The organism is Nonomuraea sp. NPDC049725 (assembly GCF_040674795.1).
In the GTDB taxonomy this organism is placed as follows: domain Bacteria; phylum Actinomycetota; class Actinomycetes; order Streptosporangiales; family Streptosporangiaceae; genus Nonomuraea; species Nonomuraea ceibae.
In genome coordinates this window covers 230,687-285,387 of sequence record NZ_JBFANJ010000006.1, presented here as the reverse complement: position 1 = coordinate 285,387, position 54,701 = coordinate 230,687, and the positions used below count along the sequence as shown (strand labels likewise).

Sequence of the window (54,701 nt, the reverse complement as noted above, 5' to 3'; positions counted from 1 at the left end):
GGCCGGCATCCTGCGCGGGCTCACCCACGACGTCAACGTGCTGGTGATCCTGGCCGTGCTGATGCTGCCGCTGACGTTCTTCGTGCTCTGGCGCACCGCGTTCGGGCTGCGGCTGCGCTCGGCGGGCGAGAACCCGTGGGCGGCCGAGTCGCTGGGCGTGAACGTCCTGCGGATCAAGTACCTGGCCGTGGTCATCTCCGGCGCGTTCGCCGGGCTGGGCGGCGTGTTCCTGGTGTTCGTCAGCGACAAGTACGTCGAGGGCCAGTCGGCCGGCCGTGGCTTCATCGGCCTGGCCGCCATGATCTTCGGCAACTGGCGGCCGGGCGGGCTGGCCACGGGCGCGGCCCTGTTCGGCTACGCCGACGCCCTCCAGCTCCGCAGCCAGGGCGCGGTCACCTCGTTCCTGCTGTTCGGCGCGATCCTGCTGCTGATCTACCTGATCGTCAGGGCCCGCCGGATGCTGACGGCCGGGCAGTCCGCCCGCGAGTACACGACGATGGCGGCCGCCGCGGCCGGCATGGTCGTGCTGATCTGGCTGTGGCTGACCGTCGACAAGCTGCCGAACGAGTTCGTGTTCATCACGCCGCACGTGCTCACCCTGCTCGTGCTCCTGGTGGCGTCGCAGCGGCTGCGCATGCCCAAGGCCGACGGCGTGATCTATCGACGGGGGGAGCAGCATTGAGCATCGACTGGGAGGCGCTGCGCGCGGAGGCCTCGGAGGCCATGCGCCACGCCTACGCGCCCTACTCCAAGTTCCCCGTGGGCGCCGCCGCCCTGGTGGACGACGGGCGGATCGTCACGGGCTGCAACGTGGAGAACGCCTCCTACGGGGTGGGCCTGTGCGCGGAGTGCGGGCTGGTGTCGGCGCTCCAGGCGTCCGGCGGGGGCAGGCTGGTGGCCTTCACCTGCGTGGACGGCCACGGCGAGCTGCTCATGCCGTGCGGGCGCTGCCGGCAGCTCCTGTACGAGTTCGGCGGTGACGACCTGCTGGTCGAGACCGTCGACGGGCCGCTGCCGATGGCGCGGATCCTGCCGTACGCGTTCGGCCCCGTCGACCTGTCCAGGATGGCGTGATGGACGCGATCGAGGTTATCGTCGCCAAGCGCGACGGCGGCGAGCTGAGCGCGGCCCAGATCGACTGGGTGATCGACGCCTACGTGCGCGGTGAGGTCGCCGACGAGCAGATGTCGGCGCTGGCCATGGCGATCCTGCTCAACGGCATGAACCGGCGCGAGATCGCCGGCTGGACGCAGGCCATGATCCGCTCCGGCGAGCGCATGGACTGGTCGGAACTCGACCGGCCGACGGCCGACAAGCACTCCACGGGCGGCGTCGGCGACAAGATCACGCTGCCGCTGGCGCCGCTGGTCGCCGCCTGCGGCGCGTACGTCCCGCAGCTGTCGGGCCGCGGCCTCGGCCACACCGGCGGCACGCTGGACAAGCTGGAGTCGATCCCGGGCTGGCGGGCGTCGCTGTCCAACGACGAGATGCTCGGCGTGCTGCGCGCGGCCGGCGCGGTGATCTGCGCCGCCGGCTCCGGGCTGGCCCCCGCCGACAAGAAGCTGTACGCGCTGCGTGACGTCACCGGCACGGTCGAGTCCATCCCGCTCATCGCCTCGTCGATCATGTCGAAGAAGATCGCCGAGGGCACCGGGTCGCTGGTGCTCGACGTCAAGGTGGGCTCGGGCGCGTTCATGAAGACGCCGGAGCGGGCCCGCGAGCTGGCCGAGACCATGGTGGCGCTGGGCACCGACGCGGGCGTGCGCACGGTCGCGCTGCTGACCGCGATGGACCGGCCGCTGGGCCGGGCCGTGGGCAACGCCCTGGAGGTCGAGGAGTCGGTCGAGGTCCTGGCGGGCGGCGGGCCGTCCGACGTCGTGGAGCTGACCGTACGGCTGGCCAGGGAGATGCTGGAGGCCGCCGGCGTGTCGGGCAAGGACCCTGCCGACGCGCTGCGTGACGGGTCGGCCATGGACGCCTGGCGGACGATGGTCGGCGCCCAGGGCGGCGACCCGGACGCGCTGCTGCCGCGTGCGGCCGAGACGATGACGGTGGACGCCCCGGAGTCGGGGGTGCTCACCCGGCTCGACGCCTACGCGGTCGGGCTGGCGGCCTGGCGGCTCGGCGCGGGCCGGGCGCGCAAGGAGGACCCGGTGTCGGCGGGCGCAGGCATCACGCTGCACGCCAAGCCGGGCGACCTGGTCAGGGCGGGGCAGCCGCTGCTCACGCTGCACGCCGACGAGACGAGCCGCTTCGAGCGGGCGCTGGAGGCGCTGCGCGGCGGCTACGAGGTCGGACCGGCCGCGGGGGAGACCCTGCCGCTGATCATCGACCGGATCACCGCCTAGACGGACACCGCGGGCGCGTCGTCGAAGATCGAGGAGAGGACGGCGCGCTGGGTGGGGAGGGCTGCCGCGTGCCGGGCGCGGCCCTCCTCGGTGATGCACACGAACACGCCGCGCCGGTCGGAGTCGCACGCGCCGCGGCTGACGAGCGCGGACTTCTCCAGCCTGGCCACCACGCGCGAGAGCGCGCTCTGGCTCAGGTGGACCTCGTCGCACAGCTCCTGGATGCGCAGCTTTCTGTCGTGGTGGACCATCCGGTCGAGCACCTCGAACTCGCTGGGCCCCAGGCCGTGCTTGTCGCCCAGCTCCCGCTCCAGCATGCACATCGCCTTGGCGTGTTTCGCCAGGACGTAATGCCAGGTGCCGACCACGTGCGCCTCGTCCATGACGCGGAGGTTACCACTAGGCGAAAAATCATGCAATGGAATTAAATGCGCTTGCATTAGATGCGAGTGCATGTAATCTTTCCGTCCATGTCCTCTTCCTCCACCCGGTGGAGCGCGCTCGCCGTGCTCTGCGCAGTGATCTTCCTTGACGCCCTGGACGTGTCGATGGTCGGCGTGGCGCTGCCCTCCATCCAGCACGAGCTGGGGCTTTCCACCTCTTCTCTGCAGTGGGTTGTCAGCGGCTACGTGCTCGGATACGGCGGTCTTCTACTGCTCGGGGGCAGGACCGCCGATCTGCTGGGGCGGCGCAGGGTGTTCCTGGTCGCACTGGCGGTCTTCGCCGTGGCGTCGCTGCTGGGTGGCCTGGTGAACGACGGGGCGCTGCTCATCGCCGCCCGCTTCATCAAGGGCGTCGGCGCGGCCTTCACCGCCCCGGCCGCGTTGTCGATCATCACCACCACGTTCCCGGAAGGACCGCTGCGCAACAAGGCACTGAGCATCTTCACCGCCTGCGGCGCCAGCGGCTACTCGCTCGGCCTGGTGTTCTCCGGACTGCTCACCCAGCTCGACTGGCGCCTCACGATGCTGATGCCGGTGCCCGTCGCCGTCATCGCGCTGATCGCCGCGATCAAGGTGCTGCCGCGCAACGCCGAGGAGCGCGCCGACGGCGGCCACGACCTCATCGGCGCCGTGCTGATCACCGCCTCGATGCTGCTGCTCGTCTTCACCGTGGTCCAGGCGCCGGAAGCCGGCTGGTCCTCCGTCCGCACGATCGGCTCGCTGGTCGCCGTCGCCGCCCTGCTCGGCCTGTTCGTGCTCACCGAGCTCAGGCTCAAGCACCCGCTCGTCCGCCTCGGCATCCTCCGCTCCGGGCCGCTCGTGCGGGCCAACCTCGGGCTCGTCGTCCTCATGGGCTCGTACGTGGCCTTCCAGTTCGTCGCCATGCAGTACTTCCAGAACCTGCTCGGCTGGTCCGCGCTCGGCACCGCGCTGGCGTTCCTGCCGGCGGGCCTGCTCGTGGCGGTCACCTCGACCAAGATGGGCGACTTCGCCGACCGGTTCGGCACCGGCAAGCTCATCGTCGTCGGCGCGGCCGCGCTGGCCGGCGGCTACGCGATGTTCCTCGGCATCTCCCGCACGCCCGGCCTCTTCACCCTGGTCATCCCCGGCATGCTGCTGCTCGGCATCGCGTTCGCGCTGTCGTTCCCGGCCCTCAACATCCAGGCCACCAACGGCGTCTCCGACGACGAGCAGGGTCTCGCCTCCGGGCTGCTCAACACCTCCGGCCAGGTCGGCGGCGCGATCGTGCTCGCCGTGGTGACCGCGGTGCTCACCTCCGGCGGCGGCGAGATCTCCATCGGCTCGCTGCGCGCGGCCATCCTCGTCTCCCTGGTGCTCGCCGTCGCCGGACTGGCCCTCTCGGCCGCCGGACTGCGCGACCGCAAGCGGGCCGCCGCCGTGCCCGAGGCGAAAGCGTACGAGGTGGTGTGACCCGGACATTCGCCTGACGTCGGCCCATGCCGATCCGTTATCGGTGCGAGCTTCGCGCGGCCGTCCCCGGGAATCTTGGTGGCATGAACGCGTCACCGGGATTGAGGGCGGCCGCGGCGTGCGTGTGCGGGCTGATGCTCGTGGCGTGCGGCGCGCGGGGCACGGGCACAGGCACGGCCACCGTGGAGCCGCCGTCGAGCCAGGGGAGCTCGGCGACGGCCACGTCCGCCGCGGCCGACCTGCCGACCAGCACCTCCGAGGTGGCCGTCGACCGCGCCGGGGCCCAGCCCGCGCTCGTCACCGGGGTGCGCGCCGGGCGCCACGACGGGTTCGACCGGGTGGTCGTCGACTTCGCCGGCTCGCTGCCCGGCTACACCGCCCAGTGGGCCGACGAGCTCGTCCAGGACGGCTCCGGCACCCCCATCGACCTGGGCGGCGGGCTGGCCCTGCACCTGCTGCTCACCCCCGCCGACGCGCACACCGAGGACGGCACGCCCACCTGGACCGACGGGCCCGACGCCGGGTCGCTGGAGGCCGTCACCCGCATCGTCAAGACCGGCGACTTCGAAGGCCGCGTCGGCATCGCGCTGATCATGCCGGGGCGCACGGCGTTCCGCGTGAAGGAATACTCCGGGCCCAGCCGCCTGGTCGTGGACGTGCGACACTGACCTCGTGGTGAGAAAGATCGAAGGACCCACCCGGATCCCGGTGCCCGGCGGCAAGACCATCGACGAGCACGTCGGCCGCGTCAACAGCGGCGACGAGGCCGTCTCCATCGCGCACATGGTCGCCCCGCCCGGCTGGGACGAGCCCGCCCAGACGCCCGCCTTCACCGAATACACCGTCGTCCTGCGCGGCAGCGTCCGCGTCGAGCACGACGGCGGCGTCACCGAGGTGACGGCCGGGCAGACGCTCGTGACCGAGCCGGGCGAGAGGATCCGCTACAGCACGGGCGACGAGGGCGCCGAATACATCGCGGTCTGTCTGCCCGCCTTCAGCCCCGAGTCCGTCAACCGCGACTCCTAGCCCCATATCATGGGCGGATGAGCCCCACGTACGAGGAGATCCGGCGCGCGCCCAAGGTGCTGCTGCACGACCATCTCGACGGTGGTCTCCGGGCTGAGACCATCGTGGAGCTGGCGCGCGAGAGCGGTTACGACCGGCTGCCGGCCGACGACCCTGACGAGCTGCGGCGCTGGTTCGAGGAGGCGGCCGACTCCGGGTCGCTGGAGCGCTACCTGGAGACGTTCGCCCACACCGTCGGTGTCATGCAGACCCGCGAGTCGCTGGTGCGCGTGGCCGCCGAGTGCGCGGCCGACCTGGCCGACGACGGCGTCGTCTACGCCGAGGTGCGCTTCGCGCCCGAGCAGCACACCACCCGCGGGCTGAGCCTCGACCAGGTCGTCCAGGCCGTCCTGGACGGGTTCCGGCAGGGCTCCGAAGGGCGCGGCATCCGCATCGGCACGCTGCTGACCGCGATGCGCCACCAGGCCCGCTCGATGGAGATCGCCGAGCTGGCCGTGCGCTACCGCGACGTGGGCGTGGCCGGGTTCGACATCGCCGGCGCCGAGGCGGGCTACCCGCCCACGCGCCACCTCGACGCGTTCGAATACCTCCAGCGGGAGAACGCGCACTTCACCATCCACGCAGGCGAGGCGTTCGGGCTGCCGTCGATCTGGCAGGCCATCCAGTGGTGCGGCGCCGACCGGCTCGGCCACGGAGTGCGCATCATCGACGACATCACCGTGGCCGGCGACGGCTCCGCCAAGCTCGGCAGGCTCGCCGCCTACGTGCGCGACAAGCGCATCCCGCTGGAGATGTGCCCCACCTCCAACCTGCAGACCGGGGCCGCCGACTCCATCGCCGAACACCCGATCGGGCTGCTGCGCCGGCTCCACTTCCGCGTCACGGTCAACACCGACAACCGGCTGATGAGCTCCACGACCGTCTCGCGGGAGTTCGCCAAGCTGGTCGAGGCGTTCGACTACGGGTGGGACGACCTGCAGTGGTTCACGGTCAACGCGATGAAGTCCGCGTTCCTGCCGTTCGACGAGCGGCTGGCGCTGATCAACGGCGTGATCAAGCCCGGGTTCGCGCGGCTGAAGTGGCAGCCGTGAAAGAGGTCTTCCGGTCCAAGACCGCGTTCGTGCTCGGCTGGGTGTGGGTGGCGTTCGTCGCCTTCAACGTGTGGGACCTGACCGCCCGCTACAACGGCAAGGCGTCGATGGTGGCGCTGGCCGTGCTGGGCGTGCTCACCGCGCTCGTCTACGTCGTCGCCATCCGGCCCGCCACCGTGTTCACCGAGCAGGGGCTGGTCGGGCGCAACCCGCTGCGCACGACGGTGGTGCCGTGGGCGTCGGTGCGGGAGGTCACGGTCTCCCACTCGATCAACGTCGACCACGGCGAGGGCCGCGTGCTGCGGCTGTGGACCCCGATGAGCTCGGCCCGCGAGCGCGCCAGGGCCCAGCGCCGTGGCCAGGCGGTCAAGCAGCGCGGCCGGTTCAGGACCGAGCCGACGCTGACCAAGGGCGAGCAGGCCGCCGCCCAGGCATTCTCCGGCAAGACGCACGCCGACTGGGTGGGCGAGCAGATCAGCGACCGCGCCGACAAGGCCAGGATCCGCAACGAGGAGCCCGGCCCCGCCCGCGCCACCTGGGCCTACGACTCGCTGGCGATCGGCGTCGTGGCCCTGGTGCTGGTGGTCGCCGCCCTGCTCGTGCCCTGACCGGCCGCGCTCACCGCCTGCGCCGGTTGACGAAGCGTTCCATGCCCGCCCGGGCGATCCCGGAGTCCTCGACCTGGCGGGCGGCCCGCGTCTCGGCGGCGAAGGCGCGCTCGACCTCCTCCAGCGACGGGCGCAGCAGCCTGAGGTGCACCTCGGTGGCCGTGCCGGGCAGCGTCCAGCGGTGCACCAGGCCGATCGCCGTGCCGACCAGCGTGTCCGCCTCGACGACCTGGTCCAGCAGGCCGAGCGAGTGGGCCTCGGTGGCGCTCAGCCGCGCCGAGCCGAGCACCAGCCCCAGCGCCCGGCCGCCGACCAGGCGGCGCAGCAGACAGCTGGCGCCGTTGGAGATCGACAGCCCGATGTGGTTCTCCGGCAGGAAGAACTCGGCCGACGGCGTGCCCAGCCGGGCATCGAAGCAGAGCGTCCACTCCGCCGCGCCGCCCACGGCCAGCCCGTTGACGGCTGCCACCACCGGCACCCTGGTCTCCAGCACGGCCCTGGTGAGGTCGTGGAAGAGCTCGACTTCGTCGATCAGCGACAGCCCGACGGCCTGGTCGATGTCCTCGCCCGCCGAGAACGCCCGCCCGGCGCCGGTGACGACGACGCCCCGGGCCGCCTTGCCGTCGCCGTGCTCGCGCACCGCCGCGGCGAGCTGCCGCCGCATGCCGGCGGTCAGCGCGTTGAGCTTCCCGGGCCGCTGGAGGGTGATCACCGCCACCTCGTCCCGTACGGTCACGTCGATCATGCTCGCTCCTTGTCCGCCGGCAGGGTTACGCGGAACGCGCCCGTCCGCTGGTCGGGGCGCATCAGGTGGCGCTTCTCGATCCGCGCCGAAGGGGTCAGCCGGAAGCCGTCGACGAACTCGACGAACGCCGGCACCTTGAACGGGGCCAGCCGCCGCGCGGCGTGCTCGGCCACGCTCGCCGCGGTCGGCCCGCTCGCCTCATAGCCCGGCCTGAGCTGGACGAACGCCTTGGGCAGCTCGCCGAACAGCTCGTCCGGCACCGGCACCAGGGCGACGTTCAGCACCGCCGGATGCTCGCCCAGCACCCGCTCGACCTCGGCGCAGGAGATGTTCTCGCCGCCCCGGCGCACCATGTCCTTCAGCCGCCCGGCGTGCCGGATCTGCCCGTCGGGATTGCGTACGCCCAGGTCGCCGGTGTGGTACCAGCCGCCGCGGAAGGCGTGCGCGGTGGCCTCCGGGTGGTTCCAGTAGCCGGTCATCATCGGCTCGCCGCGCACCAGGATCTCGCCCGTCTCCTCGTCGAGCGTGACCTCCTTGCCGGGCGGCGGCAGGCCCATCGAGCCGGTGCCGACCTGGTCGCGGGCGTCCGGGGCGGACAGCAGGTCCGGGCCGCTCTCGGTGGACCCGTACAGCTCCCGCCAGGGCGCGCCCCAGCGCTCCTCGAAGGCGGCGTGCAGGCGCGGGGCGATGCCCGAGCACAGCACGAGGCGCATCCTGTTGTGCCGGTCCAGCGGGTCCGGCGGCTGCTTGTACATGAGCAGGGGCATCGTGCCCAGCACGTACGTGAGCGTCGCGCCGTGCTCGCGGGCCGAGCGCCAGAAGCCGGAGGCGGAGAAGCGGGGGAGGACGACCTGCGGGATGCCGCCCATCAGGCACAGCAGGGTCGTCCACTGGGGATCCATGTAGGAGTACGCCTGGGCGATCAGCATCACGTCGTCGTCGCGCAGGTCGACCAGGTCGGCGACGACCCGGGCGGTGCGTAACCAGTAGGCGTGGGTGAGCATGCAGGCTTTGGGGAAGCCGGTGGTCCCCGACGTGTACTGAAAATTCGCCACATCGTTCGGGCTGGGCGATATTTCGGGGGCGGGGTGGGAGCCGGTGAGCGCGTCCAGGGTGTGCACCACGTGGCCGCCGCGCGGGACGTGCCCGGCGTGCTCAGCGCTGGTCACGGTGGCGACGGCGCCCGAGTCGCGCAGCACGTGCTCCAGGTCGGCCGCCCGGTAGCGGACGTTGACCGGGACGGTGACGGCCCCGGCCTTGAGGACGGCCAGCCAGCTCAGCGGCCAGCCCGGGACGTTGTCCAGCATGACGGCGACCCGGTCGCCGGGCCGTACGCCGGTGGCCGCCAGGGCCCCGGCCAGCCGGTCGCTCTCCGCGTCCGCCTGGGCGAAGCTCAGCGAGACGTCGGGGAAGCGGAGGAACTCACGGTCACCGAAGCGGGCGGCGGCCCACCGGACCAGGGCGGGGACGGTGTCGGGAACATCGGAGCGACGGTCAGCCATGCGGCGGCTCCCAGGGGAAGTCGGGCAGCAGGGAGAAGTCGGGCAGCAGGGACAGTCCGGGTGCGCGGACGGCGGCCAGGCCGATCGCCACGAACTCGGCGCACACCTGCTCCAGCGTGGAGTCGCCGTCGGGGCGGTACCACTCGCTGGTGCCCGTGCACATCGACATCAGGGCCAGGCGGGTCAGCTTCTGGTCGGCGACCCGGAACACGCCCGTCGCGACGCCGTCGGCCAGCGCCTGCCGCCAGAAGTCCTCGTACGCGTCGCGGAGGGCGATGATCTCGTCGTGGGCGGCGCCGCCGGGGGTGAGCGAGCGCAGTTCGCCGTCCATGACCCGGGTCGTCATGGGGTTGAGCGCGTGGATGGCGGTCAGGGAGCCGATGAGCAGCGCCAGCCGTTCGGCCGGGCCGCCGACGCCGGCCAGGAGGCGGCGGGTGGCGTCGATGAGACCCCGGTGCCCGGCCTCCATCAGGTCGGCGAGCAGGGCTTCCTTGCTGGAGACGTGGTGGTAGACGCCGGCGTTGGTGAGGTTGACGGCCCTGGCCAGGTCCCTGACGCTCGTGGCGGCGTAGCCCTGCTCGGCGAACAGCCGCACGGCCGCCGCCCTGATCCGCAGGCCGGCGTCGACATCCCGGGCAGTCTTCATGGGACCTACCGAACGTTCGGTTACGGTGATATTTCGCAGCATAACCTGTAGGGGTGGACTCTGACACCGTGTGAGGCCGTACATCTGGAGAGGTCATGTTCAGCATCGGAGACTTCGCCAGGCTCGGGCTCGTGTCGGTGCGCATGCTGCGGCACTACGACGCGATCGGGCTGCTGCGGCCCGCGCACGTGGACCCGGCCACCGGATACCGCTCCTACCAGGCCGCCCAGCTCGCGCGGCTCAACCGGCTCGTCGCGCTCAAGGACCTCGGCTTCACGCTGGAGCAGGTCAAGTCGATCCTCGACGACAAGGTGAGCACCGAGGAGCTGCACGGGATGGTCCGGCTGCGCCGCGCCGAGCTGGAGGCGCGCATCAGCGCCGACCTGGCCAGGCTGCGCGGCGTCGAGTCGAGACTGCGCAGCATCGAGACCGAGGGCCGCATGGGGAGCGTCGAGGTCATCGTCAAGGAGGTGGCCCCGGTCCGGGTCGCCCAGCTCAGCGGCGTGGCCGCCAGTTACGGGCCCGAGCACGTCGGGCCCGTCATCCAGCCGCTCTACCACGAGCTCTGCGACCGGCTGGAGGCCGCCGGGCTGCCGATCGCCGGGCCGGGCATCGCCCACTACCAGGCCCGCGAGGACGGGACGGTGCTGACGCACGCCGCCTTCCCCGTCGCGGCCGGGCCCGGCACGCACGACGGGCTCCAGGTCGTGGACCTGCCCCGGCTGCCGGCCGCCGCGACGGTCATCCATCATGGTTCGATGGACCAGGTCGGCACCACCTACCAGGAGCTGGCCCACTGGATCGAGGACAACGGCCACCGCGCGCTCGACCTGGGCCGCGAGGTCTACCTGCACTGCCCGGACGACCTGGCCGAGTGGGTGACGGAACTGCAGATCGGGATCGAACCACATGGACCTGGACGGCCACCGCGCTGAGCTGACCGGCTACTGCTACCGGATGCTCGGCTCGGTGTACGAGGCCGAGGACGCGGTGCAGGAGACGCTGGCCAAGGCGTGGCGCGGCCGTGACCGGTTCGACCCGCTCCGGGGGCCGCTGCGGGCATGGCTGTTCCGCATCGCCACGAACGTCTGCCTCGACATGCTGCGCGGCAGCCGGCGCCGGGCCCTCGCCGCCGGCCTGGGCCCGGCCGCCGAGCCCGGCGCGCCCCTGGGGGAGCCGCTGCCGATCGAGTCGTGGGTCTACCCGGTGCCCGACCGGCTGCTGGACCCGGCCGAGCTGGCGGTGTCGCGGGAGAGCGTGCGGCTGGCGTTCGTGGCGGCGTTGCAGCACCTGCCGCCCCGGCAGCGGGCCGTGCTGATCCTGCGCGACGTGCTGGGCTGGTCGGCGGCCGAAGTGGCCGGCCTGCTCGGCGCCGGCGTCGCGGCGGTCAACAGCGCCCTCCAGCGGGCCCGCGCCGCGCTGCCCCTCACCGAGCCGGGTGACGACGCCGTGGACGAGAAGCTGCTCGCCCGCTACGTCGACGCCTTCGAGCGCTACGACGTCGAGACGCTGGTCGCGCTGCTGCACGAGGACGCCACCTCGTCGATGCCGCCGTTCGCCTGGTGGCTGCGCGGGCGCGAGGACGTCCGCCGGGTGCTGGCCGCCGCCGGGGCGCCCTGCGAGGGCTCGCGCCTGGTGCGCACCGCCGCCAACGGGCGGCCCGCGTACGGGCAGTATCTGGAGGGCCGGCCGTTCGCGCTCGTGCTCGTCGAGACGTCGGGCGGCCTGATCACCGGCATCACCACGTACCTGGACCCGGGGCTGTTCCCCTTCTTCGGACTCGCCGATGAGTTCCGGGGCGCCGATTCGTAGTAATGGGTGAAGGAGGAAAACATGCCAGAGATCATCGAGTGTCCCGAGCGTCACTACCTCGGGATCCGCAAGACCATCACCATGACGACCTTCCACCTGGTCGCCGACCGGATCGGCGAGCTGTACGGCCGGCTGGCCGAGCGGGGCACGCCGCCCGCCGGCGGGCCGTTCTTCCGCTACCTGGTCATCGACCTGGACGGCGACCTGGTGGTGGAGGCCGGGGTGCCGGTGCACGAGCCGGTGGCGGGCGAGGGCGAGTTCGTCGCCGGGGTGCTCCCGGCGGGCCGTTACGTCCGGAGCACCCACGTCGGCCACCCCGACGGCCTCATGGCCGTCACCGGCGAGCTGCTCGACTGGGCGCGTGAGCGGGGGCTGCGCTTCGCCATGAGCGAGGAGCCGGACGGCGAGCACTGGGACAGCCGCCTGGAGCTCTACCACACGAACCCGGAGGAGCAGCCCGACATGAACAAGTGGGAGACCGAGCTGCAGTTCAAACTGGCCTGACGGCTTCCAGGCCCTAGGCCGCAAAATTCTCTTTGCAAAATTTGCTTTGCGGTCTAGGGTGACGGCATGGACGACGTGTGCCGCCGTTACGCCCTCGTCAGCTTCCTCACCTGGCTGCCCGCCGGGCTGATGATCGCGCCGCTGGTGCTGCTCATGCTGGACCGGGGCCTGACCATCGTGCAGGTCGGCGTGGTCATGACCGTCTACTCCCTGGTCATCGCCGGGCTGGAGCTGCCCACCGGCGGCCTGGCCGACGTGGTGGGGCGCCGGGTGGTGCTCGCCGCCTCCGCCGCCTGCACCGCCCTCGCGCTGGTGCTGCTCGCGGTGGCGGGCACCTGGTGGGCGTTCACGGTGGCCGGCGCGGTGCTGGGAGTGGCGCGGGCGCTGTCCAGCGGGCCCGCGGAGGCGTGGTTCGTGGACACGCTGCACGCCGTCGAGGGGCCCGGCGCCGACCTGCGGCCCGGCCTGTCACGCGGGCACGTCATGGAGGACGTCGCGCTCGGCGTCGGCGTGCTGGCGGGCGGCTTCCTCCCGCTCGCAGCCGAAGCCGCCGGGATGGACAGCGGCGTGGGGACCGGCGTGGGGACCGGCATGGAGGCTGGCATGGGGACCGGTATGGGGACCGGCATGGCGGGGGCCGGGTGGCTCGACCCGCTGGCGTTGCCCGCGCTGCTCGGGGCGGTCGCCGCGCTGGTGTGGCTGGTGGTCGTGCTGATCGCCATGCCGGAGCCGCCCCGGCCGCCTGCCTCGGTGGCGGTGGTGCTGCGCGGCGTGCCGGTCACGGTGGCAGCCGGGGTGCGGGTCGCGGTGCATGACGGGCCGCTGCGGCGGCTGGTGCTGGTCGCGGCGGTGGTCGGGATGGCGCTCACCTGCATCGAGCTGCTGGTGCCCGGCCACCTGGCCGAGCTCACCGGCTCGGGTGAAGGGGGAGCCACCGCCTACGCGATCGTGTCCGCCCTGGGCTTCGCCGGCAGCGCCCTGGGCAGCGCCCTCGCTCCCACCCTGGCCCGCCACCTCACCCCCACCCGCCCAGCTACGACCGCCCTCCCCGCTACGACCGGCCTCCCCGCTACGGTCCCCGATCCCGCTACGGCAGCCGACGCCGCTACGGCCCCCGGCCCCGTTACGGCGGCCCACTGCCCTGCGGGTGGCCCCGCCTCTGCGACTGCCGACCCCGCTTCGGCGGTCCGGAGGGGTACGGAGGCCGGGGACGGCACGGCAGCCCAGGACAGCGCGGCCACCCGGAGCGCCGAACTGGCGGGAGACGGTGGGGCTGCCCAGGACAGCGCGGTCACCCGGCGCGCCGAACTGGCCGGGGGCGGCGCGGCAGCCCAGGACAGCGCGGCCACCCGGAGCGCCGAACTGGCCGGGGATGGTGGGGCTGCTCGGGGCGGAGCGGCGGCTCCGGACGGTGGGGAAACCCGGGAGGGTGAGCCGGCCGGGAAGGGCGGCGCGGCCCCGGAGGGCGGGACTGTCCGGGGCGGGGACATGGGACGGGGGACGTCGCAGGGGACGGTGCGGGGGTCGGTGCGGGGGGCGGTGGGTGGGTTGCTGGTTGCGGCGGTCGCGCTGGGTGGGCTGGGCGGGGCGGCGGCCGTCGGCATGGGGGGCGTGGCGGGGGTGGTGCTGGCGGGTGTGCCCTACGTGGGGTTCTTCGTGGGGTTGGGAGCGTACGGCGTGCTCAGGGCGGAGCTGGCTCACCATCGAGTCGGCTCGGACGAGCGGGCCACCGTGGCCTCGGCCTCGTCGTTGGCCGGGTCCGGGGGTGCGGCTCTGGCGAATCTGACGCTGGCGCCGCTGGCCATGGGCCTCGGGGCCGGGGCGGCGTGGTGGGTGGTGGCGGCTGTGGTGCTGGCCGCTGCCGCGGGGTTCGCCCGGCTGCCTGGGCGGGCGCCGAAGGCGTGAGCATGGGAGCCCGGGAGGGGGCGTTCACCAGTGCCGGTGCACGGCCGCCTTGGCGCCGGTCACCAGGGTGGCCGGTGGCACGTCGTCGGCCACGACGGCGCCGGCGGCCACCACGGCGTCGCGGCCGATGCTGACGCCGGGCAGGATGGTGGCGCCGGCGCCGATCCACACGTTGTCCGCCACGTCGATGGGGCCGCCGGTCAGCCAGTGCCGCCGCTCCTCGGGGTCGACGGGGTGGCCGACGGTGATGAGCGTGGCCCTGGGGCCGATCATCACGCCGTGGCCGAGCCTGATGCCGGCGTAGTCGAGGAACGTGCAGTTCTGGTTGATGAACACGCGTTCGGCGAGGTCGAGGTTGAGGCCGTGGTCGGTGTAGAAAGGCGGATAAATCGTGACCCGCTCCGGCAGGGGCTTGCCCAGAAGCCGTTCAAACAGCTCCGCCTTGCCCGCCTCGTCCTCGAAGGGCAGCACGTTCAGCCGGGAGGTCAGCTCGGTGGCGCGCCGGACCCGCTCGGCCATCGCCAGGAACTCGGGGCTGTGGACGCGCATCAGCCGGTCACCGGGCATGGCCCACCTCCCCGTGTGTCGCAGCGGCCCAGGACGGCAGCCAGGCGGGCTCGGGCGGCCCCGGCAGGCTCGCGAGGTGGGCGATGATCCCGTGCAGTCCCGGGTGCGGATTGGCCCGGGGGAGGATGAGCGAGAGCGGATACACGAGGGCCGGGCCGGCGATGGGGATGCGGCGCAGGTCGTGGCCCGCCGGCCACACGTACCGGTCGCGCTCCCCGACGAGGGTGGCGACGTCGGCGGAGTCGGCGAGGGCGTCGAGCAGCACCTCGTCGCCGAAGTGCGGGCCCGCCGCGTCGATCCGCAGGTCGAACGCGGTGGCGAGCTCGTCGTAGAACTCCGACCACTCGCTGCGGGGCGCGATGCCGGGCATCCAGATCCGGTGCTTGCGCAGTTGCGCCGGCGTGAGCCGGCGGGCGGCGGCGAGCGGGTGGCGCGGACCGGTGAGGAGCTGCAGGGGTGAGGAGAACGCGTGGATCATGCGCAGGTCGCGTGGCAGCGCGGCCGGGTCGGTGACGGCGCGGAACGAGGCGTCCACCTCGCCGGCCTCGACGGCGGCGGCGGCCGCGCGCGGGTCGTCGACCCGGAGCGTCACCACGTCGAGGTCGGTCCCGGGGCGGGCGCGCCAGTAGTCGTGCAGGACGACGGCCTGCGCGCTGCGCCGGCCGAGGACGTCGATCCGCAGGGCGCGCGAGCCCGGCCTGACCGCGGCGACGGCGCGGTCGATCCCGGCGACGACGCCGCGCGCGTGCGGGAGGAACGCCTGGCCGTCGAGTGTCAGCTCGACCCCGCGCGGGGTGCGGGCGAACAGCCGGACCCCCAGCTCGCGCTCCAGGGCGGCGATCCGTTTGGAGACCGCCTGCTGGCTCACGCCCAGCTCGTCGGCGGCCTGCTGCACCTGCCCGAGCTCGGCCGCCCGGACGAACGATCGCCATGCCTCGGTGTCCACGCGGACACCCTAGGGGCGCACAACCGATGGTTGTGTCCGGCTGGGCACCGGTTGTGCGCGCCCCGGGGTCAGAGGCCCAGCGCCTCCGCCACGTCGGTCTTCAGCGCGGCGAGCTCGCGGTCGGCCTCGGCGCGGGCCTCGGCGACCTCGCCGGTCACCGGGACCACCACCTCCAGGTAGCACTTGAGCTTCGGCTCGGTGCCCGACGGGCGGACCACCACGCGGGCGTCGCCCGACAGCGTGAACCGGAGCCCGTCCGTGGGCGGCAGCCCGCCGTCGCCCCGGCTCAGGTCGTCGACCCGCGTCACCGTACGGCCGCCGAGCTCGGACGGGGGCGCGGCGCGCAGGCGGGACATGGCGCCGGCGATCAGCGACAGGTCGTCCACCCGGACGGAGAGCTGCGAGGTGGCGTGCAGCCCGTAGCGGCGGGCCTGGTCGTCGAGCAGGTCCAGCAGCGTGCGGCCGGCGCGCTTGGCCTCGGCGGCGACGGCGGCGACGGTGAGGGCGGCGCCGATGCCGTCCTTGTCGCGCACCGGCAGCCCCTCGGCCGAGCCGACGCTGTAGCCGATCGCCTCCTCGTAGCCGAAGACCAGGCCGGGACCCGCCTTGATGATCCACTTGAAGCCCGTCAGCGTCTCGCCGTAGCGGACGCCGTGGGCGTGGGCGATCTTGGACAGCAGGGTCGAGGAGACGATCGTGGTCGCCACCATGCGGTCGCCGGTGGTGTGGGTGATGACGTGTTCGGCGAGCAGGCCGCCCACCTCGTCGCCGGTCAGCATGCGGAACGCGCCGTCGCCGAGCGGCACGGCCACGGCGCAGCGGTCGGCGTCGGGGTCGTTGGCCAGCACCAGGTCGGAGCCCAGCTTGCGGGCCAGGGCGACGGCCAGGTCCATCGCGCCCGGCTCCTCCGGGTTGGGGAACGCCACGGTGGGGAAGTCCGGGTCGGGGTTGCGCTGCTCCTCCACGGCCATCGGGGTCTCGAACCCGGCCGCGAGGAAGGCGCCGGTCAGCGTGGCGGAGCCGACGCCGTGCAGCGGCGTGTAGGCCACGCGCAGGTCGCGGGCGTCGCCGAGCGGCAGCGCCACGACCGCGTCGATGTAGTCGTCGACGATGGAGTCGCCCAGCTCCGTCAGCGAGCCGGGGCCGTGCAGCGGCAGCTCGTCCACCGGGCCCACGGCGTCGATGGCGGCGGAGATCTCGCTGTCGATCGGCGGCACGATCTGGGAGCCGTCGCCCCAGTAGACCTTGTAGCCGTTGTCGCGCGGCGGGTTGTGGCTGGCGGTGACGGTGACGCCGGCGTCGGCGTCGAGGTGGCGCACGGCGAAGGCGAGCACCGGCGTGGGCAGCGGGCCGGGCAGCAGCGAGGCGTGCAGCCCGGCGCCGGTGAGCACGGCCGCCGTGTCACGGGCGAACACGTCGGACTTGTGGCGGGCGTCGTAGCCGATCACCACGTGCTTGCCGGGGCCGAGCACCCGGGCGAGCCCGGCGGCGGCGCGCATGACCGTGACCCGGTTCATCCGGTTGGGGCCGGCGCCGAGCTCGCCGCGCAGCCCGGCGGTGCCGAACTCCAGCTTGGCGTCGAACCGGTCGCGCAGGGCCGCGGTGTCGCCGCGCTCCAGCAGGGCCGACAGCTCGGCGCGCGTGTCGGGGTCGGGGTCCTGCGCCAGCCAGGCGCGGGCCCGATCGGTGAGGCTCACAGCCGGTCGACCACCTTGGCCAGCAGCTCGCCCATCCGGGTGGCGGTGGCGCGGCCGACCTCCAGGACCTCCTCGTGGTCGAGCGGGTCGCCCGCCAGCCCGGCCCCGGGGTTGGTGACCAGCGAGACGCCGAGCACGTCCAGCCCGGCCTCGCGGGCCGCGATGGCCTCCAGCACGGTGGACATGCCGATCATGTCGCCGCCCAGCGTGCGCAGCATGCGGATCTCGGCGGGCGTCTCGTAGGTGGGGCCGCGGAAGGCCACGTAGACGCCCTCGTCCAGGCTCGGGTCGATCTCGCGGACCAGCTCGCGCAGCCGCTTGGAGTAGACCTCGGTCAGGTCGAGGAACGTGGTGCCGGTGATCGGGTTGACGCCGGTCAGGTTGATGTGGTCGCTGATCAGGACGGGGTCGCCGACCTTCTGCGTCTCGGGCCGCAGGCCGCCCGCCGCGTTGGTCAGCACGACCGTGCGCACCCCGGCCGCCGCGGCGGTGCGGACGCCGTGCACGACGGAGTCGACGCCGCGGCCCTCGTACAGGTGGCTGCGGCCGAGGAAGACCAGCGCGTGGCGGCCGCCGTCGGTGCGGATGACGCGGATCTTGCCGCCGTGCCCGGCCACGGCGGGCGCCGAGAAGCCGGGCAGGTCGGTGAACGGGATCTCGGCGACCGTCGCGCCGATCGCGTCGGCGGCCGGCACCCAGCCGGAGCCCATCACGAGGGCCACGTCGAAGGTGTCGAGACCGGCCGCGGCCTTCAGCGCCGCGGCGGCCTCCCCGGCCAGGGTGTACGGGTCGTTAGTCACCCTTAGTAGTTTAGGAGGAGCCTGTCCAGGACCCGCACCCCGAACTGCAGGGCCTCGACCGGGACCCGCTCGTCCACGCCGTGGAACATCGAGGCGAAGTCCATGTCCGCGGGCAGCCGCAGCGGCACGAAGCCGAACCCGCGCACCCCCAGGTCGGCGAAGAACGTCTTGTTGTCGGTGCCGCCCGACATGCAGTAGGGCACCGCGCGGGCGGTCGGGTCCTCGGCCTTGAGCGCCTCGATCATCGACTCGACCAGGGCGCCGTCGAACGTGGTCTCCAGCGCGATGTCGTGGTGCACGAACTCGCGGCGCACCTTCGGCCCGATGAGCGTGTCGATGGTCTTGAAGAAGTCGTCCTCGTGGCCCGGCAGGAAGCGCCCGTCGACCACGGCGGTGGCCTGGCCGGGGATGACGTTCGACTTGTAGCCGGCGTCGAGCTGGGTCGGGTTGGCGGTGTGGTTGAGCGTGGCGCCGACGAACCGGACGAGCGGCCCGATCTTGTCCAGGATGGGCGCCGGGTCCGTCTCGTCGAACGGCAGCCCGAACGCGTCGGCGACCTCGGTGAGGAAGCGGCGCACGGTCGGCGTGAGCGTGATCGGCCAGTCGTGGGCGCCGATCCTGGCCACGGCCTTGGCGATCTCGGTGACCGCGTTGTCGGAGTTGAGCATGGAGCCGTGCCCGGCGGTGCCGTCGGCGATCAGCTTCATCCAGGCCAGGCCCTTCTGGGCGGTCTCGATGAGGTAGAGCCGCAGCGACGGGTCGACCTCCAGCGAGTAGCCGCCGACCTCGCTGATCGCCTCGGTGACGCCCTCGAACAGCTCGGGGTGGTGCTTCGTCAGGTGCTTGGCGCCGTAGACGCCGCCGGCCTCCTCGTCGGCGACCCAGGCGAACACCAGGTCGCGGCGCGGCTTGCGGCCCTCGCGCTTGAGCTGGCGCAGCACGGCCAGCATCATCGCGTCCATGTCCTTCATGTCGACCGCGCCCCGGCCCCAGATGTAGCCGTCGCGCACCTCGCCGGCGAACGGGTCGACGGTCCAGTCGGCCGCGTTGGCGGGGACCACGTCGAGGTGGCCGTGCACGAGCAGGGCCGGGAGCGACGGGTCGGAGCCCTCGACGCGGGTGATCACGTTGCCCCGGCCGGGGGCGCTCTCGATGTAGGTGGCCTCGACGCCGACCTCGGCCAGCCTCGCCATCACCACCTCGGCCGCGGCCCGCTCGCCGGGGCCGGAGCCGTCCCCGTAGTTGCTGCTGTCGACGCGGATGAGCTCCACGCAGAGGTCGGCTACCTCGTGCTCGGCAGGGGTCATGGTGTTCTCTCCAAGGTGAGCAGGCCGGACTTGTGCAGATGCCCGCGCTTGTAGGCGCGGGTTATGAGAGTGACATTGACGTCGGTGACCTCGTCGAGCAACCCGACGACGCCCGACAGGAACCGGTACAGGTCGGCCTCGTGTGCGGTGGCGACCTGGACGATCAGCGCGTGCGTCCCGGTGGTGGCGGCGCAGTAGCGCACGTTGGGGTGCGCGGCCAGCGTCTGCCCGACCCGGTCCAGCCCGTACGGGCGGACCTTGAGCCAGAGCTGGGCCTCGACGGCCAGGCCGATCAGCGCCGGCTCGACCTCGGCCCGGGGGAGCAGCACCCGCCGTTCGAGCAGGGAGGCGACGCGGCGCCGGGCGGTCGGCACGGACAGGTCGAGCCGGTCGGCGATCGTGGTGAACGCGATCCGCCCGTCGGCGGCCAGCAGTTCGGCGATCTCCTGCTCCAGCGGGGACAGGCCGTCCTCGTCGGGCAGGCACTCGGCGGGCGGCGGGGGCCGCAGCTCGGCGACCTCCTGCTCGGTGAGGTAGGGCGCGTGCCATTCGGCGACGGTGCGGAAGGTGTGCAGGACGACCTGGGTCTGCGTCTGGGCGACGCCGTCGATGGCGCTGATCTGCGCGGACAGGATGTCGTGCAGGTCCTCGCGGGAGGGGGCGACGAGCTCGCTGCCGACGTCGGTTGCGCCGGTCAGGGAGTAGACGGACCGGGTGTCGGGCCGGGCGGCGAGGGCTTCGGCGACCTTGCGCGCCATGCCGGGGCGCACCTGGGCGTGCAGGTGGACGGGACGGCCGTGACCCGAGCGCAGGTCGTCGTAGATGGCGGTGACGCGCACCACGCCCTCGGCCAGGAGCCGTTGCAGGCGGCGGGCGACGGTCCGTTCGTGCTCGCCGATCGCCCGGCCGATCTCGCCCCAGGGGGCGCGGGGGCTGACCTGGAGTGCGGCGATCAGCCGCCGGTCGAGAACATCCACAGAGAGCCTTATCTGTGTCGGGTTCGTAAATATATGGCGAGATATTTGACTGTTTCGGTCGTCCGAATGCACAGTAGGCCATCTCCGCTCTGTTCAGCAAAGGAGCCCACGTGGCGACCTCCCCCCTTGCCTCATCGCCCATCGGCATTCCGAAGAGCCGCGTCCGCCAGTTGTTCGCCGCCAGCGTCGGCAACGTCGTCGAGTGGTACGACTGGTACGCGTACTCGTTCCTGGCGGTGTACTTCTCGCAACAGATCTTCCCCGACAGCGGCAACCCCCTGGTCCCGGTGCTCAGCGCGTTCGCCGTGTTCGCGGTCGGCTTCTTCATGCGCCCGCTGGGCGGCCTGCTGGTGGGCGCGTTCGCCGACCGGTTCGGCCGCAAGGCGGCGATGACGTTCACGATCATCCTGATGGGCGTCGGGTCGCTGATCCTCGCCGTGACGCCCACGTACGCGCAGGCCGGCGTGCTCGCGCCGATCATCCTCACGCTGGCGCGGCTGATCCAGGGCCTGTCGGTGGGCGGCGAGTTCGCCGCCGCCACCACGTTCCTCGTCGAGTCGGCGCCGCCCGGCCGCCGCGGCCTGTTCTCCAGCTTCCAGTACGTGAGCACCACCATCGGCCAGCTCCTCGCCTCCGGCCTGGCCGCGCTGCTCGCCACGCTGCTCGCCGAATCGGCCATGGACTCCTACGGCTGGCGCATCCCGTTCCTGTTCGGCGCGCTGATCAGCCTCGTCGGCCTGTGGATCCGCAAGGGCGCCGAGGAGACCAGCACCGTCGCCACCGACATCCAGGAAGGCCGGGCCGAGCGGCCCAAGCTCTTCGAGTTCCTGGTGCGCTACCCGACCAAGGCCGCGCTCATCGTCGGCATCACGATCGCCGGAACCGTCGCCTACTACACGTGGACCACGTTCCTGCCGACCTACGCCCAGCAGAACGTGAACTTCGACAAGGCCGACTCGCTCACCGTGGGCACGATCTCGCTGGTCTTCTTCATGGTGCTGCAGCCGCTGCTCGGCATGCTGTCGGACAAGGTCGGGCGCAAGCCGATGCTGATCACCTTCGGCCTCGGGTTCACGATCCTGCCGGTGCCGCTGCTCGGCCTGCTGACCGACGCGTTCGCCAGCCTGCTGGTCATCCAGCTCATCGGCATGGTCTTCCTCGGCTGCTTCACCTCGATCTCGGCCGCGGTGAACTCCGAGCTGTTCCCGACCCGGGTCCGGGCGGCCGGCGCGGGCTTCCCGTACTCGCTGACCGTGGCGATCTTCGGCGGCACGGCGCCGCTGATCGGCACCGCGATGAAGGACGCCGACGCCTCCTACCTGTTCCCCTGGTACATGTCCGCGCTCGCGCTGATCTCCACGCTGGTGTACGTGTTCGCGCTGAAGGAGACGAAGGACCAGCCGCTCAGCTAGGCGAGCTCTTGCAGGGCCGGCCGCGCAGCTCTTTGACGTAGTCGTCGGGCGCGCCGGCCCGCTCGGCGGCGTCGGCCAGCACGCCGAGGTAGCGCGCCGACGGCAGGCCGCCCTCGTAGCCGTCGAGCACGTAGACCCAGGCCACGACCTCGCCGTCGAGCGTCTGCACCCGCAGCCGCACCTTGTGGAACAGGCCCCGCGAGGCGCCCTCCCACTGGTCGAGCGAGGTCTCGTCGAACTCAGGCACGTCATAGAGGACGACGAAGACGTGGTCTTCCGGGTCCTCCACGATGGTGGCGATCGCGCCTTCCCAGCCGAAGATCTCCCCGCCGAAGGTCAGACGCCAGCCGGGCAGCCAGCCCACGCCCCGCACCGGGGAGTGAGGGGCGCGCATGGCCATCTGCTCCGGGTCCATGTTGCTGCCGTAGGCGGCGTAAACAGGCACAGCAGCCAAGAGTAGCGCGCGGTGGCCCGCCCCGTTCGTCAGCAGCTCAGGCGATGCGGGACAATGGGAACGTGACGAGGATTGCGATCATCGGTGGCGGACCAGGCGGCTACGAGGCGGCGCTGGTGGCCGCGCAACTAGGCGCGCAAGTCACGATGGTCGAGCAGGACGGCCCCGGCGGCGCCTGCGTGCTGACCGACTGCGTGCCCTCCAAGACGCTGATCGCCACCTCCGTCCGCAAGCAGGCGCTGCTCGACGCGCCGTCGCTGGGCGTCGCCTTCACCGGCGGCGCCGACGGCGACATCGGCGCGGCGCACGTCGACCTGCCGCTGGTCAACAAGCGCGTCAAGGAGCTCGCCCAGGCGCAGTCGGCCGACATCGCCACCCGCGTCCAGGCCGAGGGCGTCGAGATCATCAAGGCCCGGGGCCGGCTCGTCGACCCGCAGGTGGTCAAGGCCGGTGACCGCACCATCCGCGCCGACGTGGTCCTGATCGCCACCGGCGCGACCCCGCGCATCCTGCCGGGCGCCGAGCCCGACGGCGAGCGCATCCTCAACTGGCGCCAGCTCTACGACCTCGACAAGCTGCCCGAGCACCTGATCGTCATCGGGTCCGGCGTCACCGGGGCCGAGTTCGCCGGCGCCTACCGCTCGCTCGGGGCCGAGGTCACGCTGGTCTCCAGCCGCGACCGCATGATGCCCAACGAGGACGCCGACGGCGCCGAGGTGCTCGAAGAGGTCTACCGCCGCCGCGGCATGAACGTCATGGGCCGCACCCGCGCCTCCTCCGTCAAGCGCACCGCCGACGGCGTCGTCGTCACCCTGGAGGACGGCCGCACCGCCGAGGGCTCCCACGCGCTCATGACCGTCGGCATGGTGCCCAACACCGGCGGCATCGGCCTGGAGGAGGCCGGCGTCCAGCTCGACCGGGGCGGGTTCGTCAAGGTCGACAAGGTCTCGCGCACCTCCGCGCCCGGCGTCTACGCGGCCGGCGACTGCACCGGCGTGCTCATGCTCGCCTCCGTCGCCGCCATGCAGGGCCGCATCGCCGTGTGGCACGCGCTCGGCGAGGCCGTGCAGCCGCTCCGGCTGGCCACGGTGGCCTCCAACATCTTCACCGACCCGGAGATCGCCGCCGTCGGCGTCGCCCAGCGGGCGATCGAAGCCGGTGAGATCGAGGCGAACGTGGTCAAGCTGCCGCTGGCGACCAACGCGCGGGCCAAGATGTCGGGCTTCAACGACGGCTTCATCAAGCTGTTCTGCCGCCCGCACACCGGCATCGTGCTCGGCGGCGTCGTCGTGGCGCCCCGGGCCTCGGAGCTGATCCTGGCCGTGTCGGTGGCGGTGCAGCAGCGACTGACGGTCGGGCAGCTCGCCCACACGTTCGCCGTCTACCCGTCGCTGTCGGGCTCGATCACCGAGGCGGCCCGCCGGCTCATGCAGCCCGAGGCGTCCATCGGCATCTGACCCCCGGCCCCCGAAGCCTGGATGAATGACGCCATAGGGGGGAATGTCCAGGTCACAGTCTCTGCGCAGGCAGGGGCGGAAGACTTCGGGGGGAGTCATGACTTATCAGAGCAGGCCCGTGACGGGCTGGGTGGGCTGGGTGTGGTTCGCCGGCCTTCTGATGATCATGTCGGGAGTGTTCAACATCATCGGCGGGCTGTCGGCGGTCATCAACGACGACGTCTACGTGCGCACGCCGCTGCGGCTGCTGCTGTTCGACGTGTCCACCTGGGGATGGCTGCACCTGCTCTTCGGCATCGTGCTGTTCTTCGCCGGGCTGGCGGTGACCGTCGGGCAGACGTGGGCCCGGGTGGTCGCCGTGGTGCTGGTCATGCTGAACGCGATGACCCAGCTCACCTGGATCGGCGTGAACCCGTGGTGGTCGCTGGCCGTCATCGCGGTCGACGTGCTGGTCATCTACGCGCTGATCGTGCACGGCCGCGAGGCCAAGGAGATCTGACCTCCGGGTTCACGGCCGTCGTAAGGCGCCCTGAAGGGAAGCGTAAGCGGCGTCCGGCAGACTTCAGGTGTCACAAGGAAACGCGACACGGACCTGGAGAACAGCCATCATGCGCAAGCTCATCAGCTCGACCTACATGTCCCTCGACGGCGCCATCGAGGACCCCGCCTTCACCATGCCGTACTTCGACGAGGAGGCCGGCGCGCTCGCCGGTGAGCAGACCGCGGCGGCCGACGCGCTGCTCATGGGCCGGCGCACCTACGAGGGCTTCGCCGCGACGTGGCCCGAGCGGGACGAGAACGACCCGGAGACGGGCGCCGCCTACTTCAACAACGTCAAGAAGTACGTGGCCTCGACCACCCTCACCGACCCCACCTGGAAGAACACCGAGGTGCTGCAGGGCGACCTGGTCGAGGCGGTCACCGCGCTGAAGGCCCAGGAGGGCGGCGACATCCTCATGTACGGCTACGGCGAGGTCACCCACGCCCTGGTCAAGGCCGGGCTGGTGGACGAGGTCCGGCTCTGGATCCACCCGGTGTTCGAGGGCGGGCCGTCGCTGTCCGCGCCGCTGAGCGACGTCCGCACGACGTTCGAGCTGATCGACACCAAGGTGATGAAGAGCGGCGTGATCGTCGCCACCTACCGGCCGGTCGCCAAGTAGCGTTTCAGCACCCCGGCCAGCGGCCGCTCGGCCAGCACGTGGATCGCGTACGCGACCAGGCCCATCAGCGCGATCGTGCCGCCCAGCAGGACGTACGGCGGCACGCGGTCGCCCAGCCCGGTGAAGATCACGAAGCCGACGTGCGCGTGGACGAGGTAGAGCGGGTACGTCAGCGCGCCCGGCACGGCGAACCAGGGGCGGCCCAGCGGCCGGGTGACGCGCAGCGCGATCAGCGTCATCACCACGAAGATCGCGACGATGACGGCCGCCACGACGACCGGCGCGATCTCCGTGCCGTAGCGTTCGCCGACCTTGCCGGCGAAGGCGACGCCCCGGTGGAGCGCGTTGCCCAGGCAGAGCCCGATGATCAGGCCGAGCTGCGGCGTCAGGCCGTCGCGGTAGACCAGGCACAGGGCCATGCCGGCGATGAAGTAGTGCGCGAACTCCGACTGCACCACCAGGTCGGCGACCCCGGGCAGCACGCCGGCCTGCACCAGGAACGTGAGCGCCAGCCAGCCCCACAGCATCGCGGTCACCCGGCCCCGCGTCACGCCGAACCAGGTCAGGGCGAGGATGAGCGCGTAGAACCTGATCTCGGCCCACAGCGTCCAGTAGACGACGTCGACGTTCGGGATGTCGGGCAGGGCGTTGAACATCGTCAGGTTGGCGGCGTACTGGACGAACGTGACGGGGAACTGCCCCTGGGAGAGGGTCGCCGACACGACGGCGGTGATCGTGACGGCGACCCAGTAGGCGGGGTAGAGGCGGACGATCCGCGACACCAGGAACGCCCGGGGCCCGCGGTCCCAGGCGTTGAGCAGCACCACGAAGCCGCTGATCATGAAGAACAGGTCCACGCCCAGGTAGCCGTACCTGGCGACCTCGCCGGCGGCGGGGAAGGAGAGCGGGCTGTCGCCGCTCTCCGGGCCGGAGAAGACGTAGTGGTAGACGACCACCGCGACGGCCGCGCTGATGCGCAGCGCGTCGATCTCGTACAGCCGGTCACGCCTGGCCTGCTCACGGTGGAGACGGTGACGTCCGTGACCGGCGGCCGGGTGGTTCGTGAGGGGCACGATGACCTCGCGGGGACGGGCGTGGGACGCCGGGTGGGCTGCCGGTGATCAAGCACACCAGCCGGCGCCCCCACGGGTCTTTCCCGCACGCACCCGGAACCGGGGTACAGCAGGTGGTACGGCCGCCGGGCAGCCCGCACCACCGAGGTCGTCGCGTGCCTGGTCAGGCCCCCTGCGGCGAGCAGAGCTGGGCGCGCAGCGTGCGGGTGGCCCAGCGCTCCCAGCGCTCGCGCGGCCAGCCGCGTTCGCGCACGAGCAGCAGGTAGAGCTCCGGGCTGAGCAGCGCGTAGAGCACGTCGGCGGCCTCGTCCGCGGGCACGTCCGCCCGCGCTCCCGGCTTGCCGGTCAGCGCCTCGGCCGCCTTCCGGTGGACGGCGTGGCGGGGGTTCGCCTCGCCGGGCCAGAGGGCGGCGACCTCCGGATCGCTCGCGGCCGCCCCGGCGAGGACCTTGCCGATCGGGGCGACCCGCTCCAGAATCGCGGTCGTGCCGGTGACGTAGGCGGCCAGCAGGTCATCGGCGGTGGCGGCGGCCAGCGCCTCGGTGAACCACGGCCGGTCCATCGTGGCCACGGGCTGGTCGTCGCCCGCGATCGTCACGTCGACCAGCTCTTTCAGCAGGGTGCGCTTGTTGCCGAAGACGAAGTAGATCGTCTGCACCGCGACCCCGGCCAGGGCCGCGACGTCCTGGAGGTTCGTCGCGCCGTAGCCGTCCCGCGCGAACAGCTCCAGGGCGGCCTCCAGGATGCGCCGGCGCGTCTCCTGCGCCTTCTGCGTCCGCTTGCTCACGCGCTTGACATCACTCATGGCTAGAGTTTATCTCTAGATTCAGTCACTAGAAGTCAACTCTAGAGAGAAGGTCCAGTCATGCCGGTCATCGCTGTCACCCGATTCCAGGCCGACCCCGCCGACGCCGAGCGGCTCCGGGCCCGGCACGCCGACCTCGTCGCCGCCACCCGGGCGGTCGTCCCCGGACTCACCGAGGCGCGCCTCGGCCGGCTCGACGACGGGACGTGGGTCGGCGTCTGGCGCTGGGAGTCCGCCGACAGCCTGCGGGCCGCCCGCGAGGCGGTGCCCAGCACCCCCGAGGCCGTCGCCGGCTTCGCGCTGACCCGCGACGTCACGGCGGAGGTGATCGAGATCCTGGACGAGCACTGACCCGCCCGGCCCCGCGCCCGGCCGGGGCGAGGTCAGAGGGCTGACAGGCTCGCGGCCAGGTATTCGCCCAGCTCTTCGATCCGGGTGTCGGGCAGCCGGCTGGACGGCCCGGAGATCCCGGCCGCGCCGATCAGGTTGCCCCGGATGCGGGCGGGCACCGCCACGCACCGCACCCCGTCGAAGGTCTCGTCCCGATCCACGGCGTAGCCGGCCTTGCGTGACTCCTCCACGCGGCGCCGCAGCTCGGCCGGGGTCTTCGAGGCCCATTCGGTCCCGCTGGCGTACGACAGCCGGGCCAGGTGGGCGTCGAGGTTGTCGGGGTCGAGCGCCGACAGGTAGGCCTTGCCGAGCGCCGAGCAGTGGATCGGCCGCGTCGTGCCCAGTTGCTCGGAGACGGCCACCATGTGCCGGGTCGGGAAGAACGACAGGTAGACCATCATGTCGTTGGCCGGGACCGCGAGCATGGTGGCGTCGCCGCACTCGTCGCGGACCGCCGCCAGGACGGGGTCGATGATCTGGCTCCAGTCGGTCTCCGGCGCCCGCACCAGGCCGTAGAACTTCGCGGGGACGGTCGCGTACCGCTTGGTCGCCGGGCTGCGCGCGATGTAGCCGGTGGCGACGAGCTCGGCGAGCAGCCGCAGCGCGGTGCTGCGGTTGACGTCCAGCTCGCGGGCCAGCTCGGCGGCGGTGAGGGGCTGCACGGCCAGCAGTTCGATGGCGCGCAGCGCGCGCTGGATCGGCGAGGCGGTACGGCTTTCGCCGTCCGGTGCGGGGGCAGACTCGAGACTCTGCTTCGTCGTCATGAAGGAAGCCGTTCACCGTCTGGGCCGAAGAGCCGCGCCACGGCGTCCAGGTTCGCCTTGAAGGACTGCTCGGCCTGTTCATCCCATCCGAAGACCTGGACGGTCAGAATACCGGTGAATTCCACTGATTCGAGGGCGTTGCGCACCTCCGCCCAGTCGATCTCGCCGCGGCCGATGTCGAAGTGCTGGTGGATGCGGCACGAGACGCCGGGAGGGTTGATGATCGTGCGCCCGGGCCGGAAGGTGTCGGCGACGTGCACGTGGTCGAACCAGCCGCGGGCGAGCTCGATCTGCGCGGTGATGCCGCCTTCGAGGTAGTACGTGTGCGGCACGCAGTGCAGGTAGCGCAGCCGGGGGCTGCCGACCTCCTTGACCAGGTCGATGGCGCCCGCGGTGGTCTCGATGAAGTCCCACGGGTGCGGCTCGACGGTGACGTGCATGTCCTCCCGGTCGAGCACCGGCAGCAGCTCCTCCATCGAGCGCAGGAACGCCGCCCGGCACTCGCCGGGCCGGTTCGGGTCGCCGGACAGCTCCGTGTTGATGCGCCGGCAGCCGAGCTCGGCCACGGCGGCGATGTTGTCGCGCCACCAGGAGACTGCCTGCTTGCGGATCTCCTCGTCGGGGCTGGACCACGCCTGGATCACGGCGACGGAGACGATCTCCACCTCGGCCGTGCGGGCGGCCTCCCGGAAGCCGCGCAGCTGCTCGGCGGAGGCGTGCATCGGCTTGAACGCCGGGATGAAGTCGTCGCGGTTGCCCATCTCCAGGTAGCGGTAGCCGGCCTCGGCCGTGGCGTGGACGGCCTGTTCCACCGGGCGGCCCTGAAGCATGGCGGGGTCGAGGGCGATCTTCATGTCGTGTCATCCTTCCAAACGCTGTCGGGGACGATGACCGCCTTGCCGGGCACCTGTCCGGAGCGCAGCGCGGTGAGCGCGTCGTTCGCGGCGGACAGCGGCCATCGGGCGATCCGGGGAAGCTGGATGCGGCCCGCCGCGGCCAGCGTGATGATCGATTCGAGGTCCTCGCGGCGGCCCGACCTGACCCCGCGGATCTCGGCCTCCTTGCGGGAGACGATCGCGAAGTCCACGTCGGGCACCCGCGCGTACCCGGCGAGCACGTAGGCGCCGTGCGGCGCGAGGGCGTGCAGGCCGGGCATGAGGACCGAGGGGGCGCCGGTGCAGTCGATGACCGCGTCCACGGGCGTGACGGCGGCCTCGACCGAGTCCACGACGTCGTGGCCGATGGCCCGCAGGGCTTCGCGCCGCAACGGGTTGGGCTCGACCGCCTGCACGGGGACGCCGTGCACCCGCAGCAGCTCGGCGCAGAGGTGGCCGATCGGGCCGGCGCCGAGCACGAGCACGCGGCCCGGTTCGCGGGCGAGCGTGACGCGGACGCTGTTGGCGGCGGTCGCCCCGCCGTCGACCAGCGAGGCCGCGTCGTCCCACGACAGGCTCGGCGGCACCTCGACGAGCTGGCGCGCCTGGACGCGCAGGTACTCGGCGTATCCTCCCCAGACGCCGAGCACCCCGGTGATCGAGACGAGGTCGGGGCAGAGCCGTTCGTCGCCGGCCCGGCACGCCGCGCACGAGCCCTCGCCGGTGAACAGCGTGATCGTGGCCCTGCGGCCGAGCCATTCCCGCGCCGCGGGCCCGGCGTCGACGACGACGCCGGCGGGCTCGTGGCCGAGCACGAACGGGGTCACCGGCCGGTAGGACTGGCCGGACAGCACGTGCAGGTCGGTGCCGCAGATGCCGCACGCGTGGACGCGCAGCACCACGTCGTCGTCGGCCTCGGGCACGGGGCGCGGGACCTGTGCGAGATCGAGCCATTCGCTGGGGATGGCGGTGGCCACGGCCGCCTGCATGGTCGCCTGCGCTGCCGCCGTCGCCGGAGTCGTTTCCACGGGGGCGTCCTCCTCCGGTGGGGGATCGGGTCTGGCGGACAGCATCCCTGAATGTTGCAGATTTCGCAACGGTAGTCAGTCTCATGCAACAACGCTGTCGAGATCGCGGAGGCGCGAACCGCGCCGCATTCCGGGCAAACCGCAGCTAAAGGGGGGTTGACATGCGAATAATCCCAGCTCTAACGTCAGGCAGCACCAGCGTCCCCTTGAGTGCAACACGGTTCGTCAGATGCAACATCGCCTCCGCCAGCGGCGATCGCTTCAGTCGCCGAGCTGATGGATGAGACCAGCGGGGCAACGGGAGTCCCCCTCATTCACGAGGAGAAACATGCTCCGAAACCATCGCCCGTCGGTAGCCCTCGCGGGCACCGCACTGGCCTTCGCCGTCGGCGCCACAGGCTGCGCGGGCGTCACGACGACGTCGCAGCCCACGGCGGCCGCGACGCCGGCCCAGGTCGGCACCTCGTGTGACAAGTACGGAAAGATCAAGCTCACCGTGGGCATGTCCGAGGCCGGCGAGGCCATCGCCAACGGGTTCAAGGACCAGGTCAAGTCGTTCCAGGCGGCCAACCCCGACGTCACGATCGACCTGCAGATCAAGGACTGGGCCTCGTCCGCCAGCACCATCAAGCTCGTGATGTCGGGCAACAACCCGCCCGACGTCATGCAGGGCAACTCCGGCTGGGCGATCAACGGCGCCCTCTGGAAGGCCGGGCTGCTGCTGAACCTCGACCCCTACGCCCAGGCGTTCGGCTGGAACGAGAAGTTCCCCGAGTCCGCGCTCACCGTCAACAAGTTCTCGCCCGACGGCAAGGAGCTCGGCGAGGGCAACCTCGTCGCCCTGCCGCCCGCCATCCAGTACGTCGGCGTGTTCTACAACAAGGCCGTCCTGAAGAAGATCGGCATCACCGACCCCGCCACCCTGGACGACAAGACCGCCTTCCTCCAGGCGCTCGACAAGGCCAAGGCCGCCGGCGTCACCCCCGTCATGCTCGGCGACTCCGAGAAGTGGCCGGCGCTGCACAACCTGTCGCTGTTCAACGGCTGGTACGTCGCCCCCGAGGCGATCAACAACTGGGTCTACAACAAGGCCGGCAGCACCTACGACGACGAGGGCCACCTCAAGGCCTCGACCGACATGCGCACCTGGATGGAGAAGGGCTACTTCAACTCCGACGCGCTGGCCACGAGCTTCACCGACGCGACCAACCGGTTCGGCAAGGGCGAGGCCGCCTTCTTCATCACCGGCTCGTGGGCGCTCGGCGACATCGGCAAGGCCCTCGGCGACGACGCCGGCTTCATGCTCTTCCCGGCCGGCGACACCGGCAAGCACGCGGCGGTGGGCGGCTACAGCCTGCCCTTCAGCATCTCCGCCAAGAGCAAGTACCCCGACTGCGCCGCCGCCTTCATCGACTACGTGACCGCCGGCGAGGAGGCCGTCGCGGCCCAGATCGCCGCCGGCCGCCCGTCCGCCACCAAGGCGGGCGCCCAGGCCAAGATCGACGACCCGCTGCTCAAGCAGATGGTCGACGAGTACGGGCGGCTGACGACCGAGAACGGCCTGTTCACCTGGGAGGACTGGCCCACCCCGACGATGCTGACGTTCCAGGGCTCCGAGGCCCAGCGGCTGCTGTCGGGCGCCACCAGCCCCAAGGAGTACAACCAGGCGGTCCAGAAGAACTGGGACGACTACATGAAGACCCGCTCCTAGCACGTTCCCGGCGCCTCGCCGGGCGGACGAGGCGCCCCCGCACATCCCCACACCGGCCGCACCCCCGGCGGCCGGAATCGAGAAAGGCCATTGATGGACAAGGTCATCATCACGGTAACCGTCGACTGCACCATGTCGTACCCCGGGTTCAAGGGGATGCCGAAGATCGACGACGTGGCCGCCGTAGCCGACGAGTACGTCCGGGCGATCGACTCCGGCGCGGCCCTCGTCCACCACCATGGCGTGCACTACCTTGAGGACTCGATCCAGGAGGACGGGCGTCAGCTCTCCCGCACGGACTACGACGGCTGGGCCGACCTGACGAACCGCATCCGCGCCGAGCGCGACGCCATCATCCAGTTCGGCATCGCGAGCGCCCGGCTGGAGGAGAAGGTCGCGCTCATGAAGCTGCGTCCCGACATGATGTCGTACGCCTTCAACGTGCACGACGAGTACTTCCGGCCCGACCCGGCCTACCCCGCCAACGAGCAGTACGCCATCCACACCCGCCCCGAGCTGGAGGCGTTCTGCAAGGCGGCGCAGGAGCACGGCGTCAAGCCCGAGGTGGAGTCCTTCTACACCGGCGCGTTCTGGAACCTCGAGTTCATCCGCGAGCAGGGCCTGCTGGACGACCCGGTGTGGACGACGCTCTTCCTGGGCTGGCCGGGCGGCGCGTGGACGCCTCCCACCGAGGACTCCCTGCTCTACCTGGTCAAGCACCTGCCGCCCCGGGTCAACTGGAACTGCAGCGTCATGAACTCCCAGATGCAGTGGCGCCTGCTCGCCCTCGCCATGAGCCTCGGCGGCCACGTCCGCGTCGGCTGGGAGGACAACCCGTACCTGCCCGACGGCAGGCCGTCGCGGTCCAACGCCGAGCTCGTCGACGAGATCGTGAAGATCGCGCACTCGATGGGGCGCGAGGTGGCCACGCCGGACGAGGCCCGCGAGATCATCGGCCTGCCGGCCAGGTCGGGAACGGTCCAGGCGGCGGCCACCGCATGAGTTGCCCGTACTCAGGCCACTCCGGCGGCGTGGTGCGCAGGACCGCACCGCGCCGCCGGCGCCCCGGAGGGAAGTAGGTCGCACCATGGCCGTCACGGTCTCCACAGACGCCCGCACGGCGAGGTCGTCGAGCGGGCGGTCCCGTCGCGGGCCCCGGCGCCGCGAGGTCCGGGGCCTGGCTTACCTGCTCATCCTGCCCGGCTTCGCGTTCTACGCGATGTTCGTGCTCGTGCCGATCCTCGACACGTTCCGGCTGTCGTTCCTCGAATGGGACGGGCTGTCGCCGCAGACCTGGGTCGGGCTGGACAACTACGTCCAGGTGCTGACGGATCCCAACACGTGGGCGTCGCTGCGGGTCTCGCTCGTCTTCGTCGTCTTCAGCTGCGTGCTGCCGGTCCTGGCCGCCCTGCTGCTCGTCGGCATCATCGCGCGCACCAAGATCCGCGGACTGGCGTTCTTCCGGTTCGTGTTCTTCCTGCCGTACACGATCGCGCTGGCGGTCGTCGCGATCGCGTGGCGCTGGCTCTACTCGCTGGACGGCTCGCTCAACGCGATCATCAGGGCCGTCCTGGGCGAGGAGTTCGCCAAGCCGTTCCTGGGCGACGACGGGCTGGCGCTCCCGGCGCTCGGGATCGTGGGGCTGTGGGCGACGTTCGGCTTCGTCGTGGTCATGCTGCTGTCCGGGACGCAGCACATCCCGAAGGAGCTGTACGAGGCCGCGCGCATCGACGGGGCCGGACCGGTGCGGGAGTTCTTCACCGTGACGCTGCCCGGCATCCGCCACGAACTGCGCGTCTCGCTGGTGATGACCCTCACCCTGGCCCTGCGCGTCTTCGACCTGCCCCTGATGGCCACCCAGGGCGGGCCCGGCTACGCCACCACCACGCCTTCTCTGATGATGTACCGCGACGTCTTCGTCAACGGCCAGATCGGGCCGGGAGCGGCCATCGCGATGCTGCTCACGATCGTGATCTTCATCGGTGTGGGCCTGGTCAACCGGCTCGTCAGATCGGAGTAGCACGATGGTTTCCCGCCGCAGTCAGACCCTGTCGTACGTCGTGCTGCTCCTGTTCGCGGCCTTCGCGGTCTATCCCTTCATCTCCACGACGCTCGTCGCGTTCAACCCGCCGGACGCCTCGGTGAGCGGGCTGGCCTGGCCCAGCCAGTGGTCGCTGGACAGCTTCATCAGCGCGTGGAACAACCCCGACGCGGGCATCGGCAGGTCGCTGCTCAACAGCATCCTGCTGTCGGGCGTCGTCGTGGGCGTGTCGGTGTTCCTGTCGATCCTCACCGGCTACGCGCTCGGCACGATGCGGTTCCGTGGCGCCTCGCTGCTGGGCGCGCTGTTCGTGCTCGGGCTCATCGTGCCGTACGAGGCGACGGTCATCCCGCTCTACTACCAGTTCCGGACCTACAACCTGATCGACACCTACTGGGCGATGATCCTGCCGTGCATCGGCGGCTCGATGGCCTTCGGCACGTACTGGATGACGTCGTTCTTCAAGTCGTTCCCCAGGGAACTGCTGGAGGCGGCGCGCACGGACGGGTCCAACCGGTGGCAGACGCTCTGGAAGGTGATCGTGCCGACGGCGAGCTCGCCGATCTTCGCGCTGGCCACCATCCTGTTCATCTGGACCTGGAACAACCTGCTGCTCGCGGTCGTGATGATCTCGCAGCCCGAGCTGCGGATGGTGCCCGCCGCGCTCAACTTCTTCGTCGGGTTGCAGTACGGCAGCAACTACCAGATCACCTGCGCCGCGGCGATCATGGTCGCCCTGCCGGTCATGATCGTTTACTACCTGCTCCAGCGCCGCTACGGCGCCGACGTCCTCGCCGGCTCGCTCAAGGGCTGATCAACAAGTCTTCACAGGAGAATCACATGGCAGTGTCGAAGCTGGGTGTCGGCATCGCGGGTCTCGGGCTCATCTCGAAGACGCACGCGGCCGCCTACAAGCAGATGTCCGACGTCGTCGACCTCGTCGCCGGCTGCGACGTCAACCCCGAGGCCGCCGCGGCCTTCGCCGCCGAGTTCGGCGGCAGGACCTACACCGACCTCGAAGCGCTCATCAACGACCCCAAGGTCGACGTGGTGGACCTGATCCTTCCCCACCACCTGCACTACGACGCCGCGATGGCCGTCCTCGACGCCGGCAAGCACCTCATCATCGAGAAGCCCGTCGCGCCCACGTACGAGCAGTCGGTGGCCATCCAGCGCCGGGCCGCCGAGGCCGGGGTGCACTTCATGGTCGCCGAGAACTCCCGCTACATCGCCGCCTACCAGGCCGTCCACCGGCTGCTCCAGGAAGGCGCGATCGGCGAGGTCATCCACGCCAGGACCTACCTGCGCTCCAACGAGAAGGCCCACCTGTCGATGCCCGGCTACTGGCGCACCCAGTACGCCCTCGGCGGCGGCCTCGTCATGGACACCGGCGCCCACTCGTTCTACCTGCTCAAGTGGCTGCTCGGCGAGTTCGACGAGCTGACCGGCATCTCCAAGAAGGTCTTCCCGCTCGACAACGAGATCGAGGACACCGCCGAGGTGTACGGCCGGATGCGCAGCGGCGCCCACTTCTCCTGCGGGTTCACCTCCGTGTCGGAGGTCCCCCACAGCGAGCGCCTGGAGCTGTACGGCACCGAAGGCGGCATCCTCGTCGACCAGATGTCCGAGCCCGTGGTCAAGCTCTTCCGCGGCCAGCACGACTACAAGGGCGAGGCCGTCGACGGCGTCCCGTTCGGCCCCGACGCCTGGCACCCGGGCGGCTGGCACTACGAGTCCGTCCTCACCGAGGTCACCGACTACGTGCGCTCGCTGGTGGAGCGCCGCGCCCCGCTGATCGACTCCGGCGACACCGTCTACGCCATGCGGATCGTGGAGGCCGCCTACGAGTCCATCCAGTCGGGCAGGACCGTCAGCCTCCCGGCGGACCTGTGACCTCGCTCCCCACCCACCCCTGAATCTGGAACCCTCATGCGACTCATGCGTATCGGCGACCAGGGCGCGGAGCGTCCGGTCGTCGCCATCGACACCGACACCTACGTCGACGTGTCCGACGTCGTCACCGACTTCGACGGGACCTTCCTCGCCACCGGCACCACCGGCCTCGCCACGCTCGCGGCCACCGTCGCCGAGCGGGCCGCCGCCGGGGACGTCCGGCGGTTCGCCGGCGAGCGCGTGGGCGCGCCCATCGCCCGGCCCCACCAGATCCTCTGCGTCGGCCTCAACTACGCCGACCACGCCGCGGAGTCCGGCAAGGAGCCGCCGCAGGAGCCGATCATCTTCACCAAGGCCCCGAACACCCTCGTCGGCCCCGACGACGACGTGCGCATCCCGCGCGGCTCCACGGCCACCGACTGGGAGGTCGAGCTCGGCGTCGTCATCGGCAAGCGGGCCCGCTACCTCGACAGCGACGACGAGGCCCGCGCCTCGATCGCCGGCTACGTCCTGGTCAACGACGTCAGCGAGCGCGACTTCCAGCTCAACCGCGGCGGCCAGTGGGTCAAGGGCAAGTCCGCCGAGACGTTCAACCCGTGCGGGCCGTGGCTGCTCACGGCGGACGAGGCGGGCGACGTCAGCGGCCTGGGCATGTGGCTGGACGTCAACGGCGTCCGGCGGCAGACCGGCTCGACGGCGGACATGCTCTTCGACCCCGTCCACGTGGTCCGCTACCTGAGCCAGTTCATGGTCCTCGAACCCGGCGACCTCATCAACACGGGAACCCCGGCGGGCGTCGGCCTGGGCTTCGACCCGCCGGTCTACCTGCGGCCAGGCGACCGCATGGAGCTCGGCATCGACGGCCTCGGCCGCCAGACCCAGGCCGTCGTCGCCGCCCCCTGACGCCGCCCCCAGGAGCGGGCCTCACGCCTGCTCCTGGAGTCGGCGCCTGGTGAAGTGGCGGCGGCAGTGGGCGCAGCAGAAGCCGTACGTGGTCCCGTCGATCTCCGTGACGACGGCCTCCCCGGCCGGTACGCGGGCGCCGCAGACCGGGTCGACGAACATGCCCTCCGGCGCCTCCTCGGGGCGCCGGGACTTCGCCCGGTCGATCAGGTCCAGCAGATCGGTGGAGCGACGGACCTTCCCGGCGAATCCGTAGCCGCCGTCGGGCACCCCGATCACGTGGACCAGCGCACGCGGCTCGCGGAAGAGCCGCCCGGGGTCGCCCTCCGCCTCACCCAGCCTGCGGGTGATCTCCCGTACGAGGTGCTCGCCGATCTCCTTGGCCCAGGCGGCGACGTACACGTTGACGACGTAGCAGGGCGGAGCCGCCCGCGGCGCCGGCGCCTCGTGGACGACGACGTCGCTGAGCGACTCGTACAGCCTGATCACGCCGGGATCGGCGCCGGGATCGCTGTCGTCGCCGGTGAGGATCTTGCGCGAGGTCAGCTGCTCGGCGAGGAGGCGGCGCTCGTCCGGGCCGAAGACCCCGCTGGGCACGAAGAGTTCGATGAACAGCATGGGAGCCTCGATTCCGCCGGTGCCCGGCGGTGGGTTCGGATGCGGGCGTGCCCGAGCATGCCGAGGCGTCCTGTCATCGGACGTACAGATCCCTGTCAGCCCGGCACGCCGGTCACGCCCGCGTACGTGCCCCGGCGCGCCCGGCCGGTCGTCTCGTACTCCAGGAGCAGCAGCCCGCTCGGCGTGGCCTCGTGGTGGACCAGGCGCAGGGCCGACGTGGCGTCGTCCCGGGCCCCGGGGCCGCCGGCCAGGAGGCGGCGGCCGGTCCTGAGCACGGTGGGCGCGACCACCAGGCGCAGCGCGTCGACCAGGCCCGCCGACAGCAGCGCGTCACCCAGGCGGGCGCTGCCGTGAATCTGGAGCTCCCGGCCGGGACGGGCCTTGAGCTCGGCGACCGTCCGTACGGGGTCGCCCCTGAGCACGGTCGTGGGGTCCCATGCGCCCTCGGCGAGGGTGCTGGAGACGACGTACTTCGGCAGCGTGTTCATGCGCTCGGCGAACGGGTCGCCCGGGTCGGTGATCTTCGGCCAGTCGCGGGCGAACGCCTCGTACGTACGCCGTCCGAGCAGTAGCCCGTCGGCCAGATCGAGCCGGTCGGAGGTGTAGCGGACGAACGCCGCGTCGAGATGGGGCACCAGCCAGCCGCCGAGGGCGAAACCGTCGCTGGTGTCCTCGTCGGGGGAGCCAGGCCCCTGGCTGACGCCGTCGAGCGTGACGAACTCCGTCAGGACGAGCCTCATCGCGGCCCCCCTGCCTCGGCGAAGCCCGCCAGCTGGGCCGTGACCGTGCCGCAGCCGTCGGCGAAGCCGAGCTTCTCGTGCAGGGCGCGCGCCTCGGGGTCGCGGTGGCGGACGAGCAGCCGGTAGGCCGTGCCGTCCGGGTGGTCGCCGAACGTGATCGTGGCGGTCATCGGGATCGGGTCGGGGTTCGCCGGGCGCCAGGTGCTGTCGATCGCGTTGGTGAACACGATCCGCTCGAACTCGTCCACGGCGAGGAAGCAGGCGTCGAGATGCGGGACGAACTCGGCCCCGTCCTCGCTCAGCCGCGTCACGAACGCCCCTCCGGGCCGCACGTCCAGCCGGTGCACCCGACAGCGGGCCGGAGCCGGGACCCACCACTGCTCAAGCTGGGACGGGTCGGTCCACGCCCGCCACACGGTCGCGCGCGGGGCGCGGATGATCCGCTCCAGGGCGAGGTCGAGATCGGGGTCGAGCTTCATCGGAGGTCCTCCTCTTGATCGGTCTGGTCTGCTTGGTCCCGCACGAACCGTTCGAGGCGGTCGGTGTGCTCCTCCCAGATCCGGCGCTGCTCGGCGAGCCAGTCGTCGAGAAGGGAGAGCTGCCCGCGATTGAGCACGCAGGTGCGCACCCGGCCGGACTTGACCGTGCTGATCAGGCCGTTCGCCTCGAGTGTGCGGATGTGCTTCATGAACGAGGGGAGGGTCATCGGGAACGCGGCGGCGAGGTCGCCGACGCTCGCGGGCCCGCGCCCCAGTCGCCGGACGACGGCGCGCCGGGTCGGGTCGGCGAGCGCTACGAGCACCCCGTCCAACTGGGCCGAATACTGTGCCACACGGCTAAGTATTGTCCTGGTTCAATGGTTAGCGCAAGGGCTAAGTGTTGTGGCCGTCGTCCGGTTTGCCGGGGCGCATCGGGGGTGGTCAGGGCGTTCTGGCCGCGGGGGCTCCGTGGCGGAACCTGGCCTTCTTCATCTGGTTGCCGCAGTGGTTCATCGAGCACCAGCGCCGGCTGCGGCCCTGGCTCGTGTCGACATACAGGCCGCCGCAGTCCGGGTTCTCGCAGGTCTTGACCCGGCCGCGCTCCTTGCCGCCGAGGATGACGACCGCGTCGGCGGCGACGAGCCCGAGGCTCGCCTCGACGTGGTTGTCGGCGTCGCTGAGCCAGCGCATCCCCGTGCGCGTGAGCGCCGGGTAGGCCCGTGCCTCGCGGGCGAGGGTGTTGAGCAGGGTCAGGTCGGCCCGCTGGATCGCGACTCCCCGGGCGACGTCGGTGCCGGCGCGGTGGATGGCCTCGCGCAGCCGCCGGGCCAGGGCCAGGTCCGACGGGGTGGCGCGGTGGCTGCTCAGCCGCAGGTCGTTCGCGGCGAGCCAGTCGTCCAGACGCCCGGGGTCGGGAAGGCGCTCGACCGGCACGCCGCCGCGGTCGCTGAGCGTGGCGGTGAACCGGAACGCCAGGCGCTCGTTGTCCAGCCGGAACGCGGGCTCGCGCTTCCCCGTCGACGTGCTCATGGAACCACCTTAGCCGGTTCGCCTCCCTCGTCGGCGTGCTCGTGGAACTCCCTGAGCCGGTTCATGCTTCCTGTCGTCTGCGTGCTCCTGGAACCGCCTGGGCCGGTTCGCACGTTTCTCCGTCGTAGTGCTTGTGGAACTACCTGAGCCGGTTCCACGAACGGCCGGAGCCTGTAATGTGGAACCGGTTGAAGTGGTTCCACTCGGGAAGGTGATGGAGATGGCCGATGTGACAGTGGTGGGCACGGGAGGCATGGGCGCGGCGATCGCCCGCAACCTCATCGGGGCCGGGCACCGGGTGGCGGTGTGGAACCGCGACCGGCGCAGGACGGCCCCGCTGGTCGAGGCGGGCACCGTCGAGGTGGGGCACCCGGGGGAGGTGTTCCTCTCCTCGCCCGTGGTGTTCTCGGTGCTCGCCGACGACGCGGCCGTACGCGAGGTGTTCCTCGACAGCGGTGCGCTGGAGGCGGCACCGGCGGGCGCGGTCCACGTGAACCTCGCCACGATCAGCCCCGCCCTCGCCGAGGACGCCGCCGGGCGGCACGCCGAGCACGGCGTCGGGTACGTGGCGGCGCCGATGTTCGGCGGGGTCGCGGTCGCCGAGGCCGCCCGGCTCAACGTCGTCACCGCGGGCGACCCCGCCCTGATCGACCGGGTGCGGCCGCTGCTGGACGCGATCAGCGCCCGCGTGTGGCAGGTCGGGACCGAGCCGAGGCAGGCGAACGTGGTCAAGGTCGCCGGCCAGGTGCTGATCGCCTCGGCGATCCAGTCGCTGTCCGAGGCGGTGGCGATCGCCGAACGGGGCGGGGTGGGCGCCGCGACCGTGGTGGACCTGTTCACCGCCACGATCACGCCCGGTCCCGTCTACACGAACTACGGCCGGCTCATCGCCGCCGGGACGTTCCAGCCGGCCGGGTTCACCCCGGTGCTCGGCCGCAAGGACGTCGACCTCGCCCGCGCCCAGGCCGCCGCCACGGGGTTGCGCCTGCCGGTCGGCGACCTGCTCTCGGCGCTCCTGACCGAGGCGATCGAGGCCGGGCACGAGCGGGACGACTGGGCCTCGCTGGCCGACGTGCAACGCCACCGCGACCTGCCGGAAGCCGCCGCCGCCCGCTGACCACACGGCCGGGCCGGGGGCCTTTGGGTCCTTCGGGTCCTTCGGGGGCCCTTCCGGTCCACCCGGCCCTTCCGGCCCTTCAGGCCCTTCGGGTCTTTCCGGTCTTCCCGGCCCTTGGGTCTTTCGGGTCCTTCGGTCGCCGGGCACTCGACCAGCGACTTCCCTTGAGGCCCGCCGAGGGACCCCGCCCGCGCCGGAGGGGTGACGATGACGCGGGCCGGAGCCTGCCACCAGCAGAACCGAGACCCCCGGCTGGGGCCTGCGGCTTGGGCCGTCTACTGCCGGGGCTCTACGGCTGGAGGTCGCGCTGGTACCAGGTGCCGGTCTTGCCGCTGAGGTCGCTCGGTCCGGCCGGGCCGACCGGGACGAACCCGGCCTTGGTCAACACCCTCTGGGACGCGACGTTGTCGTGCGAGCTGGCCGCCCGCAGCGTGCGCAGCCCGTGCCGCACTGCGGCGATCCGGCACAGCTCCCGGACGGTCGCGGTCGCCACGCCGTGACCGGCGACCTGCTGCGCGACCCGATAGCCGAGTGTGGCGGTGCCGTCCTCGAAGTCGTACAGATTGAACCGGCCCAGCACCGGGCCGTCGTCGGCGACGAGCACGTAGAAGGCGCTGATGCCGGCCTCCTGCTCGGCCAGCAAGGCGCTGTGCCGGTCGGCGAACCGGTCGAAGTACTCGTCGCCGCGGTCCGGGACCGACAGGGCGAACCAGGCGCGGTTCGCCAGCTCGAAGGCCAGGACCGCCGAGGCGTGATCGGCATGCAACTGCTCCAGCTCGGGCACCGCCCAACCCTACCCAGACCGTGCGATACCAGCCCTGGTCCCCGCATGTGCCGGTACGCCCGGGACGCGGCTCACACCGCAGGCAGGGACGGGTCCGGGGTCCAGGGGGTCGGTGCGGTGATGGACCACCGTTCGTGGTCGCGCCAGGCGCCGTCGATGTAGAGGTATTCGGGCGACAGCCCTTCATAGCGGAAGCCCAGGCGCTGAGCGAGGGCCAGGGACGCCTTGTTGCCCGGCTGGATGTTGGCCTCCAGCCGGTGCAGCCGCAGCTCGGTGAAGGCGTACCGCAGCGCCGCCTTGAGCCCTTCGGTCATGTACCCCTTCCCGGCGTACGGAACAAAGGCCGCATACCCAAGGGACGCGCCCTGGTAGCGGCCCCGGATGATCGAGTTGATGTTGACCATGCCGGCCGTCTCCCCGTTCTCCCGGACGCGGATCAGGAGGCCCACGTTCGTGCCGTCATCGAAGCGGCGCATCCACGCCTGGAAGTCCTCGGGGGTGGCGGGCAACTGCATGTAGGGCCCGTGCAGCTCGGCGCTGGCCTGCACGAGGGAGCAGAACTCGTCCTGGTCGGAGAGGGTGAGCGGGCGCAGTTCCACCCGTGATGGCATTTCGGACATGTGGCAACGTTAGGGCGTGCCCGGGGGTTTCCGCTCCCGGTTGCGCGCCCCTACCGGCCATCCCCCCTCGCCTTGGTGACCGGACCTCGCGCTTCCGGGGCTGCGCTTCGGCCACGCGCTCCCTGCGCGGTGCCCTCGGCCTCCTGACCCCTTGCCCCCGGGCCGCTGGCCTCCGGCCCCGGGTCCTTGGCCCCTGGCCCTGGGTCCCCGGCCTCCGGCCTCCGGTCCTAGGCTCCCGTTTCCGGGGCTTCCGGCCCCCGGCCCCGGCACCCAGTCCCGGGGCTTCCGGTCCCCGGCCCCAGGCCTCGGTTCGGCCCCCGATCCGCGGACTCCCGGCATCCGGCCCCCGGCCCCCCGACCTCGGGCGGTCGGACCCCGGTCGGTCCCGGCCTCCGGTCTCGGGCCGGCCCCCGGCGCTGGTCCGGCCCCACCCGCCTTACGTCCTGGTCTCGCACCTTCCGGCCGAGTGCCACGACCTCCCGGCCCGCCCCCGCCTCCGACCGTGTCCCGGGCCCGGCCTCCAGCCCGCAGCTCCCGCCCCGCCTCCAGCCCGCCCTGCCGTGACCCGCCCCGCCGTGGCCCGCCTCCCGCGGTGCGCCTCCAGCCTCGCCCCGCCTCCGGTCTCGCCCTGCGCCTCCCGCCGTGACCCGGGGCTCGCTTCCAGCCCGCACCTCCGGCTTGCGTCTCCACGGTCAAGCGCCCTCCGCCCGGTACTCCCCTACCGCCCAACTTCCCGCCCCGCGCAACCCCCGGGGGTGCAGGGGGCCGGGAGGCCCCTTGCCAGGGGGTGTGGGGGGCTGGGCCCCCCACTGAGAGGAGCCCGAGCAGGCGAACGCGCGGAGCGCGCCACGGGCGAGGCCCTTGCCGTGAAGGAGTTGGGATGGGGAGTAAACGAATTACCCGTTGACCTTTGTTGGTATGGACAGCAAACTAATTCAGGAGTTTCGCACCCCTTGAAGGAGCATCCATGCCCTATCGCCCGCCCCTGGTCGCGCATGAGTACTTCGTGGCCGACCCGCCCGAGCTGCCGGTCCGCGCGCACGGTGAGGGAGGGCTGTCCGCGTTGACCGCCGCCGAGCTGGTGGCCGCCGACGGCGCGGGGGTGATGCTGAAGGCGGTCACCACGGCAGAGGAGACGCTGGTCGTGCAGGTGGGCGTGGCCGGTGAGGGCGTGATCCGGGTACGGCTGAGCGAGGACGCCGATGCCCGGCCCCGGTCGGAGCGGGCGATCGCGCTGGTGCGGCCGGGCACGTTCGCGGGGGCGCGGGCGGAGAGCACGGCCGACGGGCGGATCGTGGTGGACGCGGGGTCGCTGCGGGCGGAGATCCGGTTGGCGCCGTGGGAGCTGCGGTTCACGGATGCCGCCGGGGTCACGCTGGTCGAGCAGGACCGGGGCCATGTGGACATCAGCGGCCGGATGCGGACGCTGCCGTTCGGGCGGTCGTCGGCGGGCGGCGGGCCGGTGGCCTATCACGAGAGTTTCGTCGCCGCGCCCGATGAGGCGTTCGCCGGGTTCGGGGAGTCGTTCGCGCGGCTGGACAAGCGCGGGCAGCGGCCGGTGATGTGGAACTTCGACGCGTTCGGCGCCGAGTCGCAGCGCGCCTACAAGAACGTGCCGCTCTATCTGTCGAGCCGGGGCTACGGGGTGCTGGTGGACAGTGGCGCGCCGACGGAGTTCGACGTGTGCCAGTCGACGCACAGCGCGGTGCAGATCGTGGTGCCGGACGACGTGCTGGACTACTACGTGATCGCCGGGCCGACGCCGCCGGAGGTGCTGGAGCGCTACGACCGGCTGACGTGCCGGCCGGAGCTGCCGCCGAAGTGGGCGTTCGGCACCTGGATCTCCTCGGGTTTCTGCGTCGACAGCCAGGAGCGGGTGCTGGCCAGGGCGCGGACGATCCGGGAGCGCGGGATCCCGTGTGACGTGCTGCATCTGGACACCTACTGGCAGGCCGACGGGCACTGGTCGGATCTGCGCTGGGACCCGGTGAACTTCCCGGATCCGGCGGCGATGCTGGCGGAGCTGGATGGGATGGGGTTCAAGGTCTGTCTGTGGATGAACCCGTACATCTCCCACCTGAGCCCCGCGTTCGCAGAAGCCGCTAACGCGGGATATTTCCTGAAAAATGGGGCGGGGGAGGCGTACGTCGCCGACACCTGGCACGGGTCGTTCCCCGCCTGCGGCATCCTCGACCTGACCCGCCCCGCCGCGAAACGCTGGTTCCAGGACCGGCTCCGGGCGCTGTTGCGCCAGGGCGTGCAGGCGTTCAAGACGGACTTCGCCGAGGGCGTGCCCGCCGACGCCGTCGCCTACAACGGCATGACCGGCACCGACCTGCACAACGTCTACACGCTGCTGTTCAACGACGCGGTCGCCGAGGTGACCCGGGAGGTGCACGGGCACGGCCTGGTGTGGGCGCGCTCGTCGTTCCTGGGCGGGCAGCGGCACAGCGCCCAGTGGAGCGGCGACACGTACACGAGCTATGCCGCGATGGGCAGCACGATCCGGGGCGGGCTGGCGCACGGGCTGTCCGGGGTGCCGTTCTGGAGTCATGACGCGGGCGGGTTCACCGGGAGGCCGAGCGACGACCTGTTCGTGCGGTGGACGCAGTTCGGCGCGCTGTCGCCGCTGGTGCGGCTGCACGGCACGACGACGCGGGAGCCGTGGGAGTTCCCGGCCGTCGAGGAGCAGGCGGTCGACGCGCTGAGGCTGCGTTACCGGCTGATGCCGTACCTCTACTCGGCGGCCGTCGAGGCGGCGCGGACGGGAGCGCCGATGATGCGCGCGCTCTGCGTGGACCACCCGGAGGACCCGGTCGCCTGGCAGGCCGATCTGGAGTACCTGCTGGGGCGGGACCTGCTGGTCGCGCCGATGACCTCGCCCGGCGGCACGCGGGACGTCTACCTGCCGGATGGCGAGTGGGTGGACTACTGGACCGGCGAGACGCACGGCGGCGGGCGGTACGTGCGCGTGACGAAGCCGCTGGAGCAGATCCCGCTGTTCGTGCGGCGCGGCGCGCTCGTCCCGGTCGCCGAACCGGGCGAGACCGTGACGACGCCGGACACGATCACGCTGGTCGCCTTCGGGGGCGGCGACTGCCGGATGCGGATCCACGACACCGACGGCGAGACCGCCGTCGTGGCCACCCGGGACGGCGACACGCTGCGCGTGACCGTCACCGGGCCGAAACGGGTCGCCGCCGTCGAGTTCGCCCCGGTGGCGGGCGCTCCCGGCAGGGCCGTCATCACCCAGGAGGGACCATGATCAGAAAGACTGGCGTGGCGGCGCTGGTGGCCGTGACGCTCGCGCTGTCGGCGTGCGGTGGCGGCGGTGGTGAGCCGGCGGCCGACCCGGGTCAGCCGCGCGTGCTCAAGCTCTGGCACTACGAGGCCGCCGAGAGCGCGATGGGCAAGGCGTGGGCCGAGGCGATCAAGAAGTTCGAGGCCACGCACCCGGGCGTGAAGGTGCGGTTCGAGGAGAAGAGCTTCGAGCAGATCCAGAAGACGGCGAGCATGGTGCTCAACTCCGACGAGGCGCCCGACCTCATGGAGTACAACAAGGGCAACGCCACCGCCGGCCTGCTGTCCAAGCAGGGCCTCATCGCCGACATGAGCGAGGAGGTGACCAAGCGCGGCTGGGACAAGCTGCTGCCGGGCGGCCTGGCGACCACGGCCCGCTACGACGACCGGGGCGTGATGGGCTCCGGCAACTGGTACGGGCTGCCCAACTATGGCGAGTTCGTGATGGTCTACTACAACAAGGACCTGTTCGAGAAGCACAAGGTCGAGGTCCCGGCGACGTACGAGGAGTTCACGGCCGCGCTGGACGCCTTCGTCAAGGCCGGCGTGACTCCGGTGTCGCTGGCGGGCGCCGAGTACCCGGCCCAGCAGATCGTCTACCAGCTCGCCCTCAGCAAGGCGGACCGCGCCTGGGTCGACGCGTACCAGTCCTACCAGGGCAAGGTCGACTTCCAGGGCCCGGAGCTGACGTACGGGGCGACGACGTTCGCCGACTGGGTGAAGAAGGGGTACGTCGACGAGAAGGCGTCCGGGCTGAAGGCCGAGGACATGGGCGTGGCGTTCATGAAGGGCGACTTCCCCGTCATGATCAGCGGGAGCTGGTGGTACGGCCGGGTCGCCGAGGAGGCCAAGGGGTTCGAGTGGGGCCACTTCCTGTTCCCCGGCTCGACGATGGCGCCCGGCTCCAGCGGCAACCTGTGGGTGGTGCCGGAGAAGTCGGAGAACAAGGACCTGGCCTACGACTTCATCGACATCACGATGAGCAAGGAGATCCAGAACCTGCTCGGCAACTCGGGCGGCGTCCCGGTCGCGGCCGACCCGGCGGCGATCACCGACCCGAAGAGCAAGGAGCTCATCGAGACGTTCAACAAGCTGACGGCGGCCGACGGGCTGGCCTTCTACCCGGACTGGCCCGCGCCCGGCTACTACGACGTCCTGGTCGCCGGCACGCAGCAGCTCATCAACGGCGCCAAGTCGCCGGCCGAGGTGCTGACCGAGATCGCCGGGCCGTACGAGGACAACCTCGCCGACCTCGGCAACTGAATGAGAAGGAGAGGCTACTGGCTCTACCTGGCGCCCAGCCTGCTGCTGTTCCTGGGCGTCATCGTGGTGCCGTTCCTGATGAACCTGGGCGTGAGCTTCACCCGCTGGTCTGGGGTGGGCACGCCCAGGTGGGTCGGCCTGGACAACTACGCCAGGCTGCTGGAGGACGAGCGCTTCTGGCTCTCGTTCCAGAACAACGTCGCGCTCATCGTCGCCATGGCGATCGTGCCCACGGTGATCGGCCTGGTGCTGGCCGCCGCGCTGTTCGACTACGTCGGCAAGCGGTTCGGGACGCGGACGGCGGCGGCGCTGCGGGCCATGTACTACCTGCCGCAGGTGCTGCCGGTCGCGGTGGCGGGCGTGGTGTGGGGCTGGATGCTGCACCCGTCGTACGGGGCGGTCAACCGGGCGTTCGGGCTGGAGCTCGACTGGCTGGGCGATCCCGATCTGGCGCTGGCGACGGTGATGGCGGTCATGGTCTGGTTCCAGCTCGGTTACCCGGTGGTGATCTTCATGGCGGGGTTGCAGCGCGTGGACCCGGCCTACTACGAGGCGGCCGAGCTCGACGGTGCGTCCTGGTGGCGCCGCGTGTGGCACATCACGGTGCCGCAGATCCGGCCGGAGATCTTCGTGGTGCTGCTGACGTGCACGATCGCCGCGCTGAAGGTGTTCGGGCCGATCTTCGTGCTCACGCGTGGCGGGCCGGGCAACGCCACGATGGTGCCGTCGTACTTCTCGTACCTGAACTTCTTCCAGAAGAGCAACGTCGGGTACGGGTCGGCCATCGCCACGGTGCTGGCGCTGATCATCGTCGTGGTGACGTTCCTGTTCCTGCGCGTGCAGGAGCGTGAGCGATGAGGGGGCCGGGGCGCTGGGCGGTGCTCGCGGCGCTGGTCGTGCTGGCCGTGGTCATGGTGTTCCCGTTCCTGGTCGTGGCGCTCAACGCGGTCAAGTCGCCGGAGGAGTACAGCTCGGAGGGGCCGCTGAGCCTGCCCGGCGGCCTCCACCTCCAGGGCGTGGTGGACTTCTGGGAGCGGGTGGACTTCGGCGAGAAGCTCGTCAACAGCCTGCTGATCAGCGGCTCGGTGGCGGTGCTGGCGGTGGTGCTGTCGGTCCTCAACGCGTACGCGCTCGGCATCGGGCGGGTGCGCGGCCGGCTGTCGATCCTGGTGCTGTTCCTGGTGGCGAACACGCTGCCGCAGGAGGCGCTCGCCTACCCGCTCTACTACCTGGCCAAGGAGCTCGGGCTCTACGACACCCGGCTGTCGATGATCATCATCTTCACCGTGATCCAGGCGGCCTTCGGGACGTACCTGCTCAGCGCGGTGCTGGGCCAGTTCCCGAAGGAGATCCTGGAGGCGGCGGAGATCGACGGCGCGGGGCGGTTCCGGGCGCTGACCCGGATCGTGGTGCCGATCAGCCGGCCGACGCTGAGCGTGCTGATGATCTTCTTCTTCATCTGGACGTGGAACGAGTTCTTCCTCCCGCTGATCTTCCTGATCTCCAACGACAACCAGACGGTGCCGGTGGCGCTCGGCGTGCTGCAGGGGGAGCGGTATATGGACGCGACCATGTCCAGCGCCTCCGCCCTGCTGGGCATCGTCCCGGCCGTCGCGTTCTTCCTGATCTTCCAGCGCACGCTCACCCGAGGCATCACGGTCGGCGCCGTGAAGTGAGCCTCCCTTTCCCGAGGAGACACCCCCCATGTCCTTACGGTTACTCACCGCGGCCGTGCTGGCCGCCTCGCTGCTCACCGCGCCGGCCGCGCACGCGACGGCCGAGCCCGCCTTCCGCGACCCGGGGCTGCCGCTGGAGCAGCGGGTGGCCGACCTGCTCGGCCGGCTCACGCTGCCGGAGAAGCTCGGCATGCTGCACCAGTCGCAGCCGGCCATCCCCAGGCTGGGCATCCCGTACCACAAGAACGGGACCGAGGCGCTGCACGGCGTCGCCTGGTCCAACCACCGCGACGACAACTGGAACATGAAGCTCGCCAGCGGGACCGTGTTCCCGCAGGCCGTGGGCCTGGCCAGCACCTGGGACCCGGCGCTGGTCAAGCGGGTCGGCGACGCCGTGGGCGACGAGGCGCGCGGCCACAACGCGCTCGACCCGGTCCTGTGGGGGCTGCAACTGTGGGCGCCCGTCGTGGACCCGCTGCGCGACCCGCGCGCCGGCCGCAACGAGGAGGGCTACTCGGAGGACCCGCTGCTCAGCGGCACGATGGCCACCGCCTACGGCAAGGGCCTCCAGGGTGACGACCCGTTCTACCTCAAGACCGCGCCCGTGCTGAAGCACTACCTGGGCTACAACAACGAGACCGACCGCAGCCTGACCTCGTCCAACCTGACGCCCCGGCTCAAGCGTGAGTACTACGAGCAGCCGTTCAGGCAGGCGATCTCGGCCGACGCCGCGACCGGCGTGATGGCCTCCTACAACCTGGTCAACGGCCGCCCCAACCACGTCAACCGGGACCTGGACGAGGTCGTCCGCTCCTGGACGGACCGGACGCTCTACAACGTGAGCGACGCGTGGGGGCCGCACGCGCTCACCGACCCGGAGAAGTACTTCGACGACAAGCCGGAGGCGTTCGCCGCCGTGCTCAAGTCGGGCCAGGACAGCTTCACCATCGACGGCGCCGACTCCGGGCCGCTGGTCGAGAACCTGACGATCGCGCTGGAGCGGGGCCTCATCACCGAGGCCGACGTGGACCGGGCGGTGGGGCACGCGCTGTCGGTGCGGTTCCGGCTCGGCCACTTCGACCCGGACGGCGGCCCGTACCGGGACATCGGTCCCGAGGTGATCGACAGCGCCGAGCACCGGCGGCTGAACCGGGAGGCCGCGGGCAAGGCGGCGGTGCTCCTGCGCAACTCCGGCGTGCTGCCGCTGCGCGACCCCGGCTCGGCGGCCGTGGTGGGCCCGCTGGCCGGCAAGCTGTACGGCGACTGGTACGCGGGCAGCATGCCGTACCAGGTGACGCCGCTCGACGGGATCAAGGAGCGCGTCAAGGACGTGACCACCGCCCAGGGCCTGGAGCGGATCGCCCTGAAGCACCTCGGCTCCGGCAAGTACGTCACCGCGACGGCGGGCAACACCGCGCTGGCCGACACCACGCCCACGGCCGCCTCGCAGTGGGACCTCACCGACTGGGTGAGCGGCGTCTCCACGCTGCGCAACGCCGGCAACGGCAAGCTGCTCGGCGGCAACTGGCGCTCGCTCGACACCGACGACGACGAGCCCAACGGCTGGTACGTCCAGCAGCAGTTCGCGCTGGAGAAGCAGGCCGACGGCAGCCATCTCGTCCGTTACGCCGGGTTCGAGAGCGTGGAGAGCTGGTACGGGCTGCGCGACCCGTACGTGACCGTCAACGCCGACGGGACGCTCGGCCTGGCCCCCAAGGCGCAGGCGGCGCGCTTCGCCAAGGAGGTCGTCTCCGACGGCGTCGCCGAGGCCGCCGAGCGGGCCCGCAAGGCCGACGTGGCCGTGGTGGTCGTCGGCAGCCACCCGTGGGTGCACGGCCGCGAGTTCCACGACCGTGACGACCTCCGGCTCGGCGAGGGGCAGCTCCGGCTCGTCAAGGCGGTGCGCGCGGCCAACCCGAGGACGGTCGTGGTGCTGGAGACCAGCTACCCGGTGATCGTGGACGCCCCGACGCTGCTGTGGACCACGCACGCCGGCGCCGAGACCGGGCACGCCGTGGCCGACGTGCTCTTCGGCGACGTCAACCCGGCCGGGCGGCTCACCCAGACCTGGTACGCCACCGACGACCTGCCGAGCATCCTGGACTACGACCTGGCCAAGACCGGCATGACGTACCTGTATCACCGGGGCGGCGAGCTCTACCCGTTCGGCCACGGCCTCAGCTACACCACGTTCGGCTACCAGGGGCTGCGGGTGCGCGGTGACGAGGTGAGCGTCAAGGTCACCAACACCGGCGACGTGGCGGGCGAGGAGGTCGTCCAGCTCTACACCCGCCAGCGCGTGTCGCGGTTCGACCAGCCGGTCAAGCGGCTGCGCGGCTTCGAGCGGATCGCGCTGGCGCCGGGCGAGTCGCGTACCGTCACCTTCCGGCTCGCGCGGGCGGACCTGGCCGTGTGGGATCACACGCGGGAGCGGTGGGCCGTCGAGTCCGCCACCCACGACGTGCTGGTCGGCTCCTCGTCCGACCGGATCCGCCAGCGGGCCACGCTGCGCGTCAAGGGGGAGACGATCCCGCCGAGGGACCTGTCGCGGACGACCCGGGCGATGAACTTCGACGACTACTCGGGCGTCGCGTTCGCCGACGAGAACAAGGTCGCCGGTGATGTCGTCGCGGGCTCCTCCGGCGACTGGATCTCCTTCACCGACGCCGTGTACGGGGGCGCGCTGACGGCCGGCGTCGCGTCGGTCGCGGGCGGCTCGATCGAGGTGCGGCGCGGCTCCCCGGCCGGCGCCCTGCTCGCCACCGTCACGGTCCCGGCGACGGGCGGCGTGTACGCGTGGGGCACGGCCACGGCGTCGCTCAAGACGGGGAAGGGCGATCTGTACCTGGTGTTCAAGGGGGACATCCGATTGCGGGACGTGACGTTTAAGTTCGTTGATTAACCAAACTATTGACCTCGATCGCCGCCTGTGTGAGCCTCTGTGGTAGCTCATGCGCGCGAGGCGCGGCGACGGTCAGGGTCCTGCAACCTGGTTCGTGCATGGCGCTCTGTCTGTTCGTCCTCGGGTGCGCTTCCGGCGTGCCCGGAAAGGGAGAGCCGCTCATGCGAAAGGCATTGCTCAGCCTGATCGCGATCACCGCCGTGCTGATGGTCACGGCGGTGGTCCGGATGGCGCCGGTCTCCGCCGTGTCGGCGGACCCGTACACCTACAAGAACGTCAGGATCGACGGCGGCGGGTTCGTGCCCGGCGTCCTGTTCAACCCCGGCGAACGCGACCTGATCTACGCCCGCACCGACATCGGCGGCGCCTACCGCTGGAACCAGTCCACCAGGTCGTGGAAGCCGCTGCTCGACTGGGTCGGCTGGGACAGGTGGGGCTGGAACGGCGTGGTCAGCATGGCCGCCGACCCGGTCGACACCGACCGGGTCTACGCCGCCGTCGGCATGTACACCAACGACTGGGACCCCGGCAACGGGGCCGTCCTCCGCTCCACCGACAAGGGCGACTCCTGGCAGGCCGCCGAGCTGCCGTTCAAGCTCGGCGGCAACATGCCGGGCCGGGGCATGGGCGAGGCGCTGGCCGTCGACCCGAACAAGAACAGTGTCCTGTACCTCGGCACGCCCAACGGCAACGGCCTGTGGCGCAGCACCGACCACGGCGCGACCTGGGCGAAGGTGGCAAGCTTCCCCAACCCCGGCGATTACGCCCAGGACCCGGACGACCCCAACGGCTATCTCAGCCACCGGCCCGGCGTCGTCTGGGTGACCTACGACCCGCGCTCCTCGTCGCCGGGCAGCGCCACCCGGACGATCTACGTGGGCGTCGCCGACAAGGACAACACCGTCTACCGCACCACCGACGCCGGGGCCACCTGGGAGCGGCTGGCCGGGCAGCCGACCGGCTACATCGCGCACAAGGGCGTGCTCGACACCGAGAACGGCCACCTGTTCATCGCCACCAGCGACACCGGCGGCCCGTACGACGGCGCCAAGGGCGACGTGTGGCGGTACGCGACCGCGACCGGCACGTGGACGCAGGTCAGCCCGGTGCCGTCGGAGAGCGCCGACGACTACTTCGGCTACAGCGGCCTCACCCTCGACCGGCAGAACCCGGGCACGCTCATGGTCGCCACGCAGATCTCCTGGTGGCCCGACGTGATCTTCTTCAGGTCCACCGACTCGGGCGCCACCTGGACCCGCGTATGGGACTGGACCTCGTACCCGAACCGTAGTTTCCGCTACAAGATGGACATCGCCGAGGTGCCGTGGCTGACGTTCGGCACCAACCCGCAGCCGCCGGAGGTCACGCCCAAGCTCGGCTGGATGACCGAATCGCTGGAGATCGACCCGTTCGACTCCGACAGGATGATGTACGGCACCGGCGCGACCATCTACGGCACCGAGGACCTCACCCGGTGGGACTCCGGCGGCCAGTTCACGATCAGGCCGATGGTCCGGGGCCTGGAGGAGACCGCGGTCCTCGACCTGGTCAGCCCGCCGACCGGCGCGCCGCTGGTCAGCGCGCTGGGCGACATCGGCGGCTTCCGCCACACGGACCTGGACGCGGTGCCGCCGATGATGTTCTCCTCGCCCGGGTTCACCTCGACCACCAGCCTCGACTACGCCGAGAAGAACCCGGCCGTCATGGTCAGGGCCGGCAACTTCACCGACGCCGACCGGCCGAACGACAGCCACGTCGCCTTCTCGACCGACGGCGGCGCGAACTGGTTCCAGGGCGGCGAGCCGGGCGGGATCGACGAGGGCGGCACGGTCGCGGCGGCGGCCGACGGCTCCCGGTTCGTGTGGGCGCCCAAGGGCGTCGCCCCGCACTACTCCGTCGGCTACGGCACCTCCTGGCAGCAGGCGCGTGGCCTGCCCACGGGCGCGATCGTCGAGTCGGACCGGGTGAACCCGATGAAGTTCTACGGCTTCAGCGCCGGCCGCTTCTACGTCAGCACCGACGGCGGCGCGAGCTTCACCGCCACGGCCGCGACCGGGCTGCCCGCCGAGGGCAACACCCATTTCAAGGCGCTGCCGGGCAGGGAGGGCGACGTCTGGCTCGCCGGCGGGACGGGCCTGTTCCACTCGACCGACAGCGGCGCCTCGTTCACCAAGCTGCCCGGCATCACGTCGGCGGTGAACGTCGGCTTCGGCAAGGCCGCGCCCGGCGCCACCTACCAGGCCCTGTACGCGGTGGCGACCGTCGGCGGCGTCACGGGGCTCTACCGGTCCGACGACGCGGGCTCGTCCTGGGTGCGCATCAACGACGACGAGCACCAGTGGGGCAACATGGGCGAGGCCCTGACGGGCGACCCGCGCGTGTACGGGCGCGTCTACCTGGGCACCAACGGCCGGGGCATCATCTACGGCGACCGCACCGGCCCCGAGCCGACGATCACCCCGACGGCCACGGTCACCCCCACGGCCACGGTCACCCCGACCACCGACAAGGCGTGCACCGCCACCTACCAGCCCGGCAACCAGTGGCCGGGCGGCTTCCAGGCGGGCGTGACGGTCAAGAACACCGGCGCCTCGGCCGTCTCCGGCTGGAAGGTCACCTGGACGTTCCCCGGCGACCAGCGCATCACCCAGCTCTGGAACGGCTCCCACACCCAGACGGGCGCCGCGGTGAGCGTGACCGACGCCGGTTACAACGGCGCCGTCCAGCCGGGCGCGAGCACGTCGTTCGGCTTCACCGGCGGCCACTCCGGGAGCAACACCCCGCCGGCCACGCTCACCTGCGCGGCGAGCTGACCTGAGCGCGAGGGGGCGGCGCCCGGGCCGCCCCCTCGCCCTCAGCCCTTGATCGCCCCCACGATCACGCCCTTGGTGAAGTGGCGCTGCACGAACGGGTAGATGACCAGTGCCGGGACCACCGCGATCACCACGATCGCCATCTTGATCGCCAGCGTCGGGGGAGCGTCGTGCCCCATGCCGCTCACGCCCAGCGTCGCGGTGGGCAGCGGGTTGGAGTCGACCACGTACTGCCGCAGGATGAGCGCCAGCGGCCACTTGCGCGTGTCGTCGATGTAGAGCATCGCGTTGAACCAGGCGTTCCAGTAGCCGACCGCGTAGAACAGGCCGACGACCGCCGTGACCGCCTTGGACATGGGCAGCACGATCCGCCACAGGATGCGGAACTCGCCGGCCCCGTCGATCCGCGCGCTGTCCATGATCTCGCCGGGGATGTTCATGAAGAACGCCCGCAGCACCACGACGTTGAACGCGGACACGGCAGTCGGCAGGATGAGCGACCAGTAGCTGTCCTTCAGCCCGAGCCCGCTGACCATCAGGTAGACGGGGATGATGCCGGGGAAGAACACGAACATCAGCAGCACGCTGAACAGCAGCGGCCGGTGCGCGAACGAGCCGGGCCGCGACAGCGAGTACGCGCCCAGCACGCTGACGCCCAGGCTGATGGCGGTGCCGCCGACGGTCACGAGCGTGCTCACCAGGACGGCCCGGCTGACCACCGAGTCCGAAAATATTTGGATATAGGCGTCGAAATGGATGCCTTCGGGCACCAGGACCAGCCCGCCCACCCGGTTCACGGTCGCCGCCGAGCTCAGGCTCGTCAGCACGATCGTGTAGAGCGGGAACAGCACGGCCAGCACGATCAGCGTGAGCAGCGTGCCCTTGCCGACCCGGCCCGCGGGGGAGGGCGCCTCCTCCCACGCCGCCAGCCCGGCGGGCTTCCTGCCCCGCCTCGTCGCCAAGAGCGTCATGACTTCGAATACACCCCTCGCTCGCCGAACGCGTGGGCCACCCGGTTCGCCGCCAGGATCAGCAGCAG

55 protein-coding genes (2 of these 55 running past the window's edge) are annotated in these 54,701 nt (G+C 71.5%); 30 read left to right on the top strand and 25 right to left on the bottom strand.

Features of this window, described 5'->3' with window-relative positions; translation table 11 throughout:
- The 3 genes in view from AB0J53_RS18265 to AB0J53_RS18255 are tightly spaced (each overlapping or abutting the next) and all read left to right on the top strand, a layout consistent with a single transcriptional unit that may run on beyond the window.
- A protein-coding gene (locus AB0J53_RS18265) for an ABC transporter permease (RefSeq protein WP_364173420.1) crosses the window boundary here: on the top strand, positions 1-682 show its 3' portion. 596 nt of this gene lie to the left of the window's left edge; only the last 682 of its 1,278 coding nucleotides appear in the window; its start codon lies beyond the left edge, outside the window; the stop codon is at positions 680-682.
- Positions 679-1,074: a cytidine deaminase gene (locus AB0J53_RS18260; RefSeq protein WP_364173417.1), complete on the top strand. Its 396-nt coding sequence runs from the start codon at positions 679-681 to the stop codon at positions 1,072-1,074. The genes AB0J53_RS18265 and AB0J53_RS18260 overlap by 4 nt, the downstream gene beginning before the upstream one ends.
- A complete protein-coding gene (locus AB0J53_RS18255; protein ID WP_219500731.1) occupies positions 1,074-2,348 on the top strand; it encodes a thymidine phosphorylase in 1,275 nt (424 codons plus the stop codon). Before AB0J53_RS18260 ends, AB0J53_RS18255 begins: the two co-directional genes overlap by 1 nt.
- On the opposite strand, the gene AB0J53_RS18250 is transcribed toward AB0J53_RS18255, so the two are convergent.
- Positions 2,345-2,731 (bottom strand): MarR family transcriptional regulator, encoded by a 387-nt coding sequence (locus tag AB0J53_RS18250; protein WP_219500732.1) that lies wholly within the window; start codon positions 2,729-2,731, stop codon positions 2,345-2,347. The two genes, AB0J53_RS18255 and AB0J53_RS18250, sit on opposite strands and share 4 nt — an antisense overlap.
- An 87-nt stretch (positions 2,732-2,818) precedes the next feature.
- Here AB0J53_RS18250 and AB0J53_RS18245 point away from each other — a divergent pair, with 87 nt between their 5' ends.
- The 5 genes from AB0J53_RS18245 (at position 2,819) to AB0J53_RS18225 (ending at position 6,947) form a co-directional block, all read left to right on the top strand.
- Positions 2,819-4,222, top strand: a complete 1,404-nt coding sequence (locus AB0J53_RS18245; RefSeq protein ID WP_357584215.1) for an MFS transporter — start codon at positions 2,819-2,821, stop codon at positions 4,220-4,222.
- 83 nt (positions 4,223-4,305) lie between these two features.
- Positions 4,306-4,890, top strand: coding sequence for a hypothetical protein (locus tag AB0J53_RS18240; protein WP_364173412.1), 585 nt, complete (start codon positions 4,306-4,308; stop codon positions 4,888-4,890).
- A 4-nt stretch (positions 4,891-4,894) separates the two neighbouring features.
- Positions 4,895-5,248: a cupin domain-containing protein gene (locus AB0J53_RS18235; RefSeq protein ID WP_364173409.1), complete on the top strand. Its 354-nt coding sequence runs from the start codon at positions 4,895-4,897 to the stop codon at positions 5,246-5,248.
- A 17-nt stretch (positions 5,249-5,265) separates the two neighbouring features.
- Positions 5,266-6,339, top strand: a complete 1,074-nt coding sequence (locus tag AB0J53_RS18230; protein WP_364173406.1) for an adenosine deaminase — start codon at positions 5,266-5,268, stop codon at positions 6,337-6,339.
- Positions 6,336-6,947, top strand: a complete 612-nt coding sequence (locus tag AB0J53_RS18225; protein WP_219500750.1) for a PH domain-containing protein — start codon at positions 6,336-6,338, stop codon at positions 6,945-6,947. The genes AB0J53_RS18230 and AB0J53_RS18225 overlap by 4 nt, the downstream gene beginning before the upstream one ends.
- 10 nt (positions 6,948-6,957) lie before the next feature.
- Here AB0J53_RS18225 and AB0J53_RS18220 read toward each other — a convergent pair whose 3' ends face one another.
- The 3 genes from AB0J53_RS18220 to AB0J53_RS18210 are packed head-to-tail and all read right to left on the bottom strand — an operon-like array spanning position 6,958 to position 9,840.
- Positions 6,958-7,692 (bottom strand): enoyl-CoA hydratase/isomerase family protein, encoded by a 735-nt coding sequence (locus AB0J53_RS18220; protein ID WP_364173402.1) that lies wholly within the window; start codon positions 7,690-7,692, stop codon positions 6,958-6,960.
- On the bottom strand, positions 7,689-9,194 hold the full coding sequence (locus AB0J53_RS18215; protein WP_364173399.1) for an AMP-binding protein: 1,506 nt from the start codon (positions 9,192-9,194) through the stop codon (positions 7,689-7,691). The genes AB0J53_RS18220 and AB0J53_RS18215 overlap by 4 nt, the downstream gene beginning before the upstream one ends.
- Positions 9,187-9,840: a TetR/AcrR family transcriptional regulator gene (locus AB0J53_RS18210; protein WP_364173396.1), complete on the bottom strand. Its 654-nt coding sequence runs from the start codon at positions 9,838-9,840 to the stop codon at positions 9,187-9,189. Before AB0J53_RS18210 ends, AB0J53_RS18215 begins: the two co-directional genes overlap by 8 nt.
- Positions 9,841-9,935: 95 nt before the next feature.
- On the opposite strand from AB0J53_RS18210, the gene AB0J53_RS18205 reads away from it, so the two are divergent.
- The 4 genes from AB0J53_RS18205 to AB0J53_RS18190 all read left to right on the top strand — a co-directional run bounded on the left by AB0J53_RS18205 (position 9,936) and on the right by AB0J53_RS18190 (position 14,061).
- On the top strand, positions 9,936-10,775 hold the full coding sequence (locus tag AB0J53_RS18205; RefSeq protein ID WP_364173393.1) for a MerR family transcriptional regulator: 840 nt from the start codon (positions 9,936-9,938) through the stop codon (positions 10,773-10,775).
- Positions 10,750-11,652 carry a sigma-70 family RNA polymerase sigma factor gene (locus AB0J53_RS18200; RefSeq protein ID WP_364173390.1) on the top strand — a complete coding sequence of 301 codons (903 nt, stop codon included), beginning with the start codon at positions 10,750-10,752 and terminating at the stop codon, positions 11,650-11,652. The genes AB0J53_RS18205 and AB0J53_RS18200 overlap by 26 nt, the downstream gene beginning before the upstream one ends.
- A 21-nt stretch (positions 11,653-11,673) precedes the next feature.
- The gene (locus AB0J53_RS18195; protein ID WP_364173387.1) at positions 11,674-12,156 is read left to right on the top strand and encodes a GyrI-like domain-containing protein; all 483 of its coding nucleotides are present in this window, start codon (positions 11,674-11,676) and stop codon (positions 12,154-12,156) included.
- 66 nt (positions 12,157-12,222) lie between these two features.
- Positions 12,223-14,061 carry an MFS transporter gene (locus tag AB0J53_RS18190; protein ID WP_364173384.1) on the top strand — a complete coding sequence of 613 codons (1,839 nt, stop codon included), beginning with the start codon at positions 12,223-12,225 and terminating at the stop codon, positions 14,059-14,061.
- 24 nt (positions 14,062-14,085) lie between these two features.
- On the opposite strand, the gene AB0J53_RS18185 is transcribed toward AB0J53_RS18190, so the two are convergent.
- From AB0J53_RS18185 to AB0J53_RS18160, 6 genes are all read right to left on the bottom strand, one after another.
- Positions 14,086-14,628: a DapH/DapD/GlmU-related protein gene (locus tag AB0J53_RS18185; RefSeq protein WP_364173381.1), complete on the bottom strand. Its 543-nt coding sequence runs from the start codon at positions 14,626-14,628 to the stop codon at positions 14,086-14,088.
- Entirely contained in the window at positions 14,618-15,574 is a 957-nt protein-coding gene (locus tag AB0J53_RS18180) for a LysR family transcriptional regulator (protein ID WP_364173378.1), read from the bottom strand. Before AB0J53_RS18180 ends, AB0J53_RS18185 begins: the two co-directional genes overlap by 11 nt.
- 68 nt (positions 15,575-15,642) lie before the next feature.
- Positions 15,643-17,271: a phospho-sugar mutase gene (locus tag AB0J53_RS18175; RefSeq protein ID WP_364173375.1), complete on the bottom strand. Its 1,629-nt coding sequence runs from the start codon at positions 17,269-17,271 to the stop codon at positions 15,643-15,645.
- On the bottom strand, positions 17,268-18,071 hold the full coding sequence (locus AB0J53_RS18170) for a purine-nucleoside phosphorylase (RefSeq protein WP_219499926.1): 804 nt from the start codon (positions 18,069-18,071) through the stop codon (positions 17,268-17,270). Before AB0J53_RS18170 ends, AB0J53_RS18175 begins: the two co-directional genes overlap by 4 nt.
- A gap of 2 nt (positions 18,072-18,073) precedes the next feature.
- Positions 18,074-19,378 carry a M20/M25/M40 family metallo-hydrolase gene (locus AB0J53_RS18165; RefSeq protein ID WP_364173372.1) on the bottom strand — a complete coding sequence of 435 codons (1,305 nt, stop codon included), beginning with the start codon at positions 19,376-19,378 and terminating at the stop codon, positions 18,074-18,076.
- On the bottom strand, positions 19,375-20,355 hold the full coding sequence (locus AB0J53_RS18160; RefSeq protein ID WP_219499924.1) for an Lrp/AsnC family transcriptional regulator: 981 nt from the start codon (positions 20,353-20,355) through the stop codon (positions 19,375-19,377). Before AB0J53_RS18160 ends, AB0J53_RS18165 begins: the two co-directional genes overlap by 4 nt.
- Positions 20,356-20,465: 110 nt before the next feature.
- Here AB0J53_RS18160 and AB0J53_RS18155 point away from each other — a divergent pair, with 110 nt between their 5' ends.
- Positions 20,466-21,767, top strand: coding sequence for an MFS transporter (locus AB0J53_RS18155; protein ID WP_364173369.1), 1,302 nt, complete (start codon positions 20,466-20,468; stop codon positions 21,765-21,767).
- Here AB0J53_RS18155 and AB0J53_RS18150 read toward each other — a convergent pair.
- Entirely contained in the window at positions 21,760-22,212 is a 453-nt protein-coding gene (locus AB0J53_RS18150) for a gamma-glutamylcyclotransferase (protein ID WP_219499922.1), read from the bottom strand. The two genes, AB0J53_RS18155 and AB0J53_RS18150, sit on opposite strands and share 8 nt — an antisense overlap.
- 71 nt (positions 22,213-22,283) lie before the next feature.
- Here AB0J53_RS18150 and AB0J53_RS18145 point away from each other — a divergent pair, with 71 nt between their 5' ends.
- The 3 genes from AB0J53_RS18145 (at position 22,284) to AB0J53_RS18135 (ending at position 24,838) form a co-directional block, all read left to right on the top strand.
- Positions 22,284-23,678: an NAD(P)H-quinone dehydrogenase gene (locus AB0J53_RS18145; RefSeq protein WP_219499921.1), complete on the top strand. Its 1,395-nt coding sequence runs from the start codon at positions 22,284-22,286 to the stop codon at positions 23,676-23,678.
- Between the two features lie 97 nt (positions 23,679-23,775).
- On the top strand, positions 23,776-24,177 hold the full coding sequence (locus AB0J53_RS18140; RefSeq protein WP_246643787.1) for a hypothetical protein: 402 nt from the start codon (positions 23,776-23,778) through the stop codon (positions 24,175-24,177).
- Between the two features lie 109 nt (positions 24,178-24,286).
- A complete protein-coding gene (locus tag AB0J53_RS18135) occupies positions 24,287-24,838 on the top strand; it encodes a dihydrofolate reductase family protein (protein WP_364173365.1) in 552 nt (183 codons plus the stop codon).
- On the opposite strand, the gene AB0J53_RS18130 is transcribed toward AB0J53_RS18135, so the two are convergent.
- Together AB0J53_RS18130 and AB0J53_RS18125 are read right to left on the bottom strand one after the other, a co-directional pair.
- Positions 24,817-25,911 carry an acyltransferase gene (locus AB0J53_RS18130; RefSeq protein ID WP_364173362.1) on the bottom strand — a complete coding sequence of 365 codons (1,095 nt, stop codon included), beginning with the start codon at positions 25,909-25,911 and terminating at the stop codon, positions 24,817-24,819. The genes AB0J53_RS18135 and AB0J53_RS18130 overlap by 22 nt on opposite strands.
- A gap of 163 nt (positions 25,912-26,074) precedes the next feature.
- Positions 26,075-26,716 (bottom strand): TetR family transcriptional regulator, encoded by a 642-nt coding sequence (locus AB0J53_RS18125; protein ID WP_364173359.1) that lies wholly within the window; start codon positions 26,714-26,716, stop codon positions 26,075-26,077.
- 60 nt (positions 26,717-26,776) lie between these two features.
- Between AB0J53_RS18125 and AB0J53_RS18120 the strand changes: the two genes are divergently transcribed.
- Complete coding sequence (locus AB0J53_RS18120) at positions 26,777-27,067, top strand: antibiotic biosynthesis monooxygenase (protein WP_219499911.1); 291 nt, start codon at positions 26,777-26,779, stop codon at positions 27,065-27,067.
- A gap of 32 nt (positions 27,068-27,099) precedes the next feature.
- Here the strand turns inward: AB0J53_RS18120 and AB0J53_RS18115 are convergent, their stop codons facing one another.
- From AB0J53_RS18115 to AB0J53_RS18105, 3 genes are read right to left on the bottom strand one after another with little or no spacing between them, the layout of a single operon-like run.
- Entirely contained in the window at positions 27,100-27,870 is a 771-nt protein-coding gene (locus AB0J53_RS18115; RefSeq protein WP_364173356.1) for an IclR family transcriptional regulator, read from the bottom strand.
- Positions 27,867-28,724 carry a sugar phosphate isomerase/epimerase family protein gene (locus tag AB0J53_RS18110; protein ID WP_364173353.1) on the bottom strand — a complete coding sequence of 286 codons (858 nt, stop codon included), beginning with the start codon at positions 28,722-28,724 and terminating at the stop codon, positions 27,867-27,869. The genes AB0J53_RS18115 and AB0J53_RS18110 overlap by 4 nt, the downstream gene beginning before the upstream one ends.
- Entirely contained in the window at positions 28,721-29,773 is a 1,053-nt protein-coding gene (locus tag AB0J53_RS18105) for an alcohol dehydrogenase catalytic domain-containing protein (protein ID WP_364173350.1), read from the bottom strand. The genes AB0J53_RS18110 and AB0J53_RS18105 overlap by 4 nt, the downstream gene beginning before the upstream one ends.
- Positions 29,774-30,101: 328 nt before the next feature.
- Between AB0J53_RS18105 and AB0J53_RS18100 the strand changes: the two genes are divergently transcribed.
- From AB0J53_RS18100 to AB0J53_RS18075, 6 genes are all read left to right on the top strand, one after another.
- Complete coding sequence (locus tag AB0J53_RS18100; RefSeq protein ID WP_364173347.1) at positions 30,102-31,484, top strand: extracellular solute-binding protein; 1,383 nt, start codon at positions 30,102-30,104, stop codon at positions 31,482-31,484.
- A 93-nt stretch (positions 31,485-31,577) separates the two neighbouring features.
- The gene (locus AB0J53_RS18095; RefSeq protein WP_364173344.1) at positions 31,578-32,486 is read left to right on the top strand and encodes a 3-keto-5-aminohexanoate cleavage protein; all 909 of its coding nucleotides are present in this window, start codon (positions 31,578-31,580) and stop codon (positions 32,484-32,486) included.
- Between the two features lie 85 nt (positions 32,487-32,571).
- Positions 32,572-33,504 carry a sugar ABC transporter permease gene (locus AB0J53_RS18090; protein ID WP_364173342.1) on the top strand — a complete coding sequence of 311 codons (933 nt, stop codon included), beginning with the start codon at positions 32,572-32,574 and terminating at the stop codon, positions 33,502-33,504.
- A gap of 4 nt (positions 33,505-33,508) precedes the next feature.
- The gene (locus tag AB0J53_RS18085; protein ID WP_364173339.1) at positions 33,509-34,339 is read left to right on the top strand and encodes a carbohydrate ABC transporter permease; all 831 of its coding nucleotides are present in this window, start codon (positions 33,509-33,511) and stop codon (positions 34,337-34,339) included.
- Positions 34,340-34,365: 26 nt separating this feature from the next.
- Positions 34,366-35,418, top strand: a complete 1,053-nt coding sequence (locus tag AB0J53_RS18080; RefSeq protein WP_364173336.1) for a Gfo/Idh/MocA family oxidoreductase — start codon at positions 34,366-34,368, stop codon at positions 35,416-35,418.
- A gap of 36 nt (positions 35,419-35,454) precedes the next feature.
- Entirely contained in the window at positions 35,455-36,321 is an 867-nt protein-coding gene (locus AB0J53_RS18075) for a fumarylacetoacetate hydrolase family protein (protein ID WP_364173333.1), read from the top strand.
- Positions 36,322-36,342: 21 nt separating this feature from the next.
- Here the strand turns inward: AB0J53_RS18075 and AB0J53_RS18070 are convergent, their stop codons facing one another.
- The 5 genes from AB0J53_RS18070 to AB0J53_RS18050 all read right to left on the bottom strand — a co-directional run bounded on the left by AB0J53_RS18070 (position 36,343) and on the right by AB0J53_RS18050 (position 39,187).
- Complete coding sequence (locus tag AB0J53_RS18070) at positions 36,343-36,939, bottom strand: hypothetical protein (RefSeq protein ID WP_364173330.1); 597 nt, start codon at positions 36,937-36,939, stop codon at positions 36,343-36,345.
- Between the two features lie 95 nt (positions 36,940-37,034).
- Entirely contained in the window at positions 37,035-37,679 is a 645-nt protein-coding gene (locus tag AB0J53_RS18065; protein WP_364173327.1) for a dihydrofolate reductase family protein, read from the bottom strand.
- Positions 37,676-38,158 (bottom strand): SRPBCC domain-containing protein, encoded by a 483-nt coding sequence (locus AB0J53_RS18060; RefSeq protein WP_364173324.1) that lies wholly within the window; start codon positions 38,156-38,158, stop codon positions 37,676-37,678. Before AB0J53_RS18060 ends, AB0J53_RS18065 begins: the two co-directional genes overlap by 4 nt.
- Positions 38,155-38,511: a metalloregulator ArsR/SmtB family transcription factor gene (locus AB0J53_RS18055; RefSeq protein ID WP_308125593.1), complete on the bottom strand. Its 357-nt coding sequence runs from the start codon at positions 38,509-38,511 to the stop codon at positions 38,155-38,157. The genes AB0J53_RS18060 and AB0J53_RS18055 overlap by 4 nt, the downstream gene beginning before the upstream one ends.
- Before the next feature lie 88 nt (positions 38,512-38,599).
- Positions 38,600-39,187: a CGNR zinc finger domain-containing protein gene (locus AB0J53_RS18050; protein ID WP_364173320.1), complete on the bottom strand. Its 588-nt coding sequence runs from the start codon at positions 39,185-39,187 to the stop codon at positions 38,600-38,602.
- Between the two features lie 220 nt (positions 39,188-39,407).
- On the opposite strand from AB0J53_RS18050, the gene AB0J53_RS18045 reads away from it, so the two are divergent.
- On the top strand, positions 39,408-40,304 hold the full coding sequence (locus tag AB0J53_RS18045; protein ID WP_364173317.1) for an NAD(P)-dependent oxidoreductase: 897 nt from the start codon (positions 39,408-39,410) through the stop codon (positions 40,302-40,304).
- A 289-nt stretch (positions 40,305-40,593) separates the two neighbouring features.
- Here AB0J53_RS18045 and AB0J53_RS18040 read toward each other — a convergent pair whose 3' ends face one another.
- Positions 40,594-41,088: a GNAT family N-acetyltransferase gene (locus AB0J53_RS18040; protein WP_364173314.1), complete on the bottom strand. Its 495-nt coding sequence runs from the start codon at positions 41,086-41,088 to the stop codon at positions 40,594-40,596.
- A gap of 71 nt (positions 41,089-41,159) precedes the next feature.
- Positions 41,160-41,708, bottom strand: coding sequence for a GNAT family N-acetyltransferase (locus AB0J53_RS18035; RefSeq protein ID WP_364173311.1), 549 nt, complete (start codon positions 41,706-41,708; stop codon positions 41,160-41,162).
- 967 nt (positions 41,709-42,675) lie between these two features.
- Here AB0J53_RS18035 and AB0J53_RS18030 point away from each other — a divergent pair.
- From AB0J53_RS18030 to AB0J53_RS18005, 6 genes are all read left to right on the top strand, one after another.
- Positions 42,676-44,973 carry a TIM-barrel domain-containing protein gene (locus AB0J53_RS18030; RefSeq protein ID WP_364173308.1) on the top strand — a complete coding sequence of 766 codons (2,298 nt, stop codon included), beginning with the start codon at positions 42,676-42,678 and terminating at the stop codon, positions 44,971-44,973.
- Positions 44,970-46,271 carry an extracellular solute-binding protein gene (locus tag AB0J53_RS18025; protein ID WP_364173306.1) on the top strand — a complete coding sequence of 434 codons (1,302 nt, stop codon included), beginning with the start codon at positions 44,970-44,972 and terminating at the stop codon, positions 46,269-46,271. The genes AB0J53_RS18030 and AB0J53_RS18025 overlap by 4 nt, the downstream gene beginning before the upstream one ends.
- Entirely contained in the window at positions 46,272-47,129 is an 858-nt protein-coding gene (locus AB0J53_RS18020; RefSeq protein WP_219499898.1) for a sugar ABC transporter permease, read from the top strand.
- The gene (locus AB0J53_RS18015; RefSeq protein WP_357584159.1) at positions 47,126-47,947 is read left to right on the top strand and encodes a carbohydrate ABC transporter permease; all 822 of its coding nucleotides are present in this window, start codon (positions 47,126-47,128) and stop codon (positions 47,945-47,947) included. The genes AB0J53_RS18020 and AB0J53_RS18015 overlap by 4 nt, the downstream gene beginning before the upstream one ends.
- 28 nt (positions 47,948-47,975) lie before the next feature.
- Positions 47,976-50,849: a glycoside hydrolase family 3 C-terminal domain-containing protein gene (locus AB0J53_RS18010; protein ID WP_364173301.1), complete on the top strand. Its 2,874-nt coding sequence runs from the start codon at positions 47,976-47,978 to the stop codon at positions 50,847-50,849.
- A gap of 161 nt (positions 50,850-51,010) precedes the next feature.
- Complete coding sequence (locus AB0J53_RS18005; RefSeq protein WP_364173298.1) at positions 51,011-53,662, top strand: cellulose binding domain-containing protein; 2,652 nt, start codon at positions 51,011-51,013, stop codon at positions 53,660-53,662.
- 41 nt (positions 53,663-53,703) lie between these two features.
- Here AB0J53_RS18005 and AB0J53_RS18000 read toward each other — a convergent pair whose 3' ends face one another.
- Together AB0J53_RS18000 and AB0J53_RS17995 are read right to left on the bottom strand one after the other, a co-directional pair.
- A complete protein-coding gene (locus tag AB0J53_RS18000; RefSeq protein WP_219499892.1) occupies positions 53,704-54,633 on the bottom strand; it encodes a carbohydrate ABC transporter permease in 930 nt (309 codons plus the stop codon).
- A protein-coding gene (locus AB0J53_RS17995) for an ABC transporter permease subunit (protein ID WP_364173293.1) crosses the window boundary here: on the bottom strand, positions 54,630-54,701 show its end. It continues 900 nt past the right edge of the window; 72 of the gene's 972 nt are visible here — the last part of the coding sequence; its start codon lies off the right edge, out of view; the stop codon is at positions 54,630-54,632. The genes AB0J53_RS18000 and AB0J53_RS17995 overlap by 4 nt, the downstream gene beginning before the upstream one ends.

Bases quoted from the DNA above. Each gene is read 5' to 3' on its own strand.
- AB0J53_RS18100 (WP_364173347.1), top strand. From the start codon at position 30,102: ATGCTCCGAAACCATCGCCCGTCGGTAGCCCTCGCGGGCACCGCACTG.
- AB0J53_RS18240 (WP_364173412.1), top strand. From the start codon at position 4,306: ATGAACGCGTCACCGGGATTGAGGGCGGCCGCGGCGTGCGTGTGCGGG.
- AB0J53_RS18115 (WP_364173356.1), bottom strand. From the start codon at position 27,870: ATGACGACGAAGCAGAGTCTCGAGTCTGCCCCCGCACCGGACGGCGAA.
- AB0J53_RS18215 (WP_364173399.1), bottom strand. From the start codon at position 9,194: ATGGCTGACCGTCGCTCCGATGTTCCCGACACCGTCCCCGCCCTGGTC.
- AB0J53_RS18200 (WP_364173390.1), top strand. From the start codon at position 10,750: ATGGACCTGGACGGCCACCGCGCTGAGCTGACCGGCTACTGCTACCGG.
- AB0J53_RS18015 (WP_357584159.1), top strand. From the start codon at position 47,126: ATGAGGGGGCCGGGGCGCTGGGCGGTGCTCGCGGCGCTGGTCGTGCTG.
- AB0J53_RS18135 (WP_364173365.1), top strand. From the start codon at position 24,287: ATGCGCAAGCTCATCAGCTCGACCTACATGTCCCTCGACGGCGCCATC.
- AB0J53_RS18030 (WP_364173308.1), top strand. From the start codon at position 42,676: ATGCCCTATCGCCCGCCCCTGGTCGCGCATGAGTACTTCGTGGCCGAC.
- AB0J53_RS18060 (WP_364173324.1), bottom strand. From the start codon at position 38,158: ATGAAGCTCGACCCCGATCTCGACCTCGCCCTGGAGCGGATCATCCGC.
- AB0J53_RS18035 (WP_364173311.1), bottom strand. From the start codon at position 41,708: ATGTCCGAAATGCCATCACGGGTGGAACTGCGCCCGCTCACCCTCTCC.
- AB0J53_RS18120 (WP_219499911.1), top strand. From the start codon at position 26,777: ATGCCGGTCATCGCTGTCACCCGATTCCAGGCCGACCCCGCCGACGCC.
- AB0J53_RS18140 (WP_246643787.1), top strand. From the start codon at position 23,776: ATGACTTATCAGAGCAGGCCCGTGACGGGCTGGGTGGGCTGGGTGTGG.
- AB0J53_RS18095 (WP_364173344.1), top strand. From the start codon at position 31,578: ATGGACAAGGTCATCATCACGGTAACCGTCGACTGCACCATGTCGTAC.
- AB0J53_RS18230 (WP_364173406.1), top strand. From the start codon at position 5,266: ATGAGCCCCACGTACGAGGAGATCCGGCGCGCGCCCAAGGTGCTGCTG.
- AB0J53_RS18125 (WP_364173359.1), bottom strand. From the start codon at position 26,716: ATGAGTGATGTCAAGCGCGTGAGCAAGCGGACGCAGAAGGCGCAGGAG.
- AB0J53_RS18080 (WP_364173336.1), top strand. From the start codon at position 34,366: ATGGCAGTGTCGAAGCTGGGTGTCGGCATCGCGGGTCTCGGGCTCATC.
- AB0J53_RS18045 (WP_364173317.1), top strand. From the start codon at position 39,408: ATGGCCGATGTGACAGTGGTGGGCACGGGAGGCATGGGCGCGGCGATC.
- AB0J53_RS18220 (WP_364173402.1), bottom strand. From the start codon at position 7,692: ATGATCGACGTGACCGTACGGGACGAGGTGGCGGTGATCACCCTCCAG.
- AB0J53_RS18090 (WP_364173342.1), top strand. From the start codon at position 32,572: ATGGCCGTCACGGTCTCCACAGACGCCCGCACGGCGAGGTCGTCGAGC.
- AB0J53_RS18010 (WP_364173301.1), top strand. From the start codon at position 47,976: ATGTCCTTACGGTTACTCACCGCGGCCGTGCTGGCCGCCTCGCTGCTC.
- AB0J53_RS18085 (WP_364173339.1), top strand. From the start codon at position 33,509: ATGGTTTCCCGCCGCAGTCAGACCCTGTCGTACGTCGTGCTGCTCCTG.
- AB0J53_RS18110 (WP_364173353.1), bottom strand. From the start codon at position 28,724: ATGAAGATCGCCCTCGACCCCGCCATGCTTCAGGGCCGCCCGGTGGAA.
- AB0J53_RS18190 (WP_364173384.1), top strand. From the start codon at position 12,223: ATGGACGACGTGTGCCGCCGTTACGCCCTCGTCAGCTTCCTCACCTGG.
- AB0J53_RS18065 (WP_364173327.1), bottom strand. From the start codon at position 37,679: ATGAGGCTCGTCCTGACGGAGTTCGTCACGCTCGACGGCGTCAGCCAG.
- AB0J53_RS18255 (WP_219500731.1), top strand. From the start codon at position 1,074: ATGGACGCGATCGAGGTTATCGTCGCCAAGCGCGACGGCGGCGAGCTG.
- AB0J53_RS18205 (WP_364173393.1), top strand. From the start codon at position 9,936: ATGTTCAGCATCGGAGACTTCGCCAGGCTCGGGCTCGTGTCGGTGCGC.
- AB0J53_RS18000 (WP_219499892.1), bottom strand. From the start codon at position 54,633: ATGACGCTCTTGGCGACGAGGCGGGGCAGGAAGCCCGCCGGGCTGGCG.
- AB0J53_RS18070 (WP_364173330.1), bottom strand. From the start codon at position 36,939: ATGCTGTTCATCGAACTCTTCGTGCCCAGCGGGGTCTTCGGCCCGGAC.
- AB0J53_RS18245 (WP_357584215.1), top strand. From the start codon at position 2,819: ATGTCCTCTTCCTCCACCCGGTGGAGCGCGCTCGCCGTGCTCTGCGCA.
- AB0J53_RS18020 (WP_219499898.1), top strand. From the start codon at position 46,272: ATGAGAAGGAGAGGCTACTGGCTCTACCTGGCGCCCAGCCTGCTGCTG.
- AB0J53_RS18005 (WP_364173298.1), top strand. From the start codon at position 51,011: ATGCGAAAGGCATTGCTCAGCCTGATCGCGATCACCGCCGTGCTGATG.
- AB0J53_RS18185 (WP_364173381.1), bottom strand. From the start codon at position 14,628: ATGCCCGGTGACCGGCTGATGCGCGTCCACAGCCCCGAGTTCCTGGCG.
- AB0J53_RS18210 (WP_364173396.1), bottom strand. From the start codon at position 9,840: ATGAAGACTGCCCGGGATGTCGACGCCGGCCTGCGGATCAGGGCGGCG.
- AB0J53_RS18250 (WP_219500732.1), bottom strand. From the start codon at position 2,731: ATGGACGAGGCGCACGTGGTCGGCACCTGGCATTACGTCCTGGCGAAA.
- AB0J53_RS18025 (WP_364173306.1), top strand. From the start codon at position 44,970: ATGATCAGAAAGACTGGCGTGGCGGCGCTGGTGGCCGTGACGCTCGCG.
- AB0J53_RS18195 (WP_364173387.1), top strand. From the start codon at position 11,674: ATGCCAGAGATCATCGAGTGTCCCGAGCGTCACTACCTCGGGATCCGC.
- AB0J53_RS18165 (WP_364173372.1), bottom strand. From the start codon at position 19,378: ATGACCCCTGCCGAGCACGAGGTAGCCGACCTCTGCGTGGAGCTCATC.
- AB0J53_RS18050 (WP_364173320.1), bottom strand. From the start codon at position 39,187: ATGAGCACGTCGACGGGGAAGCGCGAGCCCGCGTTCCGGCTGGACAAC.
- AB0J53_RS18075 (WP_364173333.1), top strand. From the start codon at position 35,455: ATGCGACTCATGCGTATCGGCGACCAGGGCGCGGAGCGTCCGGTCGTC.